Source organism: Faecalicatena contorta, from assembly GCF_001404335.1.
Taxonomy (GTDB): domain Bacteria; phylum Bacillota; class Clostridia; order Lachnospirales; family Lachnospiraceae; genus Faecalicatena; species Faecalicatena contortus_B.
The window spans coordinates 4,125-49,405 of the sequence record NZ_CYZU01000040.1; the positions used below are offsets into that span (position 1 = coordinate 4,125).

General features: G+C 46.6%; 24 protein-coding genes and 2 riboswitches. Of the genes, 18 read left to right on the forward strand and 6 right to left on the reverse strand.

The window, feature by feature from the left end:
• The first annotated feature begins 569 nt into the window (after nt 1–569).
• Nucleotides 570–4,112: a pyruvate:ferredoxin (flavodoxin) oxidoreductase gene (gene nifJ / locus ARB69_RS17660; RefSeq protein ID WP_025655100.1), complete on the forward strand. Its 3,543-nt coding sequence runs from the start codon at nt 570–572 to the stop codon at nt 4,110–4,112.
• A 141-nt stretch (nt 4,113–4,253) separates the two neighbouring features.
• Nucleotides 4,254–5,927, forward strand: coding sequence for a MutS-related protein (locus ARB69_RS17665; RefSeq protein ID WP_055154540.1), 1,674 nt, complete (start codon nt 4,254–4,256; stop codon nt 5,925–5,927).
• Here the strand turns inward: ARB69_RS17665 and ARB69_RS17670 are convergent.
• Nucleotides 5,924–6,847 carry a CorA family divalent cation transporter gene (locus ARB69_RS17670; protein WP_055154541.1) on the reverse strand — a complete coding sequence of 308 codons (924 nt, stop codon included), beginning with the start codon at nt 6,845–6,847 and terminating at the stop codon, nt 5,924–5,926. The genes ARB69_RS17665 and ARB69_RS17670 overlap by 4 nt on opposite strands.
• A gap of 192 nt (nt 6,848–7,039) precedes the next feature.
• Entirely contained in the window at nt 7,040–7,270 is a 231-nt protein-coding gene (locus ARB69_RS28325) for a helix-turn-helix domain-containing protein (protein ID WP_154253336.1), read from the reverse strand.
• 215 nt (nt 7,271–7,485) lie between these two features.
• Nucleotides 7,486–7,687: riboswitch (cobalamin riboswitch) on the forward strand.
• A gap of 222 nt (nt 7,688–7,909) precedes the next feature.
• On the opposite strand from ARB69_RS28325, the gene ARB69_RS17680 reads away from it, so the two are divergent.
• The 15 genes from ARB69_RS17680 (at nt 7,910) to ARB69_RS17750 (ending at nt 37,333) form a co-directional block, all read left to right on the forward strand.
• The gene (locus tag ARB69_RS17680) at nt 7,910–8,746 is read left to right on the forward strand and encodes a leucine-rich repeat domain-containing protein (protein ID WP_055154543.1); all 837 of its coding nucleotides are present in this window, start codon (nt 7,910–7,912) and stop codon (nt 8,744–8,746) included.
• 47 nt (nt 8,747–8,793) lie between these two features.
• Nucleotides 8,794–9,573, forward strand: coding sequence for a sugar phosphate isomerase/epimerase family protein (locus ARB69_RS17685; protein WP_055154544.1), 780 nt, complete (start codon nt 8,794–8,796; stop codon nt 9,571–9,573).
• A gap of 223 nt (nt 9,574–9,796) precedes the next feature.
• Nucleotides 9,797–9,990: riboswitch (cobalamin riboswitch) on the forward strand.
• 269 nt (nt 9,991–10,259) lie between these two features.
• Nucleotides 10,260–14,471: a cadherin-like beta sandwich domain-containing protein gene (locus ARB69_RS17690; RefSeq protein WP_055154546.1), complete on the forward strand. Its 4,212-nt coding sequence runs from the start codon at nt 10,260–10,262 to the stop codon at nt 14,469–14,471.
• 22 nt (nt 14,472–14,493) lie between these two features.
• A complete protein-coding gene (locus ARB69_RS17695; RefSeq protein WP_055154548.1) occupies nt 14,494–18,225 on the forward strand; it encodes a cadherin-like beta sandwich domain-containing protein in 3,732 nt (1,243 codons plus the stop codon).
• 96 nt (nt 18,226–18,321) lie between these two features.
• Nucleotides 18,322–19,704, forward strand: a complete 1,383-nt coding sequence (locus ARB69_RS17700; protein ID WP_025655109.1) for a cohesin domain-containing protein — start codon at nt 18,322–18,324, stop codon at nt 19,702–19,704.
• A 213-nt stretch (nt 19,705–19,917) separates the two neighbouring features.
• Nucleotides 19,918–22,167, forward strand: coding sequence for a hypothetical protein (locus ARB69_RS17705; RefSeq protein WP_055154550.1), 2,250 nt, complete (start codon nt 19,918–19,920; stop codon nt 22,165–22,167).
• A 35-nt stretch (nt 22,168–22,202) separates the two neighbouring features.
• Nucleotides 22,203–23,138 (forward strand): AAA family ATPase, encoded by a 936-nt coding sequence (locus ARB69_RS17710; RefSeq protein ID WP_025655112.1) that lies wholly within the window; start codon nt 22,203–22,205, stop codon nt 23,136–23,138.
• Between the two features lie 10 nt (nt 23,139–23,148).
• Nucleotides 23,149–24,324 (forward strand): DUF58 domain-containing protein, encoded by a 1,176-nt coding sequence (locus tag ARB69_RS17715; protein WP_025655113.1) that lies wholly within the window; start codon nt 23,149–23,151, stop codon nt 24,322–24,324.
• Between the two features lie 67 nt (nt 24,325–24,391).
• Nucleotides 24,392–26,806 carry a transglutaminase-like domain-containing protein gene (locus ARB69_RS17720; RefSeq protein ID WP_055154551.1) on the forward strand — a complete coding sequence of 805 codons (2,415 nt, stop codon included), beginning with the start codon at nt 24,392–24,394 and terminating at the stop codon, nt 26,804–26,806.
• A gap of 52 nt (nt 26,807–26,858) precedes the next feature.
• Nucleotides 26,859–31,799: a hypothetical protein gene (locus ARB69_RS17725; protein ID WP_055154553.1), complete on the forward strand. Its 4,941-nt coding sequence runs from the start codon at nt 26,859–26,861 to the stop codon at nt 31,797–31,799.
• A gap of 32 nt (nt 31,800–31,831) precedes the next feature.
• A complete protein-coding gene (locus tag ARB69_RS17730; protein WP_129879220.1) occupies nt 31,832–33,226 on the forward strand; it encodes a hypothetical protein in 1,395 nt (464 codons plus the stop codon).
• A gap of 27 nt (nt 33,227–33,253) precedes the next feature.
• Nucleotides 33,254–33,826, forward strand: a complete 573-nt coding sequence (locus ARB69_RS17735; RefSeq protein ID WP_025655118.1) for a DUF4430 domain-containing protein — start codon at nt 33,254–33,256, stop codon at nt 33,824–33,826.
• Entirely contained in the window at nt 33,823–34,704 is an 882-nt protein-coding gene (locus ARB69_RS17740; RefSeq protein ID WP_025655119.1) for an energy-coupling factor transporter transmembrane component T, read from the forward strand. The genes ARB69_RS17735 and ARB69_RS17740 overlap by 4 nt, the downstream gene beginning before the upstream one ends.
• Nucleotides 34,705–34,853: 149 nt before the next feature.
• Complete coding sequence (locus ARB69_RS17745; RefSeq protein ID WP_055154555.1) at nt 34,854–36,590, forward strand: ABC transporter ATP-binding protein; 1,737 nt, start codon at nt 34,854–34,856, stop codon at nt 36,588–36,590.
• Nucleotides 36,569–37,333 (forward strand): ECF transporter S component, encoded by a 765-nt coding sequence (locus tag ARB69_RS17750; RefSeq protein ID WP_025655121.1) that lies wholly within the window; start codon nt 36,569–36,571, stop codon nt 37,331–37,333. Before ARB69_RS17745 ends, ARB69_RS17750 begins: the two co-directional genes overlap by 22 nt.
• A 263-nt stretch (nt 37,334–37,596) precedes the next feature.
• On the opposite strand, the gene ARB69_RS17760 is transcribed toward ARB69_RS17750, so the two are convergent.
• Entirely contained in the window at nt 37,597–38,256 is a 660-nt protein-coding gene (locus tag ARB69_RS17760; protein WP_025655122.1) for an ATP-binding protein, read from the reverse strand.
• Between the two features lie 313 nt (nt 38,257–38,569).
• Here ARB69_RS17760 and ARB69_RS17765 point away from each other — a divergent pair, with 313 nt between their 5' ends.
• Entirely contained in the window at nt 38,570–39,028 is a 459-nt protein-coding gene (locus ARB69_RS17765) for a DIP1984 family protein (RefSeq protein ID WP_025655123.1), read from the forward strand.
• 539 nt (nt 39,029–39,567) lie between these two features.
• On the opposite strand, the gene ARB69_RS17770 is transcribed toward ARB69_RS17765, so the two are convergent.
• From ARB69_RS17770 to ARB69_RS17780, 3 genes are all read right to left on the reverse strand, one after another.
• Nucleotides 39,568–41,133 (reverse strand): hypothetical protein, encoded by a 1,566-nt coding sequence (locus ARB69_RS17770; RefSeq protein WP_055154559.1) that lies wholly within the window; start codon nt 41,131–41,133, stop codon nt 39,568–39,570.
• Nucleotides 41,134–41,150: 17 nt separating this feature from the next.
• On the reverse strand, nt 41,151–42,884 hold the full coding sequence (gene ade, locus ARB69_RS17775; protein WP_025655125.1) for an adenine deaminase: 1,734 nt from the start codon (nt 42,882–42,884) through the stop codon (nt 41,151–41,153).
• 92 nt (nt 42,885–42,976) lie between these two features.
• The gene (locus ARB69_RS17780) at nt 42,977–44,758 is read right to left on the reverse strand and encodes an adenine deaminase (RefSeq protein ID WP_055154561.1); all 1,782 of its coding nucleotides are present in this window, start codon (nt 44,756–44,758) and stop codon (nt 42,977–42,979) included.
• Nucleotides 44,759–45,281: the final 523 nt, after the last annotated feature.

The following is a 45,281-nucleotide window of genomic DNA, read 5'->3' on the forward strand; positions in this document are numbered from 1 at the left end:
AGCGAAAGATAAGAAAAAACGTATCAATAGTTAATTCATAACGCAAAATGCCAGCACAAATCCGCAGCTCCCGTACAAGTCCCCTAGGATTTGCTCTTAACTGCCGATTGGATGCAACAGCGAATGACAAGGCGGGGACGGTGCGCGGCGGGGGGATGTCTGCTGGTGAAAAGTCCATAAAGCAAGCGTTAGAAGCTGTTGAAGAAAGCGGAAGTAAAATGGAGGGCAAAATTTGCCTCACCAGGCAAATTTTGATGCCGCCTGCGGCGCGAATGCATCGGCATTCGGGCCAAATGCGGCATGTACCTCCATTTTACTTCCGCTTTCTTCAACAGCTTCTTCGCGAAGTGTCAGGACATTTCACCAGCAGACATCCCCCCGCCGCGCACCGTCCCCGCCTTGTCATTCGCGTCCCCCATTCGAATTCAAGAAAAACTCCCACCCCGTTGTACGCAAAAATAAACAAAAAATGGGGTACCCTGACTAGACTTTTGCCGATTTAGGCGATATAATGGAAGCACATGTGAAAAAATAAACTTTTACAATGTAATTTTAAGGAGGAACAAGAAATGGCAAGAAAAATGAAGACCATGGATGGTAACCAGGCAGCAGCTCACGTGTCATATGCATATACGGAAGTTGCAGCAATATACCCAATCACACCATCATCTGTTATGCCAGAACATATCGATGAATGGGCTACCGAGGGCAGAGAGAACATTTTTGGACAAACTGTTCAGGTAACAGAGATGCAGTCTGAAGCGGGTGCGGCCGGAGCTGTACATGGATCATTAGCAGCGGGAGCTTTGACAACCACATTTACAGCATCTCAGGGATTGCTTTTGATGATCCCTAACTTATATAAAGTAGCCGGAGAACAATTACCAGGAGTATTCAACGTATCAGCACGTGCAATTGCAAGCCATGCACTGTCCATTTTCGGTGACCACTCTGACGTTTATGCCTGTCGCCAGACAGGAGCAGCTATGCTCTGTGAAGGCAGTGTACAGGAGGTAATGGACCTGACAGCAGTTGCACACTGTGCAGCACTTGAAGGAAAGATTCCATTTATCAATTTCTTTGACGGATTCAGAACATCCCACGAGATCCAGAAGATCGAAGCATGGGATTATGAAGACTTGAAAGATATGGTAAACATGGACGCCATCGACGCATTCCGTGCACACGCACTGAATCCGAACCACCCATGCCATAGAGGTTCCGCTCAGAATCCTGATATCTTCTTCCAGGCAAGAGAAGCATGCAATCCTTATTATGATGCTCTTCCGGGAATCGTTCAGAATTACATGGACAAGGTGAATGCCAAGATTGGTACAGATTATAAATTGTTTAACTACTATGGAGCAGAAGACGCAGAGCGCGTGATCGTAGCGATGGGTTCTGCATGTGACACAATCGAGGAGACGATTGATTACCTGCTTGCTGCAGGCGAGAAAGTCGGCGTTGTCAAAGTACGCCTTTACAGACCATTCTGCGCAGAGGCTCTGATCAATGCGATTCCTGAGACTGTTAAGACAATTTCTGTACTTGACAGAACAAAAGAGCCGGGAGCGCTTGGTGAGCCATTATACCTGGACGTTGTAGCTGCACTCAAAGGCTCCAAGTTTGATGCAGTTCCGGTATTCTCAGGACGTTACGGCTTAGGATCCAAAGACACAACACCAGCTCAGATCGTAGCTGTATTTAATAACACAGAGAAACAGAAATTCACAATCGGTATCGAAGATGATGTGACAAATCTGTCTCTGGATGCAGGCGCTCCGCTTGTAACGACTCCGGAAGGAACAATCAACTGTAAGTTCTGGGGACTTGGAGCAGACGGTACTGTCGGCGCTAACAAGAACTCCATCAAGATCATTGGTGACAACACAGACATGTACGCACAGGCTTACTTTGACTATGACTCTAAGAAGTCCGGCGGCGTTACGATGTCCCACTTACGTTTTGGTAAGAAACCGATCAAGTCAACATACCTGATCAGACAGGCTAACTTTGTAGCATGCCACAACCCATCTTATATTGACAAATATAACATGGTTCAGGAGCTGGTTGACGGAGGAACATTCCTTCTGAACTGCCCGTGGGATGCCGAAGGACTTGACAAACACTTACCGGGACAGGTAAAAGCGTTTATCGCAAACCACGGCATCAAGTTCTACACAATCGATGGTATCAAGATTGGTAAGGAGATCGGACTTGGCGGACGTATCAATACAGTTCTTCAGTCAGCATTCTTCAAACTCGCAGCGATCATTCCGGAAGAGGAAGCAATTGACCTGATGAAGAAAGCAGCTAAGGCTACTTACGGAAGAAAAGGTGACAAGATCGTACAGATGAACTACGATGCAATCGATGCAGGCGCTAAGCAGGTTGTAGAAGTTACAGTTCCGGAGAGCTGGAAAGATGCAGCTGACGAAGGCCTGACAACTCCGCATGTAAATGAAAAAGGCAAGAGAGAAATCGTTGATTTCGTTAAGAATATCCAGGCAAAAGTAAATGCACAGGAAGGAAATTCACTACCGGTATCCGCATTTAAGGATTATGTAGATGGTTCTACACCGTCAGGTACTTCCGCATACGAGAAACGCGGTATCGCAGTAGATATTCCGATGTGGAAACCAGAGAACTGTATCCAGTGTAACCGCTGTGCATATGTCTGCCCGCACGCAGTTATCCGTCCGGTTGCCCTGACAGAAGAAGAGGCAGCGAAAGTTCCGGAAGGATTCCAGACAATCGATATGGTTGGTATGCCAAACATGAAGTTTGCTATCACAGTATCTGCATATGACTGTACAGGATGTGGATCATGTGCGAATGTCTGCCCGGGCAAGAAGGGTGAAAAAGCTCTTGTTATGGAGAACATGGAAGCAAATGCAGGTGTACAGGAATACTTCGACTTTGGCAGAGAGATCCCCGTAAAACCGGAAGTTGTAACTAAGTTCAAAGAGACAACCGTTAAGGGAAGCCAGTTCAAACAGCCTCTGCTCGAATTCTCTGGAGCATGTGCAGGATGTGGTGAGACACCTTACGCGAAATTAATCACACAGTTATTCGGTGAGAGAATGTACATTGCAAATGCAACAGGATGTTCCTCTATCTGGGGCAACTCTTCACCGTCCACACCATACACAGTAACACCAGAGGGCAAAGGACCGGCATGGTGCAACTCTCTGTTCGAAGATAACGCAGAGTTTGGATATGGTATGCTGCTCGCTCAGAATACAATCAGAGAGAGAATGAAAGGCCACGTTGAGAAACTTGCTGAGAATGCAGGAAACGAAGACGTTAAGGCTGCAGCTCAGGATTACCTGGATACATTTGCAAGCGGCGCTACAAACGGAACAGCTACAGACAAGCTGGTTGCAGCTCTGGAAGCATGTGGCTGTGATTCCGAAGATAAGGCAGAACTGCTGAAGCACAAGGATTTCCTTGCTAAGAAATCCCAGTGGATCTTTGGTGGTGACGGATGGGCTTATGATATTGGATTCGGCGGCGTTGACCATGTACTGGCAAGTGGACAGGACATCAACATCATGGTATTTGATACAGAAGTTTACTCCAACACTGGCGGACAGTCATCCAAGGCTACCAAGACAGGTGCAACTGCACAGTTTGCAGCAGGCGGAAAAGAAACAAAGAAAAAAGACCTTGCCGGAATCGCTATGAGCTATGGTTATGTATATGTAGCGCAGATCGCTATGGGTGCAGATTACAACCAGACAGTAAAAGCAATTGCAGAGGCAGAGGCATATCCGGGACCATCACTCATCATCGCTTACGCTCCATGTATCAACCATGGTATTAAGAAAGGTATGAGCAAAGCTCAGACCGAGGAGCAACTGGCAGTAGAATGCGGTTACTGGAACAACTTCAGATTCAATCCGGCAGCTGAGGGTGCGAAGTTCACACTGGACAGCAAAGAGCCAAAACAGGATGAATACCAGGCATTCCTTGACGGAGAAGTTCGTTACAATGCCCTGAAGAGAGCAAATCCGGAAAAAGCTGAAAAACTCTTTGCAAAGAATGAGAAAGAAGCTATGGAAAGATATGCTTACCTGAAGAAACTGGTTACTCTTTACGGAGAGGAATAAAAAGGCCGGTCTTCCCGCGGGAAGCGGCAGGTAATAAAAGGGGCGGTACACTTATTACAGTGTACCGCCTTTTAGATATAGCCGGCTATATGCATGGCCGGATAATGTCCTACGAGACGAGCTTGATTGTGAGGAGTCTGTATGAACGAAAATATATTTGTGGCACTGCTGATCGTCGGTATTCTTGTTATATTCTTCCTGATCTCTTTCTTTGACCAGAAAAGAAGGCTGCGGAAAATGAAACGGAGAATGCTTTACTATTACGGACGAGACAGAGAAATTGAATATTCGGACGAAATTCTTTCTGTGATCGGAGCCTATACTGAGGCAAAAGATACCATGGTGGACGACATCACATGGAATGACCTGGATTTGGATTCCGTATTTTTGAAGATGAACCATACATGGTCTTTTGCAGGGGAGGACTACCTGTATTATCTGATGCATATCCCGGCTGAGGGGCCGGTAACCTGCGGGGAACAGGAGGAAATGATCAGTTACTATCAAACCCATGAAAAAGAGCGTCTGCAGATGCAGATGGAATTTGCAGCAATCGGTAAGAATCATTCGTCTTCCGCCTACCATTATATTATGAACAGCATCCATCTAAGTAAAAATGTTCCGATCCAGCACTATGGTGCGCTGCTGCTTCTGATCGTGTCAGTTATATGTGTAATCGCTGCCCCAGCTACGGGAATTGGACTTTTGATTCTCTGTATGGGCGTGAATATCGCGTTGTATATGTCTCAGAGGAGAAAACTGGAGGCATCCATACAGGCGCTTCACCTCTTTTTGAAGCTGGAGGGAAGTGCGGGGAGAATACTGAAAAGAAAGCTTGTCTGCAGTGAGGAATACCGGAAGCGGCTGGAACAGGATTATAAAAAGCTGAAAAAACAGATTGGCAATGTATCATTTATTAAATCGGGAAACGCAGACAGCCAGTCATTGACGGAAATCGTGTTGGATTATATCCGGATGATTTCCCATGTAGACTGTATTCAGTTCTACAAGTGTATGAAAAGGCTGGAAAAATCTATAGATGTGGTGGAAGATATCATCAGTACTATGGGCTTTCTGGAGAGTCTCATATCCATAGGTTCTCTGCGGGAGTCGCTGCCGTATTACTGTATTCCTGAATTTACGGAAGAACCTGTGCTTGAAATTGTGGATGCCTATCATCCGGAATTATCCGAACCGGTGTCGAACTCCGTGAAAGCAGAGCGCGGAATACTGATTACCGGATCCAATGCCTCGGGAAAGTCCACATTTCTGAAAACGATTGCCTTAAATGTTATACTAGCGCAGTCCATCCATACCTGTTCCGCCAGACAATATAAGGGTGCATGGTTCCGTGTATTTTCCTCCATGGCCCTGCGGGACAATCTGTATAATGGTGAGAGTTATTATATAGCAGAGATCCGTGCATTGAAAAGGATCTTTGACTGGGAGGGAAATGAGACAGTTCTCTGTTTTGTAGATGAAGTACTCAGGGGAACCAATACAGTGGAAAGAATTGCGGCTTCCACACAGGTACTGAAGAAGTTCAGCGAGCGGGGAATTCTCTGTTTTGCCGCAACTCATGACATTGAGCTGACTTACCTGCTGGAAGAACGGTACGGGAATTATCATTTCCAGGAACAGATTCTTGAGGAGGAGGTAGTCTTTGACTATCTGCTCTATGAAGGAAGGTCCAATTCCAGAAATGCAATCCGGCTGCTGGAAATTCTCGGATATGATCCGGACATCACAGCCGGTGCAGAAAAGATGGTGGAAGGATTCCTGGCGACAGGAAAATGGACGCCGGCAGCCGGTTAATCAAACCAGTTTTTGATCTTAAACAGCCAGATCTCGACTAGTACAATCAGAAGACTGATGACACAGACCAGAATATAGCCATAAGGAGAATCCAGCTCCGGCATATTGACAAAATTCATACCGTACCATCCCGCAATCAGAGTCAGCGGCATGAATATAGTTGTGACAATCGTGAGGAACTTCATAATCTGGTTCTGGTGCATATCCACCTGAGTCTGATGCATCTCCCTCAGCTGCATGGAATACTCCTTGAGCATCTGGACATTGGAATACAGCCGCCCTGCCCGGTCAGCAAAAAGACCGAACAGGAGGCTGTTTTTTTCGTCCTCGGCACAGAAACCATCCGATGCGAAAGCCTCTCCCATATCCTGGAGCTGTTCATAGTAACTCCCTAAGACTGCAAGTTTTCTGCGCATTTGAAAGATCTGACGGTTAAAAGAGGCATCATTTTTATCCAGTAGCTGTTCCTCAAGCGATGTCAGAATTTCCTCAAAATGCTGGAGGAAGAAGACATCGTCCTTAATCAGATATTCCAAAAAAGCTGCAAAAAAGCGAAGAACAGAGGTGGGATGAGATAAAGGGATTTCCTTCATCTGTTCCAAAACAGAGGTGGAGAATCCCTGGTCATCAATAAAGACCAACTCTGTTCTTTCTATAAAAAAGGCAAAAGCGGACCGTTCTCCTGTCAGGGCTTCTCTGGACGGACATGAAAAGGAGCCGGATATGAAATCCCCCATCATATCGGCCTTACAGTACTGGATATTGGCAATCCCCTGCTTCATCATTCTGTAATGACCAGTTTCATGAAAAAGTTCTTCATATTCACTTGAGGTAAGAACAGTAACCAAGCCGGCCCCTTCCGGCAGGGTATCTCCCTCCTGGACCGAAGTTAATTTGTTGTATAAAATATATCTTACCATAGCTGGAATCTTCCTTTCTATACAGAGTGCGGATTCTCTTGCATAAAAACAAAGACATCCGAGTGGGTGAACAGTTACTGCGGAATCTATTTGGGCGTATACAGCAACGTTGAATAACCCCATCGAAAAGTCTGTTTTGGCCTGCTCGACATGTTTATCTAATTCTGATAGAATGAAAAAGGTAAACAGTAATTAGTTTTCCTCTTCCCTATCTGTGAATTCAACAACGTCGCAGATATCACAATTCAATATTTTACAGATATCCTGCAGCGTGTTCAAAGTGATGCTCTTATTTTTTCTGAGGGAGTCCAGTGTCCCGTTTGAAAAATGATATTCATTAATTAGTTTATATTGTGTGAGTCCCTTCTTTTTCAAGGTATCCCACAATGGAGCGTAACTTATGATAATTCTCACTCCCTTCATTCCGTTAAACTAATTATAGGAAAGATCGTAAAATTTCACATTGCCGGTAATCCGGCTATACTAAACGGTTCAGAGGGTAAGTGTTTATTAAATTGGTGTTATATGGGCGAGCCTGTAACAAACTGCGGAATAATGTATTTCTAAAAAAAACACATAAAGACCTGAAAAAATTTCCAACCTTTTAATAGTATATATGATAAACTAATAAAAAATAAAAACAATTACCGGCTTTAAGTTCCTGGCGCTATGTACAAGAGGGTGCAGGTGTCAGGCCAAGAGGGAACAAGGTGAGAATCCTTGACAGTCGTGCTACTGTATGCGTGTAGGTTTTTCAGAACCATTGTACACTGGGTGTATGAGAAGGGAAAAGCCGCGATTGCGTAAGTCAGGATACCTGCTTAGAGCTGCTGCCAGTTATTACACGCAATGATAAATGGAGTGGGAAATTGTCTTAGTTATGGTACAGTTTTTGCTGTAAGGGCAATTTTCTATTTGCATGTAATCAAACTGCGGCGGTGTAGGTAATCTGTTAATAGCAATCCATTTCGTATTGGATAAAGACAGAGGACGCAGCAAAAAACTGCGTCCCTTTATATTCAAATGGTTCAGTTTTTAAGTTTAGGAAAAGGGGAGAAACGTATGGCAGGGGTGGTATCTCTCTGGAAAGCATATGAGAAAGATACTCTGGATAAGGTGCAGGGGAAAAACAATGGAAACATAAAAGAATTGGTGGCAGACAGCCACTATAGAAAGATCGGCGAAAGGGCATTTAAAAACAATACAAAGCTCCGCCGTGTTATTCTGCCTGAAAATGTTGTGGAAATAGGGGCACAGAGTTTTTACAATACGATGCTGCGGGAAGTTGAGCTGAAAGGTACAATCTTAATCCGTAAGGAAGCATTTTATAACTGTACAAAGCTGAAGCAGGTAAAGCTTCCTAAAACTACTAACTTTATTGGAAACAGAGCGTTTGCGCAGTGCAAAAGTCTGGAGAGGATGGAGATTGATGTAGGCAGCATATGCAGAGAAGTGAAGGCGGAGGCTTTTTCCGGGTGTGTTAATCTAAAACACATTGCCCTTCCGGCAACGCTCGAAAAGATAGAGCGGCGGGCATTTTATAAATGTACGGCCCTGGAGCAGATTGTTTTGCCGGATAGATTAAGGGAGATCGGCGCAGAGGCTTTTTATCAGAACGCATTGACATCCTTGGAACTGCCGGAGGGACTAATAAAAATTGGGGACAGTGCATTTTTAAAATGCAACAGCCTGCAATATACAAAGATTCCCTCAACTGTAAAAGTAATCGAAAAGTGGGCGTTTCATGGCTGCAACAGGCTGAAAGTGCTTGAGATTGGTCATGATCCCGAAGAGATCGGGCCATGGGTCATCAACCGCAGTGCAAAGATACGATGTAAAAAGGGCGGGGCAGTGGAAAAGTACTGCCGTGATTCAGGGTTTGAAACAGAATATATCTAGGTAAAAAAAGAATTCAGGGGAACAGTCTGAATCGGGAGTGGAATATTATGGTATATGCAAGTCATCTTCTTAAGGATGAAGAGATGAGACAGGTAGTAGAAGCGACTGATGTTGGGATCGAGAGTATTGAGTTCTCCATTTCTGAAAATCTGGACTGCCTGAATGAAAAGATCGTTGAATACATAGAACGGTTAGAATACATAGGTACCAGGAACCTGACACTGCATGGGCCATTTCTGGATTTGAATCCAATGGCATATGACTCCATGGTAAGGGCAGTGACAAAAGCCCGTTTTACGCAGACATATGAGGCTGCGAAGAGACTGGGGGCCAAAAAGATAATTTTCCATACGGGCTTTCTTCCCGGTGTGTATTATCTGACAGACTGGGCAAAACGAATGGCTGAGTTCTGGAATGAATTTATGAAAGGAAAAAGCGGTGTCCAGATTCTTATGGAGAATGTGTATGATAAGGAAATATCGCCGATGATTGAAGTGGAACAGAAGGTTGAATCCCCGGATTTTAAACTGTGCCTGGATATTGGCCATGCACATTGCTATTCGCCCAGATCTTTGAGTGACTGGATTCAGACGTTTGGAGAGCACGCGGGACATGTCCATATCCACGATAACTGTGGGGACAGGGATTCGCACCTGGGGCTGGGACGCGGGAATATACCGATAGACGAGACATTGGAAATGCTTATGGCGTACATGCCGGATGCAGACTATACGATTGAGTGCAGCATAATGGAAGATGTGCTGATGTCCGGCAGGGCAGTGAGCAGCTGCAGGGAGAAAATGCAGTCAGCAATGAAGACCGGGTGATAAATATCGAATATTTTTGCATATCTATCTAGAAAAATTACCAAAGTTATATCTGGAAAATGGTAGTCTGATACAGTCTGTTAATGCTCTGTGAAATTGTGAAAAGTTGCGGAATTTTTTGTGAAAAATGTGAGAAAACCGTGTGAAAAAACAGTGGACTTTTACTAGTTGATACTATATAATGAACTACATAGATTAAATAGATTATTGTTGTTAGTAAGTAATTAAATATATATATTGCGGTGCATTTCCCGGATAATCGGGAAATGATAATAGGGAAACCGGTGCAAAACCGGTACAGTCACCTCTACTGTAACGTGGACGAAGAAACGATATACCATTGGCATTTATATGCTGAGAAGGTGTTTCGGAGGATGAAGCGAAGTCAGAAAACCTGCCGTGATGATTGTTACGATGTATTTCTGGGATGAAGAAATAGTCCGTTTTGTATACTTAAAATATAATATTATAAAAAAGATGAGCTCTTCTATCGGAATGATGGAAGAGCTTTTATTTTTTAGTTATAGGGTATTGGTTTGAAATAAATAGTATAGATACGGAAAAGAACAGAAGAATGCATTACTAAAAGATAGCTAACAGTCAATGCATGAAACGGGATGCTGGCTGTTTCTATAGTACATTTCAAGCCTATGGCTAAAAAGGAGAAACAGGAGGGATTAAAAAGAATGAAACGAAAGAAAAGAACAAGAAGGGGGTTGTCCTGGCTATTGGCGGTGGCAGTGATGATGACCACTGTATTTGCTGGAGGAATGCCGGTTTTGGCAGAAGGAACTGCAGCGGATACGAATATGTTGTCTGAGATCAGCTTTTCTTCTGATCCAAATGAAGAGGGTGAACCTGTCAAACTAATATCAGAGGTTGACCCTGAAACAAAAGAATGCACAGTAGGTGTTGTTGAAGAGTCGGGGACATTGGGCATATGTGCAGTTTTGAAGGAAGAAGCTGCAGGAGCTACAATTGAGGCTAAGTACCAGAATATTTATAACGATAGCGTGACAACAGCAATGACCAGTGGTGAAGAACTGCTGTTAGACAACTTGGTCGAGTATGGCGGGATCAAAGGTGGAGAGGTTCATATCACTGTCACATTAGACGACAAGATAGAAGAATATACAGTACACGTGGTTCGATTAACGCCTCTTATGGAAATTTTGGTAAAAGATGGAGATAATTCATATTTGACCGGCTTTGATGGAAGCAAAACAGAGTACGAGATTACAGTTCCGGGTGGGACAGAATCAGTTGAAGTCAGCCTGGTGGCCATGGTGTGGGGAGATATTGATAATAATGTATACACTGTCAATGGTGAGCCTGCTGTATTAGAAGACGGTGCTTTCTACGCAACACGCCAGGTTCCATTAACGGAAGAAAAAACTACAATTGTCGCCAAAGCAGAAAAGGAAGGGACTGTCGGGAAAGAATATACTCTTAATATCATCAAAGATATTAAAAAAGTCGACCTGACCGTTACAACGAACCCCGCAGATGCCACTGTAACCATTACAGACGATGCCGGAGCGGCAGTCCAGGGAACAGATGGAGTTTACAGTCTGGAGGCCGGAAAAGATTACAACTATACGATCGAAAGAGAAGGATTTGTAACTCAGACAGGGACGGTTAATCTGACTGACTCAGAGACCAAAAACTTCACACTGGAGTCCGCGGAAGCACCGCTTCTCCTGAAAGGTATTGAAGGATATCAGGCTCAAAATGTTGTATTTGACGTACTTACAAAAGAGGCAACGCTGGTATGCGACACATCCACAAACGTTCAATTAAGAGTCAAGCTGCATCAAGGCACGACAGATAAAGACATGAAGGTCGTTTATACTTATACGGATAGCGCAGGCAAGGATGTAAATGTTGAATCTACGGCAAAGAATCAGTATGAGTCTATGGCAGGTGCTATAAAAGATGATGGCACTCCTAATGATATCACCATTACTGCTACAAAAGGCGGGGTAACAGAAGTTTATACCGTGCATATAAAACAGCTCACGATTCTGACAGGCCTGCAGTTGAATTATGAAAATGGAGATACACTGAAATTTGATCCTGCATTTAAAAAAACAACCACAGAGTATAGGGCGAAAGTTCTGAGTGATGTGAATGCGGTTAACATTACAGTTAAGAATCCGGCTGCTGGTAATTCAAAGGTAATGGTTAACGGAACAGAAGTGACCGGCTCAACCTATAAAATGGATTTGGTTAATGGTGAGAATAAGGCTGTTATTAAAGTGGAAAAAGGGGCAGCAGAGCAAACTTCCTATACCGTCATTATCGATAGAGTACAGAAAGTTGAATTATCCGTGCAGGTGAACCCCAAAGATGCATTGTTTACGATCTATGATGAGGAGAATGAGCGTATATGGCCGGAGAATGGCAAGTATAATCTTTTCCCAGGTGACGATTACAGCTATGCAGTAACAAAACTCGGATATGTAGGCCAGTCAGGTATTCTGAATATCAGCCAGTCCGAGACAAAAGAATTTGAACTGAAGAAGGCGGCAGAAATCACGCTTCCTGAACTTGATGCGGATTATCCGGGCTTCCGTTCCGGCCGCGACAATATGTCAGTTGTGGATGCAAAGACTCCCATTACTCCTGATTCCATTGAAGTAAAGTGGGAACGCCAGACGGGGGAATATGTTAAGCCGACTAGCGGAACAACACCGATCATCGTTGACAACAAAGTCTACACACTTTCAGGGAATAAACTTTATGTTCTGGATAAGGAAACAGGAGAGATCCTGAAGACAAGCGAGACAGTAACACCAACCACATTTGGTTTGATGCCTCCTACATACGCTGAGGGAATGCTCTTTGTACCGCTGGGGAATGGTACAATTCAGTGCTTTAATGCAGAAACACTGGAATCCCTTTGGGTTTATGAGGATCCGGCAGGCGGACGGAGCGAGAGTGCAATTCGTTATGATGATGGATATATCTATGTTGGATTCTTTACCACTAAAAAATCAGGTTTCGTTTGTATTTCCGTAACTGATGAAGATCCATCTCAGCAAACGGAAAGAAAGGCAGCAACCTGGAGAGATGACACTCTTGGCAGCTTTTATTGGGATGGCTGCTGGACCAATGAAAATTATGTAATCTTGTGTACCAATAATGGAGTATTAAACTGTATTGATAAGATGACCGGTGAGATTAAGCAGCAGGTAGATTTAGGAGAACAGGTTCGCTGCGATGTTTCCTATTATAATGGAAGAATTTATGTTGCCAGCCAAAAGGGCAAAGTCCATTCTTATAATTTGAAAGAGGACGGAACACTGGATACAGAGAATCTGATTAATCCGCTGCCTATAGGCGTGCAGAGTACGAGTACACCGGCCATATACAATAACCGACTTTATGTAGGTATTAACGGCGGTGAAATGTTCGGCGTAGAAGGCAATGCGATCCTGGTGGCAGATATCGATCCGAAGACAGGGGCAATGACACCGGCATATGCAGTACCGACAGATGGTTACTGCCAGACTTCCGGTTTGATTATTACCGGTTATGAAAAAGAAGACGGATATGTGTATGTATACTTCCTGGCTAATTCAGCACACGGACAGTTATACATGATTAAGGACAAAGCTGGCCTGAAAGAGGCTGATCCGGCATCCGGTTTATTCTATACACCGACTCATGAGCAGTATTGCATCGCAAGTGCGGTTGCAGACAGCGATGGCAATCTGTACTTAAAGAATGACTCCGCATGGCAGTTCGTATTAAAGCGTTCAGACGTATATCTGAAAGAGGTAAATATAGACGGCGGAAACGGAATTATAGACGGTGGAAAACCATTTGACGGAAGTATCAATTCCCACACGATTCAAGTGGATCCGGGAACAGAAAGCTTCAAGCTGGATCTGACTGCAAATGAAGGTACAGAGGTTATGATTAATGGAGTACCTGGTTCAATGCAGGATATCAAACTTGTTGACGGAAGAGCTGAGATTGAAGTACAGCTTAAGAAGGGCGGTACAGTCAGAACATTTACTTTCCATGTTGTAACAGGACCGGTAGTAAAAGAAATCAGGATTGATAATTCTCCGAATGAAGGAATGGCAAGTGCAGCGTATTCGTTAGATCCTGCATTTGATCCGATGACTACCGAATATACGGCAGGTGTTGACAAGGTTATGAGTGATGCGTATATCTGGCCGACGCTTATGAGTTCAAAAGATAAGATGACAATGACCGTTATCAGTGGAGTTTATAATAAGAACGAAGGCGATGAGATTAAGGGCAGCATGAATTACAAAGGTAACACATATTTTAATGTTTCCTTTGCTGACAGAGAAAATCCAACAATTGCAAAGGTGAAGCTGACTGTAGCTTCAGAGGATGGAACACAATCTAAAGATTATACATTTACCCTGTTTACGCAGAATGCGCTTCCGATTATTACAACTGATGATGGCGCTGTCTCAGAACGTACAGATAACAGTGCAAAGATTAATATGACATCGAATAAGGCGGCAGAGCTGTATTATCTGGTTCAGGCAGCGGATGCAGCAGCGCCGGACAGCGCTAAGATTATAGCAGAAGGAACAAAGGCAGATGTTGTGGAAGGCAAGAATACGATTGAAGTAACGGGCCTGCAAAGAAATGCACAGAAGCTCTATATGGTTCTGAAAGACGCATCAGGCGCCGAATCTGCAGTACGTATTCTGGATATCGCATCTGTGATTATATCCGGTGACATGAATGGCGATGGGAAATTAACCAACCTGGATGTATCCATGCTGTTGAACAAGGTAACAGCAAACGAAGATGTTGATCTGGAAACAGGAGACATCAATGGAGATGGAAAGATAAGCAATTTAGACGTATCTATGCTGTTGAATAAGGTAACAGCAGGCAATAATTAAAATAATTTAGAAGGATGATAAGATGAAGGCTGGAATAGCAGAACACAGAAAACAGAAAAAAAGATGGATGGCGGGAATATTGGCTATGCTGACTGCTTTTTCAGCCATTATCTGGCAGCCGTTAGTCACGAAGGCGGAGGAGACCATTCCTGTGGAGGAATTTGTTCCTGCGGAAGAATCCGTTCCTGTGGAAGAACCTGGTGAAACGGTTCCTCTCGAAGGAATTAAACTTAATAAAACCGGCCTGGTGATGAAGTCGGGAGACCAGAGAAGCCTGACAGCACAACTGCTTCCGGAAGATACAACTGAGCAGCCGGAAATCATATGGAATTCGGATGATACGGAAGTTGCAGTAGTGGAAGGAAACGGAAATGAGGCAATTATAACTGCAGCAGAAGGTGGCGGAGGCACGGCTGTCATAACAGCATCGGCAGGAGATTTTTCTGCTGAATGTCTCGTTCTGGTAACCGTGCGGGAGCCGTTACTGGAGAGTATCATCTTTATGCAGAATAGTTCTGGCAGCAATCGGTATGAACTCACAGAAGGAGTACCGGGCAGCAATGAGTATACGCTCAGAATTTCGGAGAACACCAATGTGCTGTATGCCAGGCCCCAGCTCAGAGATGATGTGATGGGAACGATTACAGCCAGGTTCATGGATTTGAATACTGGTCAGGAAACTGCGGTTGAGATGCCGGTAGACGAATCCACATCTCTGACCAATAATACTACCGGGCGGATTATCAATGCCTATGATACAGAACCAAAAGAGCTGGTACTGGAAGTGACGGCGGATGATTGGACGGAAATTTATCAGGTTCATATCGTAAGGGGAACCTATCTGGGTGATTTTAGTCTTACGGATGACAAGGGGGAAGAGATTCCCTATACCCCTGATTTTAAAAAGACCGTTTATGAGTATGCCGTGCATGTGCCCTCGACTGCCGAGCAGATCAGGATTAACCTGTCACCGGCGGAAGAGACCAGTACAAGTCTGATGGTGAATGGAGAACCGGCAGAAAACGGCAGTTACATTTTGCCGCTGCAGGGTCAGGATACAACGGCAGTTTTGAGTGCCGGTGATGGATACCAGTCATCGCCTTATGAATACCAGCTTTCTGTGTATGTGGATCCGGTCTGCCGCTTGGATGTAAAGGTAGAACCGGAGGATGCGGTGTTTGCCATTTATGATGCCGGACATGTGAAGCTGACCCCAAAAGACGGAAGCTATGAACTGGTCAGTGGGGACGAATATACATATACTGTTTCCGCAGAGGGATATCAGACGCAGAATGGAGCAATCAGACTAATACAAGATGAAGAGAGGACTTTTACCCTGCATAAATCTTCCGGCAGCGGGCTTGAAGAACTGGATGCGCAGTGGGGCGGATACTGGAAAAATGAAAGCAATCAGAACATAGTAGATGCCATGGCGCCGGCTGCCCGATTGGAGGCGGAGGTTTCATGGCAAAAGCAGTATGGTGAGAATGCTGATTATGGTAAGAGTGTCAGTGACGGAATTCTTGTGGAGAATTATATCTGCTGCTTCAACGGCAATATACTCATGTATTTGGATAAGGATACTGGTGAGATTGTAAAAAGCGTAAAGATGGCAGCATGGGGGAACAGCTCTTTTACGAAGCCGTTATATGCAGCCGGGATGATCTTTGTTCCGCTCAGCGATGGAAAACTGCAGGCGTTTAATGCAAGAACGCTGGAGTCTATGTGGATCTATAAAGATAATGTGGGCGGAAATGCAGCATCGGCGCTTCGATACGATTCCGGATATATATATGCCGCATTTGCGAATGGCAATCTGGTGTGTATCTCTATAAATGACGAGAAACCGAACAGCACAAACGAAGAAAAACTCGCAGTGTGGAAACAGTATGACAGTAAGGGATATTATAGAACCGGTGTTTATACCAGTGAAAAATATCTGTTTGGCTGCAGTCATTCCACAACGTTGTACTGTCTGGATAAAAAAACAGGAGAGATCGTGCAGAAGACTTCTCTGCCCTTAGAGGCCGGGGCGGCTTCGACAGCGGTCAGTTACGAAAACGGGCGAATATATTTTGCCACAGAAAATGGATATTTATACAGTTATACATTGGCCGAAGATGGAAAGCTAGATACAGAAAGCAGCACATCCCTGAAGCTGGGAGGCGCAGTCTTTGGAACGCCCCTTGTCTACAATAACCGGATCTACGTAGGCAGTGCATCCAAAGATAAGTATGGTGTTGTCCAGGGGCCGTATTACCTGAATGTTGTACAGATAGATGAAACGGCCGGAAGTTTGACACTGGCGTATCAGATGGAGACTGAATATGGAGCAAAAGGGCCGGGTACTCTGACAACAGCTTATGAACAGCAGGATGGATATGTATATGTATATTTCACTACTGACAGTCCAAACGGAATGCTGTACCTCTTAAAGGACAAGGCAGGCGCAGATGCGCCGGGAGAGGGAAGCGGTTTATTCTATCAGCAGAGAGAGGTCTCGGGGGCTGGAAGCGGAAGTGTATTGATTGATCAGAATGGACACATGTATATTCGTTATGAATCCGCATGGCTGTATGCCCTGCGTCCAACAGGGGTATATCTGGAGGGCGTAGAGCTGGCCGGAGGCAACCCGGTGCTGGATGGTGGCCGGGAGTTTGACGGACAGGCGGTAAAGCACAGTATTCTGCTGGATAGTGGTGAAGATAAGGTCACTCTTACCCTGAAGGCCAATGAGGGAACGACGGTCTCTGTGGACGGCAAGGAGGGGAATGTACAGGAGATAACATTGACAGACGGCCGGGCGGAGGTGACCGTGATTCTGACAAATGGGCAGGAGACCCGCAGTTATCAATTCTCTATCCAGCAGAGAAGCAGCGATATATTATTGGAAAATCTGCAGGTGAGTTTTTCACCCATGGTAACTGTTATGGAGATGGAAATGGAACCGGCTTTCGAGCCGGAGCGTACAGATTATAAAGCCTCGATTTATGGTGAAAGCAGCCAGGCAGCTTATTATATCTGGCCAAGGCTGCCGGAGGGTTCTTCATCTACAATAAAAGTTACGGTCGAAAGCGGATCAAGTGCGGGGACAGAACTGAAGCCTGTGCCGATTTATCTTGGCAAGGAAGTGTTGCAGCGATATACATTACTTACATCGGGACTGATACCGACTGAGGTTGCGGTTACCGTAACGGCTGAGGACGGAAACACCCAAAAAGTGTATAGAATTACCTTATTTCAGAACAACGAGCAGCCCAAGATAACAGCCGGTTCAAACGCGCTGATTACCCGCGCGGAGAAAAGTGTGACGGTTCGTGTGAACGCGAGTATGGACGGATACTTATACTATCTGTCCGAGCCAAAGTCAGCGGTCACAAAAATGCCTACGGCAGCCGAGATACGAAAGAATGGGAAAAGGATGGCAGTGAAGGCCGGGGAAAATACCGTGACCATTGATGGGTTCGACCGGGAAGCCGCTGTTCTCTATCTCTATGAGATGAGTTATGCACAACGCTGGAGCAGCGGCGTGCAGATTGATATACCGGCTTACACATTTGTGCCGGTCGATCCCTCAGGAAAAGGCGACCTGAATGGGGACGGTAAGATAACCAATTTAGATGTGAGTATTCTGCTGGATGCAGTCACGGCGGGGCGACCGTTGTCACCGGATATAGCAGATATGAATAATGACGGAAAAGTAACCAATGTAGATGTAAGTGCGCTGCTGGATCTGGTAACGAAGGGCAGCTAAAACGCTTAGGGTGCCAGAAAAAGAGTGGACAACATGGTTTTTGAACCATGATAATCCTATATAAACAATATAATTACAAAGCAAAGGAGAATTATTATGAAAGTAAAAAGAAAGTGGGCGGCATTGTTAGGTGCAGTAGTTATGGCAGCATCCTGTGCCATGCTGTCTGATGGAAATGTCGTTAAGGCGGCCAGTAAACCTGTGGTTTCATCAAGTGCGGCAAATGCAACCGGAAATATTGGAGATACGATTGTAGTACCTGTCTCATTTTCAAGTGAGAGTGAAGATCTGGTTGCTATCCATGGGGAACCTTCTTTTGATACGTCAGTTCTGAAATTTGCAGGCGTTGATTATGTAGGGATTCCAGCAGGAATGCCCTCTGTGGCAGGTGGGAATTTTGGATTTGTAACAACAGAAAACTTCAGTAGCGGTACAATTAATGTGAAGTTTGAAGTTTTAAAATGTACTACTGATCCGATTACTGTAACAATTAATAATTTATACTACACCAGCAGTGAGGCAGACGGCGACCCAACAGTTGTTTCAGCAAATGTTACAGTGAACCATCCTGCTGACCAGAATCAGGTAGAAGAGACGAAAGCAACTTGTGTAGATCCGGGCCACAAGAAAGTGACTTGCGGTGTTTGCGGCAAAGTGCTTTCCGACGAAGATACTCCGGTTCTCGGACATGACGATGGAAAATGGAAAGTGGTAAAAGAAGCAACCTGTAAAGAAAAAGGTACAAAAGAATTACGCTGTACAAGAGATAATGCACTTCTGAAAACAGAAGATATACCGCTTCTTGACCATTCCTGGGATAAAGGAAAAGTAACAAAAGAAGCAACCTGCAAGGAAAAAGGCGAGAAAACTTATACATGTAAAGTTTGCGGAGATACAAAAACAGAAGCGATTGCACTGAAAGAACACTCTTGGGACAAGGGAAAAGTGACGAAGGAAGCAACCTGCAAAGAAAAAGGCGAGAAAACTTACACCTGCAGTATTTGCGGAGATACAAAAAAAGAAGCAATTGCAGTGAAAGAACACTCCTGGGATAAGGGGAAAGTAACAAAAGAAGCAACATGCAAAGAAAAAGGTGAGAAAGTTTACACCTGTAAAGTTTGCGGAGATACAAAAAAAGAAGCAATTGCAGCGAAAGAACATGAATGGGTTGTCAGTGATGATACCGATAAAGACGGATGGAAGGTAGTAACCAAGGCGACAACTACGAAAGAAGGAAGCAAAGAAAGAGTTTGCTCCATATGTGGTGAAAAAGAGACCGCTGTGATCGCTAAGCTTTCAGCAGATCCTGCAAAACCAGGAAACACCGATAATAAGAACAATACTGACAATAAAAAGAATACAAAGTCATCTACTGTAAAGACTGGAGATACCATGAACATTGCGTATCTGGTAGTGCTTCTTGCAGCAGCAGGCGGTGCAGCTGTTATTGCAGCAGGACGTCGTAAAAAAAATAAATAGCAATTAAAAAACAGTTTCTGCCCCAGGGTATCAGGTCATGCATACCTTTGGGCGGAACTGCGGCTTAACTGCAGAATAAGGCGTTCCCAAGGGCATTCCGTAATACATGCCCTGCGGGGATAAAGTGTTAGAGAATGATTCAGCCTTAAGCCTTCTGATCAGGGTTTTGAGGCTGGGTCATATTTTGAGTAAATTGGGAGTGGAGTTTAAAGTATGAAGCGACATAAGATGATAGAAACATTAAAAAAAATAGGTGCAGCATCCGCAGCAGTGTGTCTCGCAGCACTGTTTTTTATCATGCTGGCGGTTTCTGGCCATACAGCTCCGGAGAATCCCATGGAAGACAAAGATGCGGATGCATCCCGTATGTATTTGACATCGTCCACACTTGCTATGGATGAGACGCAGCTGGCAGATGTGGAGAATGCCAACATCAATACCGGAGAAGAAGGGCATAAAGAGGCCCAGGAGGAAAAAGAAAAGGAACAGGAAGAAGATCAGGCAGAGCAGGGGGAGATGCAGCAGGAGGATGATAATGCGCAGGAGAACCAGCGGGAACAGGTAAATGCGAATACCTCAGATCCGTCCTTAAGCACGCCTTCAAGAGACAGCTTGCTTGCCTTGATTGATAAGCATAAGAATAACGATCCATCCAATCCATCTCAAGGAGGAGAAGGACCAGGGGGGGAAGAAGGAGATCATGGCAATCAGGGAGGCGGGGAGCCGGGAGGAAATGGTAGCAAGCCTACGGAGGGCGGCAAGGTCATTACCTTGAATCCGGAGGAATCCAGTAATTTATTTGAGACCAATCTCAAGAATGGAAGGGTAGATGAACCAAAGTATGACTTAAAGATTACACTTACAGAGAAAGGGAAAAAATTAAAGTTACTCAGCCGAAAAGTAACTCGGAATGGTTCCTCATTCCTGTATCCGAAGGATAAGGGGATTTCACTCGAACAAGGGCACAATAAAGTTTCAGTGACGCTATGTTTCCGGGATCCAAAGACGAATGATCAGATTTATGCATCTACGGAGGTATATAATATTATCTACACACCGAAAGATCACTTTTTACTTACAGTACAGGTCTTAGGCACTAACGACATAGTATATCTAAAAAATGGAGACGATTATACCGTTTATAATAAAAACATCAGCCTGAGAGTTACTGTATCGAAGGGGACTAAGCAGTATAAAGAATATTTAAGGAAGATTCCCTCAGACGGGGACGATCTAACCCCCAGCGATTCTTCCGGCAGATATGATTTAAAGTTGAATGTGGGTCCTAATAAATATCGTGCACGTGGAGGAGATGGGCAAAACCAAGAAGTGTGTGAATTTACAATCACCTATAAAACAGAGATAGATACACTGCAGTTAATAAGCAGAGATAAGAAAATTGACGAAAAGGCTGAAAGTACCAGCTTTGGGGGTCGCAAGGAGCTAGACTATAAATCAAAGTCAGACGAACTTGAGTTTCTTGTTACTCTCTCAAACGGTAATGACCAGATAACAAGAGTCGATGTGGAGAATCGGTTAGGGTCTACCGCTCTGCATGAGCAGATATCTCCAGGTGAGTATATGTCTTATAAATTAGATGCCGCCGGGCCGACAAGTATAAAAGTGACATTTAAAGACTCCCAGGGGATGGAACAGTTTTATATTTGGGATATCAAATATGAACCAGACAGAAGTGAAAGCGAAAACAATGACAAGGCGCCGTTTATTAAAACTAATCTTGGATCAGAAAAAGTAGACCGCAGCCCGTGGCAATTTGAGGCTGCATTTTATGCACATGACGGGCGTAAACTTTCAGCAAGATACGCTCAGGTATATTTGAATGGAGAAGAATTGATATTTTCCGGTATAGCCGGTGAATTTTTTGTATATGATCTATACCTGACAGAAGGACCCAATTATCTCAGTGTTACAGTAACGGATGACGAACAGTATACAATCACGGAACAGTATACGGTGACATTTAGTCCGGATAAAGAAAGCGTTCAGGTGCGTTTGATTCTTTCGGCTAATGTAATAGGGCTGGGAACCAAGATAGATGAGTATGTGACTGTCCCTGGCGGACAGACCATTGCCCAGATTGTGAATGACCGGCTGGAGGCTTATGGATATACACCAATATATGAGGGCACTCCAACAGACGCTGCATATTTCCTGAATTATATCGATAAACCCGGGATTCTCGATGGATGGTCAATATCCGATGAACAGCGGGAAATGTATGAGTTGCAGGGAATTACTATTGAAGAGCCAGCCAGCAATGACAGTCTGGGAAAAGATGTATTCGCAAGCGGCAGCGCAGGGTGGATGGTTACACAGAATAATGGTTTTATCGGAAAGAGCATGGGCGTATATGGAGTTAGGGACGGTGATGTCATACAGGTAATGTTTACGATTAATAATGGGGAAGATATTAACGTGGATCCCAACAGCGGAGCCTACTAACAGCTAATAAGACGATGTACGAGGAGGAAGAAGAAATGAATAGTCAGACAGATTCGGTCATACAGGAGATTGAAAAGGTAATCATCGGCAAGCGGGAGGTGGTAGAGAGGGTGCTCATGGCGATCCTTTCAGAGGGGCACATCCTGCTGGACGATGTACCTGGTGTGGGAAAGACAACGCTTGCAGTTGCCTGCTCCAGAGTCATGGGGATGGATTATAACCGAATCCAGTTTACTCCGGATGTAGTGCCTTCCGATATTGTCGGATTCTCTATCTATAATAAAGAATATGGAAGCTTTGATTATAAGCCCGGCGTGGTGATGACAAATCTCCTGCTGGCAGATGAGATTAACCGAACTTCCAGCAAGACTCAGTCTGCTCTTCTGGAGGTTATGGAAGAGGGACAGGTGACGGTAGACGGCACAACCCATCTGCTTCCACGGCCATTTGTGGTGATCGCCACACAGAACCCCGTGGGGTCAGCAGGTACCCAGCTCCTGCCTCAGGCGCAGCTGGACCGTTTTATGATTAAACTGGAGATGGGGTACCCGGACTTTGAAAGCCAGGTGAATATCCTGCGGGACCGCCAGACGGCAAACCCCATTGACGAAACGGATGAAATTATCCACAGAGACACAATCCTTTCAATGCAGGAGGAAGTCCGTGGAATTCATGTCAAAGATTCCATTCTGGAATATGTAACGGCATTGGCTATGGAAACCCGGAAGGATGAGATGATCCGTCTGGGAGTCAGTCCCCGAGGCGCACTGGCGGTAGTAAGGATGGCAAAAGCCCACGCCTATCTGGACGGCAGAGATTTTGTGATGCCGGAAGATGTACAGCAGGTCTTTGTGGATGTCTGTGCACACCGTCTTATTATGAACCCGAAAGCAAGGGTCTCAGAGCTTTCGGCGGCGGATGTCCTGAAACAGGTTATGAATAGAACAAAATCTCCGGACAGCGGACGTTGAGGAGGCAGAAATGGTAAAATCCAGAGTTCTGTGGGCTATATGGCTGTTATTTACGGTATGCTTTTGTATAATGGCAGGCGGCACGGCCGGATATCTGCTGATTGCTGTTTCCGTGGTGCTGCCGCTTCTGGCAGGTTTGCTGACCAGGCTGGCAGCGTCCGGGCTGAAGGCAGAGCTTACAGCAGAGTCCTACAGTGAAAAAGGAGCCGCGGCATCCGGCCAGGTGATTGTTACGAATACCAGCTTTCTTCCGGCCGACCGCCTGCTGTGCAGGGTCAGCTGCGAGAATCTGCTGACCGGAGAAGTTGAGAATACAACGCTGCGGATGGCGGCACCAGGAAAGATGCGTGCGGCAACGGAAATAGAGATAAAAAGCCGGCATTCCGGCCGGGTGAGATTGACGCTGCGGCAGCTTACACTTTTTGATCCCTTCGGCCTGTTCCGGTTCCGCATCCGATTAGGCCGTGAGATTTCGGCGCTGACGATGTTTGCCCCGCGTACATTTTCTGTGGAAACGCAGATTGCCTATGGGGAAAATGCAAATCTGGACAGTGATGAATACTCCATGAAAAAGGCGGGATATGATCCGTCAGAGACATTTGCGGTTCGTGAGTATCAGCCGGGTGACCGGATCCGGCAGATCCACTGGAAGCTGACGGAGAAGTTCGATAGTCTTATGGTACGAGATTATGGCCTGCCGATTCAGAACACGATACTGCTGCTGCTTGAAACCGGAAGAATAAAAGGGACAGAGAAGACAGATCCGTCCTGTCTGGACGCATTGGCGGAGGCAATTCTCTCGGTATCCCAGGAATTGATCAGCCAGCAGATTGTACATACGATAGGCTGGCAGAATCATGAGGAGAATACGTTTTCCAGTATGGAAATTGAAACAGATGAGGATCTGAATATTGTGCTTCCGGGGCTTCTTGGAGCAGTTCCGGGAGAAGATGAGATGTCTGCTGCGGAACATTACCTGAAGACCCGTGAACAGCTGGAGTTTGCCCATGTGGTTCTGTTTACCCCGCAGCACCGTTCGGCATTAAGCTTTCTGGCAGACCAGTGTCTGCTGACGGAAGTTCTGTGTGAAGAAGGCGGGGCAGGTTATGACCGGCAGGATGGGATATCCATGATTGGAACCGGACCTGAGACAATGATGGAATATCTTTCTTATATAGAAATATAGAATCAACTGCAGTTGTAAATGAAAGCATATTAAGAATATATCAAGAGAAGTGGCGGAAGATAAGCAAATGGTAGAGAAAACAACGAAAAAAGCGAAGGCTGCTGAACAGAAAGCATTTCATCTGTACAGCGTTGAAAAACAGGGAAATAAGAAAAACAGAGCAGCGGCTTATCTTGTGGACTGGATTTTTTTGTGGCTGTATCTGGCCGGAAGCACAGGATGGCTGGTATCGGCGTTTCAGATTCCGGTCAGTCCGGGATTGTTCGCAGGTATGCAGGGAGTCATTGCCCTGCTGATGCTCCTGGCCGGAGCGGGCAGGGGAAAAGCCTGTTTTTTAAAGATCGCGGCATGGTGTGGCCTGTTGGCGGTTACGGTCCTGATGTTTAGGGATATCTGGAACGACGGCATACATATTTTATATAATCATGCGGTAGACGTACTGGGAAAGCAGTATCCCTATCTTTTGCCGGCTTATTATGTGGCGGCAGAGGGAACAATGGAGACGGCCTGCATGTATGCTGCACTGGCCTGGATGTCCGGAATGCTTGCAGTGTTAGGGCAATATCTGGTCCGGACCGGAAACAGACTTCTTCTGGGTATACAGATTGTGTTTATTCTGCTGGTGCAGATGGTTGTCGGGATCGCTCCGGAACTGTTATGGAATATAGGTTCTTTCTTATGCCTGCTTGCCGTGTGGATACGGGGGCATGGGGAGATGGTTCCGGCAGGGAAACAGCGTCTGGCTTCTCTCCAGGTATTCGCCCTCGTGGCAGCGGGAAGTGCTCTCCTGCTTTTGGGGGGCAGCATTGTACTTGGGAAGACCACTGTTACGGAGGATGATTTATTTGCAGGATGGAAAGAAACCTGGAAGTCTATGATGGAAGAGTCACGCTACAGCGGGGACGCAGAGGTTCTTCCGGAGGGCCGGTTTAAAGGGCTTGGATCTTTTGAAACCGAAAATAAGCCGGTACTGGAAGTGACCATGACAACACCGGAGTCCTATTACCTGAGAGGGTATACCGGCAGTCAGTATACGGGTACCGGATGGACAGATATTCCGTCGGAAAAGCTCTGGGAGGGAAGAAATTTGTTTTATTGGCTCCACCAGGGGGGATTCTACGGACAAGAATGTCTGGGAGATGCGGCAGTGGCGCTGGATGAAGAGGCGGCTGCGGAAGAAAAGAATACAGTCGCGGTCAGGAACCTGGCGGGCAGTTCCAAGTACTGTTATGTGCCATATGAATTACAGTCGGTGAAAGAAGCGGATCTGCAGACCAGGATGGATGCCCAGAAAATAGGAGATGCCGGACTGATTGCCGGAGGCTGGAATGGAGAACGAGAATATGTATTTCAGGCGCTTTCTAACCAGGTGACCAAATACCCGGCCTACGATGCCAGGCTGCTGGATGAGAAGAATCTTACGGAAGCGGGGAAAGCATACAAGCGAAACGAAGAATTCTACAATGAATTTGTTTATGCTACCTATCTGGATATCCCATTTGAACTTACGTCTGTCTTGCATGATCTTATCGATACGGGAGAGACAGAACAGGGTGAAAAGCATGTGGACTATGCAGAGGCGAAACAAAATATACTGTACGTGCTGACGGCAGATTATACGGATACGAAGAAGCTGGAGGGAAGCTGGAACGGGTCGGATTTCATACAGGAATTTCTGAATTATTCTAAAAAGGGATATTCTGTACATTTTGCAAGTGCAGCGGCTATGATGTTCCGTTACTATGGGATCCCGTCCCGTTATGTGGAAGGATATCTGATTACGCCGGAGGATGTCAAAGCAATGACGGCAGGAGAACCGTATATTCTGGATGATACTCATGCCCATGCCTGGGTGGAATACTATCAGGACGGTGTTGGCTGGCTGCCCTTTGAGGTTACCCCATCGTACATAGGTACTATGGATAAAGCGGAGGATTTCCAGGATATTTCCGGGCTTTCAGGCCAGGGATCGGAGAACCAGCCCGATGAGCCGGAGGAAGAAAAGGAAGAGCAGAAGAAAGAAGAGGAAGACGAGATTGACTGGCTTCTGATTCTGGAGATTGTTTTAATAGCAGGAATCTGTCTCATGCTCTTGGTTATGCTTGTATTTCTAATCTGGATCCTGCTGCAGAGACACAAAAGCAGGAAGACGAAAAAGCTGTTTGGCTCTGCGGACAGAAGGCTGGCGATCAGGGCGCTCTTTGAGTACAGTATGAATATTCTGTCCGTGGCCGGACTGGATATAAGGAACACGTCCCTTTACGATTACAGAGAACCGGTGGGGGATATGTTTGACGAAGAAACAGCGGCACAATATGAGGAGATCGTGAGAATCCGTCAGGAGGCGGTCTACAGTGACCATGAGATTACAGAGGAACAGCGGGAAATGCAGGATGCATTTAAAAATAAGATCTGGAATCGGATCTATAAGAATGGAAGCATCATACAGAAGTTCCGTCTGAAATATATCTATTTCCTGTAATAGAACAAATATGCCGGGGTTATGAATAAAAGGAAGCTGCAAGGAGGAAGAAATGAGGGAAAAAAACAAAAAATCACAAAAAAGGGTTCTGGCACGGATACTGGCATTGATCCTGATATTTACGATGTCTGTCACGCCGATTTCCCCGTTTCTTTCGGAGGTTCAGGCCGCATCCGTTGAGAATCCATGGGACGGGAAAACGATGACGGTTCCGGATCTGGATGAATACGGAACGTATCTGATCCGCACGGGGGCGGAGCTGGCCTGGTTTGCAGCAGAAGTAAACCGCGGGAATGGCGAGATAAACGGAAGACTGGAAAACTATATTTACTTGAACAACTATAATACGAACCATAATTGGACGATGATTGGAGATACAGAAGAGAATCCCTACAAGGGAAACTTTGACGGAAATGGTCAGAAAGTCGTCTATATGCGGGCCGAAATCACCCAAAAGGATCCCGAACACCGTTATGCGGGGCTTTTTGGAGTTATTGACGGAGGAAATGTCAAAAATGTGACAGTTCTGGGAAAAGTACTGCAGAATTATGGGAATTACGGACTGATAGGGGGAAGCGATGAGCTATATGTCGGCAGCGGCGGTATCGCAGGATATCTGAAGAGCGGGCAGATTACGAATTGTACAAATTATGCGCGGACAACGATGGACGGAGAAGCTATGTACCGGAATTCAGGCGGTATTGTTGGAATCTGTAAAGGGATAGTGATGCGCTGTACCAATGAAGGAAAGCTGTCTACAATCATTGCTTTTGCCCAGAATCATGTGGGCGGAATTGCCGGTCTGGTTTACGGAGCAAATGCCCAGGTGACGAATTGTATGAATAGTGCTACTGTACAGGGATACATTTGCGTCGGGGGTATTGCCGGAGCAGTTAAAGGCGGTTCAGAGATCAATGCAAGCTGTAACTACGGGACAATAAAAGCCAATTCGACTGCCGGCGGAATTGCCGGACGTGTATCCACGACAGGTCTGTACACAGATGGAACGGAAAAAGAATGTGCCGTACGTAATGTTTACAGCTTGGGCGATATGGCTACATACGGAACCGGAACAGGTGCTCAGATGGGCGGTATTGTAGGAGAAGCGGGCTATGACAACTGGACACAGGAGAAACTTCCGCCGAGGCCTGTAATTGAAAACGCCTACTCCACTGTGCAATTTAGTAATAACATGAATAGCAGGCGGGGGGGGATTATCGGCTATCTGATCAGCGGTGCTTATGGCACCGTTTATGGACTTGCTACTCCGGATAAAGGTCTGAATCCGGTTGGGGCAACAAGTGACAGGGGCATTCAGATTCTGGGTGAGGCGCTTATGTTAACGGAAGCAGAATTGAAGAGCGCGGGAATGATTGAAAAACTAGGCAATGGCTTCACTATGGCCGATACCTATGATATCCAGAACAATGGTTATCCGAAGTTGGTATGGCAGGGTCTTCCGTCTGCGCTGCTGTCTGCAATCGATGATTCCCTGATGGAGCTGAATGGCTGGCTGACAGCGGCAAACCGGAAAAAATATGGAAAAAATTATCCTCGGATTGAAAAATTAGTCAAAGATTATAAGGACAAATTGGGAGCAGTTATAAACCAGGAAGAGTTGGATACGGTCATGGAGGAGGCACGCGGAAAGCTGAAAGAAGTGAAACCGGGAATCGATGCGGATAATGAATTAATGGAAGCGATTGATAACAGCATAATAGCGCTGGAGAATTATCGGAGCAGGCTCATTGATAAGCATCCTGATCTGACAGAAGGGCAGAAGCAGAATCTGGATTCTGTAGTGAGCGATTACCGTAAAAAAATGAATGCGGCTGAGACACCAGAGGAGGTGCGCCTGCTGCTCAGGGACGGACGAGATACGCTGGATGCAAGAATTGCAGGTTTTGAGGCAGATAAGAGGCTGGAAGAATTACGGGCAGATGCTATCCAGCAAATGACGGATTACCGTGCAGATGAAAGTTACGACAGTCTCTGGATGTTTAAGATTCGTTTAGCACGTGAGAAAGCCTTGGAAGTGATTACACAGGCGAAAACGGCTGCGGAAGTTACAAGCGGCCTGGCAGAAGGGCAAAATAGTATTGATGCGGTGATCGACCAGATTCCTGAGGCAGGTGCATGGGATGGTAAGACCCTGACTGAGCCGGCAGTGAGTGAACGGGGGATTTATCAGATTACGAGTGGAAGTGAGCTGGCTTGGTTTGCAAATCAGGTAAACACCGTGCAAGATGCAGAGGGGATCAGCGGCGAACTGTGTAATGACATCAGTCTCGGTTTTAAAAACTGGAAACCGATTGGCAATACAAAAGCATATACAGGAAGCTTTGACGGTAAGGGATACCAGATCAGGGGGCTTTTTATTGAACGGGCAGATATTTATTCGGGACTGTTCGGTCAGCTGCGCGGCAAAAACCAGGTGATTCAGAACCTTTCGGTTTCGGGTACAATTCAGGCAGATGGCAAAGTGGATTATGCAGGAGGGGTTGCAGCCTATGTGTATGGAGCCGATTCAGCTAACCAGAGCCAGATGATAAACTGCCATAGCAGCGTCAGCATCAGACAGGATCAGATAAAGGCCTTAGGAGGCGGATCCGGTGGTATTGTAGGTTATGCGGCCAATGTGGCTGTATCAAACTGTTCAAACACCGGATCTGTGGTCATAGGTCCTGCGGGAAAAGGCGGGATCAGCTATGCGGCAGGCGGCCTGATTGGACAAATTGGACCTTCTGTCAGATTACAGACCAGTTATAATGCAGGAACTGTACAGTCAAGCCATACAGCAGGCGGTTTGGCGGGGGCAGTCGGCGGTAGAGGATCCGAAATCTATTCAAGTTATAATTGCGGAGAAATTTCTGCTAAGTATAATTCAGGCGGCCTGGTTGGCGGTGCTTTTACAGGATCCAGTATCAAATGGTGCTACACTTCCGGTTCTGTTAATCTGAATGAATCGGGCTTAAAAGCAGGGGCAATATTTGGAGATTTCAATCCGGGTGATTATGAGGTGTTATATGCACTGAAACGTAGTGACTCTCAGAAGATTGACCTGGTTGGCGGGTCAGAAGATTTCTCAGCGTCAGGAAGATTTCTGGAGTCGGACGCGTTGCACAGTGACGATGCGCTAAATGCCCTGAACGGGGGCGGCAGCTGCTTTATCCGGGATTACCTGGAATATCAGAACGGCTATCCGATCCTGAGCTGGCAGATAACGGTGGATGATTTTAGGACAGGAGCGGTTTCAGCACTTCAGAACTATAAAAAAGCAGAAGATTACAGTGGGGAAAACTGGAGTATTATTCAGCAGCTGATTGAGGAAGGAACGGCACAGATTCAGGAAGCAGAGGATATTGAGACAATTAACGCGGCATTAACCCAGGCAAGGAATATGATTGACGAGGTTGAAACAAAGGCCGAGTCCAATGATCGGGAGCTGCAGGCAGCTAAAGATAATGCCATCTATGAAATTGAACACTACGTAGATCTCAGTGAGTACCGTGATGAGGAAAAAACAAAGATTCTGAAGTATATTGAAGAAGCGAGAAAGTATATTTTAATGTCGCTTGACCTGGAAGAGGTCACCCGTCATTTGAATGAAGCGAAGGCAAATATCGACTATGAAGAAACAGCGTGGGAGCATGAGTATAATGAGAATCGGAAAGCCGCAGAGGAGGTTGAGACTTATATCGGAGAGATTGGTGAGGTAATATATATACCTTATGTGAAAACGTCAATTCAGACTGCAAGAAGTGCTTACGACAAGTTAACAGACAGGCAGAAAGAACTGGTAACAAACGTCCAGGTACTGCTGGATGCGGAAGCTGAATGGGAAAAGCTGGAAGAAGAGTATGAGGCCACAGAAATGGATAAGGAGATGGCTGCTATAGTTGACGAACTTATTGAAGCAATTGGTGAAGTAACCGCGGACAGCAAAGAGGCCATTGATGCGGCCCGAAATGCATTCGATGCACTAACAGAAAACCAGAAAGTACTTGTCAGCTATCCTGGAAAACTGACCGAGGCAGAAGCGGCATACAATAAGCTGTGTGCATCTGTTGTTGCGGGGATGATCGCGGCAATCGGGGACATTACCATGGACAAATGGGATGTGATAGCAGAGGCTCAGAGGGCATATGACGAATTGACAGATGACCAGAAGGCCCTTGTGAATGATTATCCGGTTCTTCAAAATGCAATAGCAACCTACCAGAACCTTACAGTGGCACAGAATGTAATTGAAATGATAGAAGCAATAGGAGATGTGACACTGGAAAGCCGTAATGTTATTATGGCTGCAATCAGCGCCTATAATGGGCTGTCCGGGGCTCAGCAGGAGCTTGTACACAATTACGACATGCTGGAAGCAGCGACAATTCTCTACGAATCGCTGTCAGCTATCCAGCAGGTAATAAAAATGATCGACCAGATCGGAACGGTAAGCCAGACAAGCGGTCCCCAATTGGAGGCTGCACGCAGTGCCTACAATAACCTGACACCGGATGAGCAGAGAAGAATCACCAACCTGTCTGTACTGGAGAATGCCGAGGCAGCATTTGCAGCATTGGAAACTCCTGAGGTAGATAATAATGACACACCGGAGGAAATTCCAACGAATGACAAAACGCTGCAAGAGGCCAATAAGAACAACGGGGATGGCGGCTCAGGGACGGAGAACGGAGAAACATCCGGCGGGGAAGAAGATAAAGAGAACAAAGAAGAGACAGCAGAGGCCGGTGTGGGAGTAGATGATAACGATGACCAGGATGGAGGGCTTCCCTCCTGGCTGGAGGATGAACTGGACGGAACAAATACAGAAGAGACAGCGAATCTTGCAGCAGAACAAAAAAAGACAGCGGCACGGAAGCGTTTCCTGCTGGTTCTTGGAATCATCCTGGCTGTATGTATGGTAACGACAGGAACGTTTGCTGTTGCTCTTCGCAAGTCAGCACACAAGCGAAAGGAAAAGAGAGTTCATTTTTAATGGCTTTTGAAAAAAGAGGGAGTGTTCTAAAGATGAATAGAATGTATAGAAATATAGAAAAAAGGGTGCTGCATAAAGTACTGGCGGTATTTTTGCTCCTGGCAGCAGCGGTTACCGCCGCCTATCCGAGGACAGTAACCGCTTACGCGGCTGAGAACTCAGTGGCAGAATTGCGTGGGATGCAGGATATGATTTTAAACTGGAAATATGCGAATGGCGGTGAAAATCAGATTTTAGCCGGAGATCTGCTGGATGGTGCAGGAGAGGGCGGCAGTGACTGGATTGCCTTTAATATCAGCAGAATGGGTGTAGAAGATAACCAGGCTGCATATTTGAGCAGGCTGCAGGACGTGGTGGAAAAATTATATCAGGATACGGAAGGCAATGGAAAAAAGTATCGTTTGTCAGATATATACCGGATGATTATTACTATTAAAGCGTGCGGCGGAAATCCCGAAGCATTCGGTAAAGATCCGGAGGGGAATTCCATTAATCTGTTAGATGACGGCATCTGGAACAGTATATGGGGAGACCCGGGAAAGCAGGGAATCAACGGTTACATCTGGGCGCTGATGGCTGTTGACAGCAAAGCATGGGAAGAGCCCCAGGATGCAGAATGGACAAGAGAGAAGCTTGTAACCTCCATTTTATCCAGACAGCTGGAAGACGGAGGATTCGGTTTGATTAAGACAGATGCATCGGATGTGGATCTGACTTCCATGGCATTGACCGCACTGGCGCCTTATGCAGGTTCAGAAGTACAGTATACATTTACAAGTGAAACAACCGGCCAGACAGTCACAGAAACCGTGGATAAAGCGGCAGAAGCAGCATTTACCTGTATTTCCGGTATGCAGCATGAAGACGGCAGTATGGTCACTTATGAGCAGCGGACATCTGAAAGCACCAGCTGGGCTTTGATGGCCCTGGCTTCATGGGGGCGTGATCCTGATACTGACGAACAGTTTATAAAGAATGGCAATACTTTGCTGGACGGATTGAGACAATTCCAGTTGGAAGACGGCAGTATCGTTCACAGTTTGGATGCAGAGAAAGAGGAAACCGAAGGAAATAATATGGCCGGCTATCAGGCCATGTACGGTCTGGAAGCTGTCTGCCGCCTGAAGGAAGGAAAATGTAACACCTTCGATCTGTCGGATGCCCCGACGGTTTCTGCAGAGGAGATAGAGAAAGCAGGCAACTCTCTGCCTGAGCTGAAAGCAGACCAGGAAAAAAGCGGCGAAGAGGCGCTGGAAGATACGAAAAACCGTACAGCTCTTATCACTGCAGGTATCGCTGCAGTGATTGTGCTGATCGTAATGATTTTTATAATTATGATGCTCAATAACCGCAAAAAGAAAAAAATGTTATCTGATCCTGATTCTGACAACAGTATAAGTACAGATGACGACGATGATGACTGGTAGAAACGGCGGGAGAAATGAGGGAAAGATTTGAAAAAGAATATTATAATGATTGGTGTTGTGATACTGCTGGTGGCAATTCTGGCTTCCGGCACGAAAATCCAGTCTGTTGACGAGTATTATCTGACCCATATGGAGGACATCAAAAAGGACTCGGAAACGGTGACCATCAGTATCCGCTGTGACACGGTCCTGGATAACTGGGACAAGCTGGACCCACAGCTGCGTGATGAGAAGTATGTGCCTTCTGACGGTGTCATCCTGCCGGAAACTACTTATGTCCTCCGGCCGGGGGACACGGCATTTGATATTCTGAACCGGGTCTGCCGTTACAACAAGATTCAGATGGAGTATCAGGGGATTGAGAACAATGCATACGGCAGCGCGTATATTAAGGGGATCAATTATCTCTACGAGTTTTCCTGCGGAAAGTTGTCCGGATGGATGTTCAGGGTAAACGGAGATTATCCGGGAAAAGGATGCAGTACCTACGAGATGAAAAATCATGATAAAATCGAGTGGATCTATACCTGTGACCTGGGCAGAGATGTAGGGAACGAATACAATGGTGCAGATATGCAGAAAGAGAAGGATAAGTCATGAATGGATTTGAAAGCTTTCATCCGGCAGTGCTGTTTATATATTATATTCTGGTAGTTTGTTTTTCTATGGTAAGCAGGCATCCGGTGGTCATTTTTGCGTCACTGGCCGGCGGATTCCTGTTCTTCGGGGCCTTAAACGGCCTTCGGAAAACGCTTAAGGAACTGTTATTTTCGCTCTGCCTGTTTGTGCCAATGGCAGTGACCAATCCAATATTTGTCCATAATGGAGAGACAATTTTATTTTTCATGAATGATAATCCAGTGACGCTGGAGGCTTTTATCTATGGAGGAGCGGCATCGCTGATGATTGTAAGCGTCCTGCTGTGGTGCAGGTGCTACAGTGCCGTTCTGACCACGGATAAATTCCTTTATCTGTTTGGAAAGGTGATTCCTAAGCTGGGGCTGATTCTTTCTATGGCGTTTCGTTTTATTCCCCTGTTTAAATATCAGATCCGAAAGATCAACCAGTCCCAGAAGACGATGGGGCTTTATGCTACGGACAGTGTACCTGACAGGATAAAAGGCGGGATACGCGTGTTTGACAGTCTAGTGTCCTGGTCCATGGAGAACTCTATTGACACGGCAGATGCGATGAAAGCCAGGGGCTACGGTCTTCATGGGCGGACAAATTTTTCTTTGTTCCGTTTTAAAAGGAGAGACGGAATTCTTCTTGGAAGTATAGGCTGCTTCACGGTTTTAATCCTGGCCAGCTTTGCGGCGGGGGGCTTTGCTTTCTATTATTATCCCTATGTGGCGCAGCTGCAGCGGGGGCCGCTGGATATCGTAAGGTATCTGATTATTTTTGCTTTTTATCTTATACCGGGCATCATAGAGGCCAGAGGGAAACTGACCGGAAAATATCTGAGGTCGAAAATCTGATTTTTCAGGGTGCAAAGACGGCCTTATGAAAAAAGATTGAAAACACTTTTTATAATTAGTAAAAGTAATAGGTTTTTAAAATTTTAAAGAGTGCACAAACGGCCCTGCTTTGTATGTCAGGGATAATGAAACTAAAGGAGAATCGTAACATGGAATTACTGAAAGTAGAGAATCTAACCTTTACCTATCCAAAGCAGGCAAAGGACACCAGCAGGATGGCTCCGGCGCTGGAAGATGTCTCATTCGAGATACAGGAAGGGGAATTTATAGTTGTCTGCGGGGAGTCGGGATGCGGGAAGACGACTCTGCTTCGGCTCTTGAAGAGGGAACTGGCCCCTGCAGGGGATATTACAGGAAAGATCTGGTTCTGCGGTGTAGAGCAGAAGCAGCTCTCTGAGCGGGAGGCCGCTTGTGATATCGGATATGTTCTCCAGAATCCGGAGAACCAGACTGTCACAGATAAGGTGTGGCATGAGCTGGCCTTTGGCCTGGAGAATATGGGTGTGCCGACGCCCGTGATCCGCAGGAGGGTGGCTGAGATGGCCTGCTTTTTTGGGATTGATGACTGGTACCGGAAGAAGACGACGGAACTGTCCGGCGGGCAGAAGCAGCTGCTGAACCTGGCTTCGATTATGGCGATGCAGCCTAAGCTTCTGATACTGGATGAGCCTACCAGCCAGCTGGATCCGATTGCGGCTTCAGACTTCATCAATACACTGGTGAAGATCAATAAAGATCTGGGCCTGACGATTTTGCTGACGGAGCACCGCCTTGAGGAGGTTTTCCCTGTGGCAGACAGGGCTTTTATTATGGACAAAGGGAAAATGCTTCTGATGGAATCCCCAAGGGAAGCAGGGAGAGACTTGAAATGCCTGAACGCAGACCACAAAATGCTTCTGGGACTGCCCAGTGCCCTTCGGATATATCACGGGCTGGATGCACGGGATGCCGAATGTCCTCTGACCGTACGGGATGGCAGAAGCTTTCTGGAAGAATATTATGATAATGAAATAAAAAGGCTGCACCGGGAAACGGACAGTACCCATGGAAAACAGATTACCATGCGTATGAAGGATGTGTGCTTCCGATATGAGAAAGATCTGCCTGATGTGCTGGAAGGCGTAGAGCTGACAGTTTACGAAGGGGAGATAGTCAGTATTCTGGGCGGCAACGGGTCCGGTAAGACGACTCTGTTAAGCGTAATTTCAGGAACCTATAAGCCATACAGGGGAAAGCTTGAAGTATTTGGAAAAAGAATACATAAGTATAGCGGTAAGGAATTATATGTGAAGAATCTGGCCTCTCTTCCACAGAATCCGCAGACCGTTTTTATTAAGATGACTGTCCGGGAGGATTATGATGAAATCCGTCATGTAATGGGATACAGCGAGGCCGAGATGAAGGAAAAGATTGAAGAAACAGCAGAGCTCATGGGAATCAGTCATCTGCTGGACCGGCATCCTTATGACTTAAGCGGCGGTGAGCAGCAGAAGGCCGCGATCGGCAAAGTGCTTCTCCTTCAGCCACGGTTCCTGCTTCTGGATGAGCCGACAAAAGGGATTGATGCATGGTCAAAAATGCAGTTGCAGAAGCTTTTAAAGGGATTAAAGCAGAGGGGAATTTCCATTTTAATGGTCACGCATGATGTAGAATTTGCGGCAGGAGTATCAGATCGGTGCGGACTGTTTTTCGACCATGAGATTACATCTGTGGACACTCCGGAAGAGTTTTTCTGCAATAATAATTATTATACCACGGCGGCAAACCGGATCTCCAGACAGAGATACGAGAACGCAGTGACCTGTGAGGATGTCATTGAGCTGTGCAGACAGAACGGACGGATACAGAAGGAGGGGAAACGCATATGCGGGAAAGTGACGGCATAAAAAATGAAAACACGATCGTGCACGCAGACGAGAATCTGCTGGAAAATACCCTCCCTTACACAAAAAAAAGAGTGGCAGTCTGGATTTGCCTGACGGCAGGGGTTATCCTTTTGATTGTTTTGGGGATCCGGCTGATGGCAGACCGGAAATACAATCTGGTATCCGCCATGATTGTACTGATCGCATGCGGTGCCTTTTATCTCGCATATGAGAAGCGGGAAGGGAGCATCCGGCGGATGGTGCTGCTGGCAGTGATGACGGCAATTTCTGTGGTGGGACGATTTATTTTTGGACCGATCCCTTTTTTCAAACCCGTGACGGCTATCGTGGTATTGACAGGAATCTATATGGGGCCTGAATCCGGATTTCTGGTAGGTTCGCTATCGGCAGTTGTTTCCAATATCTTTTTCGGGCAGGGGCCGTGGACACCTTTCCAAATGTTTTCCTGGGGAATCATCGGAATGATCGCAGGATTCCCAGGGCTGCGGGCACTTCTTCGTCACCGTATGCCGCTGATTTTTTACGGGATATTCTCAGGTATCGCTTATTCAGGGCTTATGGATATCTGGACAGTGTTCAGCCTTGAGGGAGGCTGGAATTGGTACAGGTATCTGGGGGCGCTTGCAACTGCGGTGCCGGTCACGATTACGTACTGTGTATCTAATGTAGTATTCCTGATGCTGACTATCAAACCGATTGGGGAAAAGATGAACCGGATTCAGATAAAACATGGGATTTTTTAAACGTATATATTTTCATGGGAGGGCATTGGGAAAGGGGCCGCCTGCTGAAAGTCTGCCGGGGAAGGTACGGCGGGACACATACGGGCATTTTGGCTGCGGGCCATTTGCTAACGCCCTCTAATATCAAAATCGGACTCTTATATGGAACCACCGACATTCACCGTGGAATTCTGATGAATTCCACGGTGAATGTCGGCTTGATGGGGCTGGCTTGCCGGGAGATATAGCCTGCTTTTAGTGTATATTATGGAATGAGGGATGTTTTATTCGACTTCGAGGGTCAGGTATCTGCCGCGGGGGATAGGGGCGGAGAATTTAATGTCCAGGGGCGTCTTGAAGAGGGGACCTCCTGTTACGAAGGTGTGGTATTCTCCGTTTTCCCCGCAGACGTCGATGTTATCTTTTTCCATAGCGGCTATGAGGTCAGTGGTCAGGGGCAGGCCCAGGTAGTCAGGGGACATTCGTTCGGTGTCTACTACGGTGATGTGGGGGGTGAAGCCTGCCTCAAGGAATTCCAGGACGGCCTGCCTGCGGCTTTTCTGCCAGAGCGGAAAGCATGGCTGGAGGCCGGTGTTCTGGCAGCGCGCGCTGCACCAGGCCAGATGTTCTTCCAGGTCGATGTCACCGAAGACACAGACCTCGGCTCCTGCTGATTTCTGAGTCAGGAGTTCTTTTTCGAAATTTTTTTCGTAATCCTCCCCGCTTGTTTTGATCAGGTTGATAGGAAGGCTCATGGATGTCTCAAGTTTATGGATGACTTGGGGGCTGATTCCGTGGAACCAGCTGCGTTCACGGTCTGTGTTGTAGGTCATGATCAGACCCATGGGAATCATGCCGGACTGTATTGCTTTGTAGATGGACAGGGTGCTGTCTTTTCCGCTGCTGTAGGATGCAACGAATTTTTTACCTTTTAGCTCATTCATTTGTTTTCCTCCGGATAATAGTGAAAGGAAACAGCCTGCGGCTCGATTAAGCCGGTGTATTTCCTATATGAATAGCCGTCTATGGGACAGCCTGTAAACGGTAGATATGATTTAGTATAACATAAAAGAGACAGTCAGGCACTCGTGATACCGGCAAGAAAATATAATTTTAATGAATTAAGCAATTGCAGAAAAGGAGATGCAATTCCTCTCTTTATTAAAAGCAAAGTTTCCATGTTCCTGGAATCGTGTTATGATGGAAGAAACAAAACGGAATATCAAAATAAATTATACAGACTAGGAGGAATATGCTATGAAACTTGCAGAGGCATTACAAGAGAGAGCCGATATAAACCGGAATATCGAACAATTAAAAAAACGTCTAAATAATAATGTATTAGTACAAGAGGGAGAACAAACAGCAGAAGACCCGGAAAAACTAAAGCAGGAATTAGATAATTCACTTGAGCGTCTGACATATTTAATCGCCCATATCAATCAGACAAATTGTGAAACTAAAATTGATGGCGAAACACTAACAGAACTTATAGCAAAAAAAGATACGCTTTTGCTGAAACTTAGTGTATATAAAGATATTGTTTATTCTGGAAGCCAGACATCATATCGGGCAAGAAACACGGAAATCAAGATAAAATCTGCTATTTCTGTGAGTGGCTGGCAGACAGAAATCGACAGGCTGTCTAAAGAATTACGGCTATTGGATAATAAATTACAGGAAACCAACTGGAACACGGATTTGATAGGGGAATGATTGTTTGGTAGCAGAAGCAGAGTGAATGTCACGCGGCGACAGCGCAAGTCGTATCTGGCGAACATTGAAGAGCAGATGTGAGGTTCGATTCCTCAAGAATTGTTAAGCTCCGACCGCGCACAAATGTATCGTGATCAATAATTGTTATTACCAGACATTGGCTGCATCTGTGAGGGTGGGAACGGGGAATTTATACAATCATTATGTAAGATGGACGTAGACGAGTTAGAAAGATGCAAAGATTGCGCGAAAATACAAGACAATCCATTCAATAAAAAAGCCGGCCGAGCCGGTTAACGATTCCATCCAAATAAAAAAGTCATGGCACCTAACTTTTCCACAAAACGACTCAATTCGCCACCCCCGCCCAAGATCCCCCGTGCAGAAGGAGGTGTCTCCCGTCATGATGCGACCAGCTGTGGGGAATTGGAATATGCCGGCTCCGATTTTGATTAGCGGCACTTATGCCCTGATTCCGCATCCAGGAGAGGCATATTCCAATTCCGCACAGCGGCCCCCATACCAGCCCCCCGCCCCCGCTACACATAATCGAAATCATCGGGCCCCTTAAACCAGCTGCTCCGTCCCAGATGCAGTATGAAGCACAGTACCGCCATGGAAAGATACCCAATCATAAAAGGTGATTTCGGATAGAACCCCAGAGCCGCGCTGTGTATAAAGCCAAAGAAGGAGAGCGCTGCCCCTGCGAGCGCTGTTACCGCCGCCAGATTTAATTTTTTATCTATAATAAATGCGGTCATGGTTCCCAGCAGGATTCCGATAATGATGGCTCCGGGTTTGACCGCCGGGACACCGTTCCACATAACGCCTGCATCAAGCAGGGACTGGGTGACGTCCGGTGTGTATCCGGAGTATCCTGACGGAAGTGTTTCCGTCCAGACATTGGCAAGGCCTGCGGCTCCCGTGATCTGCGTGAACAGGTAGTCTGCAACCGGCGGGATCATGGCGATTCCGACTGCAGCATAGTGTTTTTTGCTGCAGTCCTTGAAGGCCTGGCACACCATAACGATGGCGCACCATAGATAAGTGACGGCACAGACGGCCGGCGGTACCAGGCTGCTCAGGAAGGTGAAGAGCCCTAGCAGTCCGGCAAGGCCCAGCACCAGACCGGAGATGAAGGAATAGCCGATGCCGGCCTTTGCTTTTTTCAGTCCGGCATGTCCAAGCCACACGGTATTCGGTACGACGCCTCCAAATATGGCAGAGATCATGGTGCAGACACCGTCTGCAAACTGCGCTTCCCGTACATGATAGTTGTCCCCGGCGGCGTTTGCAGCCTCTACATTGTCCATTGTCTCGATAAAGTTATAGATCTCAATCGGGATGATAATCGTGAGATAAGGAGCGACTATGGCAAAGCCGCTTAACAGATGCTGGATGCTGTTTACCGGGTTCGGAAAATAAAAGCCGATCCCGCTGAAATCAAGGCTGGTCCGCCCCAGACAGAAGGCATAGACGATGCCGCCCACGATTGCGACCACAAGCGGAGGAATCTTCCCGGGAAACAGGTAACCGCCGAATACGCCGATCAGGGCAAGAATCAGGATCGGCATGCCGATGACCGGATCGCTGAATACGTCAAATACTCCCTGTGTCGCCATCCAGATGAATCCGATACCGGCGACGGTTCCGAGCAGTGCAGCCCTCGGGATTTTTCTCTTCATCCAGGGGCCGATGAAACCGCCGAAGAATTCGACCGCACCTCCCAGAAAGCAGGCTGCAATGGCTGCGGACCATGCCAGTTCCGGATCCTCCAGAGCGTAGTGAAGCGGCATGATTACACCGTAGAGAATTACAAACATGGCAGGGGTGGAGACTCCGGAAGGCAGCGCGGTCACATCCGAACGCATTTCCCTTTTAGACAGCCTGTATGCCATAAAGGCGTAGTAAAAGCCACTGAGCATCAGGCCGATTGACATTCCGGGGATGACTCTTCCGTATACAATCTCGTCCGGCCAGCCCAGGACACCGGATAAAGTAGCGATTACGATCAGATAGTTTACAATATTATTGGTGATGGAATAAGCCATTCCCCCAATATCTCCTCTTTGGAATAAAGGAACAATCGCCTTCTTCTCTCTCAATACCCCGCCACCTCCATCTATTCTGCTTCCACAGGAATAAAGTCAAACTTTGTTACGTCGAATAAGCCCATATCGGTCAGCTTTATTTCCGGGATGACTGCCAGTGACATGAAGCACAATGTCATAACAGGTTCTACATCTCTGCTGATTCCCAGCTCTTCATGGGCGGCCTGGTGAATGCGTGTCAATTTATCATCTACCCACTCCCCGCTCTGGTCGCTCATCAGGCCGCCGATGGGCATGGGCATAGATTCCGTGACATGCCCGTCTTTTACAAGAACGATTCCGCCGTTTTGGCGGATTAACTCCTGTACGGCAAATTCCATATCCTCGTCGGTTACGCCTACGGTAATGATATTATGTGAATCATGGGCTACAGATAAAGCGGCTGCGCCTTCCCTGATTCCGTAGCCCCGCAGAAATGCGGCGGCAACATTTCCGGTCTCCTGGTGGCGCTCAATCACGGCTATTTTCACAAGATCCACATCGGGGTCTCTGACAAAGTCACCGGTCTCATCCAGTTCGACGTTGGCAGTGCCTTTTCCGGTTACTACGCCGCCTGGTAGAATGTCTATTACGTTAACATGTCTCGATTTCAGATGCATTTTCAGTTTGTTTTTTGAAAAATCTTTCACATGAAAGCTTCCTTTAACCGATGAGATATCCCGCTTTTCAACCGGAAGCAGATAGTTTCCTTCCGCAGCGGCAAGGGTTCCCCCAATCCAGACTTTGGAGACGGAGAAGTCTCTCAGATTATCGAGCAGTACGATGTCCGCGCGTAGGCCCGGTGCGATGGCTCCGCGGTCGTAAAGACGGAAACATTCCGCTGCATTCAGGCTTGCCATTCGGATCGCGGTAATTGCATCGATCCCCTCCTCCACGCAGATGGATAGATGATTGTCCAGATGCCCCTGTTCCAGAATCGTTTTGGGCTGGAGGTCGTCGGAGCAGAGCAGACAGCGCCGGTTGTTCATAGGGGTCAGACCCTTAAGCAGAGTCCTCAGGTTGTGGCATGCGGAACCCTGCCTCAGGAGTACATACATTCCCCGGGAAATGCGGTCCAGCATCTCCTCCACAGTGGAACATTCGTGGTCTGTGTGGATCAGAGCGGCGGCATAGGCATTCAGATCCCGGCCCGAGACTCCGGGGCTGTGGCCGTCTATCAGTTTTCCAATTTCTTTTGCGGTCATAATTTTATCGAGATCGCTTTCACACCCATGAATCAGACCGGGGAAGTTCATGTACTCCCCGAGGCCCAGGATTCTTTCGTCCTGAATCGGGCCTTTCATAGCCTCTGCATCTATATTGGCGCCTGCATGTTCAAAGGGAGTGGCCGGGACGCAGGAGGGAAGCATATATTTGATATCCAGGGCAGTGCCTTTGGCGGCCTGCAGCATGTAATCCAGGCCTCGGATTCCGCATACATTTACGATTTCGTGTGGGTCGGCGATTATGGTAGTGGCACCGTGGGGAACCAGAAGGCGTCCAATCTCTTCCGGGCTTACATAGGCGGATTCGATGTGAATATGGCTGTCGATGAAGCCGGGGACTGCATATTTTCCTTTTGCGTCTATTTCTTCCCGTCCCTCATAGTTTCCGATTCCGGCAATCAATCCCCGGATCACTGCAATATCGCCCTCAATGATACTGCCGTTTAAGACGTCAACAATCCGGCAGTTCTTGATGACGATATCCGCGGTGTTTCTGCCGGCCGCTGTGTCGATCAGTTCCTTCAGAGCCTCTTTGCTCATTTCATTCATGCATATTCCTCCTTGCTGGAAATCATTATGGACAATTGTTCTATTGTAACCGTTTAGGCAAGCCTGAACTGTTACATTCTGTTCTATTGTTCTCTCAGATTTAAAATCGGATCAAAAATAGTCAGATTTGTATAATCAACAGGCCCCACATCAGTGATTGCGTAATCCGGAATCGCGGTGATCGGGAGGAAGAACATATACATCAGTGGTTCGGACAGCGTAGAGCCGAGCTCCTGCGCCGCCTTGTTCAGACGCTTTTCCTGTGCTGCGATGGTTTCCGGTTCTTCATCGCTTGCAATACCGCCTACCGGCAGCGGCAGGAATTCCAGAATCTTGCCGTCCGCGGCAACGACCTGTCCGCCGCCCTGCTCGATCAGATAGTTCACGGCGAGCGACATGTCCTCTGCACTGACTCCCATCACGATCAGGTTATTGTCATCCGGTGCGGCGGAGGAAGCCATGGCTCCCTTTTTCAGGTTCCAGCCGGAACAAAAAGCGAGGGAACGGTTGCCGTTTCGTCCAAACCTTTCCAGGACGGAGACGAGAGCCACATCCTGTTCGGGATCGGGAAGCACAATCCCGTTCTCTACCTTTAAGACAACGTCTCTTCTCTTGCGTACAAATGGCCCCTGGACATCCATTGCCAGTACGTCGGCTGTACCATTTTGGATGGAGGTTTTGTATGAAAAGTCTGCTTTTGTTGTTTTCTTACATTTCAAGACACTTTTGAGGACAGAACTTCTTTCCGGCGCTTTCAGTTCAAAGGCAAGCCTGCCGTCTCTCGCGGCGGGGCGGCCGTTGGCAATGACTGCCTCCACATGGAATTCCTCCGGCGAATCTACGAGCAGAATATCCGCAATTCTTCCGGGAGAGATGGAGCCGACCAGATGATCGATGCGGTAAGCTTCCGCGCTGTTTATGGTACCCATCTGAATTGCCGTCATAGGATCCACGCCTGCGGCTATTGCCAGCCGGACAACATGGTCCAGGTGTCCCTTCTCCAGCACATCCGTAGCGGTTACGTCGTCCGTACAGAAGCTGACACGGCGAGCCATCAGAGGGTTGACTTCCGTGACCGCGCGGATATTTTCCGCCAGAAAATGTGTAACAGAGGATTCACGGATCAGCATATGCATACCTTTCCGAATCTTCTCCACAACTTCTTCGTGGTCATAGCTTTCATGGTCCAGACGGACGCCGCCGCAGAGATAACCGTTTAAGTCCTTCCCCCTGGCCATCGGCGCGCATCCGAAAACAGGGAGGCGGTTTTTAAATGCCTGTTCAATTGCGCCCAGCGTATCCTCGTCTTCTTCCTGAAGAAATTCCCTCACGGTTTCCCATACCCCGAAGCATTCCGGCCACTGCTGCACTTGTGCATGAACTTCCTTTTTAATGTTGAAGGCTACCGTAGATTCCGGAATTGTATATGGGGTTTTGAACGGTGCACCCCAGAATACTTTGAGCGGACTTTTCTTTACTTCCGCCAGCACTTCCTTCAGTCCGTCCAGCCCGGATACGGAAATGTACTCGTCCAGTCCGGATATGATGCTAGTTGTGCCGCAGGGGACCACGGCTTTTGCAAAGCTGGTGATGCTGAGTTTGCTGCATTCGCTGTGGATATGTCCGTCAATCAGCCCGGGAACCAGGTACTTTCCGGTCGCATCAATGACTTTTGTCTCAGATCCCATATAGTGTTCAATATTCCCGACGGCCGTAATCATATCCTTGTAAATAGCAACATCTGCAGGATAGATTTCGCTTGTCATGACGTTAACCAGGAGGCCTCCTCTAATGGCAATATCTGCAGGAATAATTCCTCTACCTGCACGAATCATTTCTTTTAAATTTTCGATGGTTCTTTCCATATATAATCCTCCCGTTTATGGATACTTTTAAATGGGTGAGTAAAGCGTACACTCATGTATGTTAGAAGAAGCAGGATATAAAAAATAAAAAAAGCAGATAGATGTAAATATGATAGCCTGGCTTCAGCGTGCTGCTTCTGGCGGTTTTGTCTATCCCACATATCCTGTAACCGATAGGAAGTAGTTTTGCCGACGGTGTTAATATTTATTCAGGAGCGGGGCGCAAAAAAATGCTTGCCAAACTATTTTTTTGAATGGATTACCAAGGAACGGACAGTAGTTGAAACTGAGCACGCCCGTAGGATATGAACAGGAACACCTTTCTTTCGTAACAATTCATACCCCAGCCAACATCTAAATCGGGAGTTAGTGACGCGCTTTAGTCGCGGCACGGATGGGGACGCTCCATAAAGGGATAGCCGAAAGCTTCCCGGTGAACATCCATGTCCTTTCAAAAACGCGGCCGCGGACCTAAGAAATTCTAGGCGGGAAACAGCCCTGAAAATGGAGCACCACTGACACA

What these genes read in the sequence shown, in the direction of transcription:
- nifJ (WP_025655100.1), top strand. Translation starts at nt 570, where the DNA reads ATGGCAAGAAAAATGAAGACCATGGATGGTAACCAGGCAGCAGCTCAC.
- ARB69_RS17665 (WP_055154540.1), top strand. Translation starts at nt 4,254, where the DNA reads ATGAACGAAAATATATTTGTGGCACTGCTGATCGTCGGTATTCTTGTT.
- ARB69_RS17670 (WP_055154541.1), bottom strand. Translation starts at nt 6,847, where the DNA reads ATGGTAAGATATATTTTATACAACAAATTAACTTCGGTCCAGGAGGGA.
- ARB69_RS28325 (WP_154253336.1), bottom strand. Translation starts at nt 7,270, where the DNA reads ATGAAGGGAGTGAGAATTATCATAAGTTACGCTCCATTGTGGGATACC.
- ARB69_RS17680 (WP_055154543.1), top strand. Translation starts at nt 7,910, where the DNA reads ATGGCAGGGGTGGTATCTCTCTGGAAAGCATATGAGAAAGATACTCTG.
- ARB69_RS17685 (WP_055154544.1), top strand. Translation starts at nt 8,794, where the DNA reads ATGGTATATGCAAGTCATCTTCTTAAGGATGAAGAGATGAGACAGGTA.
- ARB69_RS17690 (WP_055154546.1), top strand. Translation starts at nt 10,260, where the DNA reads ATGAAACGAAAGAAAAGAACAAGAAGGGGGTTGTCCTGGCTATTGGCG.
- ARB69_RS17695 (WP_055154548.1), top strand. Translation starts at nt 14,494, where the DNA reads ATGAAGGCTGGAATAGCAGAACACAGAAAACAGAAAAAAAGATGGATG.
- ARB69_RS17700 (WP_025655109.1), top strand. Translation starts at nt 18,322, where the DNA reads ATGAAAGTAAAAAGAAAGTGGGCGGCATTGTTAGGTGCAGTAGTTATG.
- ARB69_RS17705 (WP_055154550.1), top strand. Translation starts at nt 19,918, where the DNA reads ATGAAGCGACATAAGATGATAGAAACATTAAAAAAAATAGGTGCAGCA.
- ARB69_RS17710 (WP_025655112.1), top strand. Translation starts at nt 22,203, where the DNA reads ATGAATAGTCAGACAGATTCGGTCATACAGGAGATTGAAAAGGTAATC.
- ARB69_RS17715 (WP_025655113.1), top strand. Translation starts at nt 23,149, where the DNA reads ATGGTAAAATCCAGAGTTCTGTGGGCTATATGGCTGTTATTTACGGTA.
- ARB69_RS17720 (WP_055154551.1), top strand. Translation starts at nt 24,392, where the DNA reads ATGGTAGAGAAAACAACGAAAAAAGCGAAGGCTGCTGAACAGAAAGCA.
- ARB69_RS17725 (WP_055154553.1), top strand. Translation starts at nt 26,859, where the DNA reads ATGAGGGAAAAAAACAAAAAATCACAAAAAAGGGTTCTGGCACGGATA.
- ARB69_RS17730 (WP_129879220.1), top strand. Translation starts at nt 31,832, where the DNA reads ATGAATAGAATGTATAGAAATATAGAAAAAAGGGTGCTGCATAAAGTA.
- ARB69_RS17740 (WP_025655119.1), top strand. Translation starts at nt 33,823, where the DNA reads ATGAATGGATTTGAAAGCTTTCATCCGGCAGTGCTGTTTATATATTAT.
- ARB69_RS17745 (WP_055154555.1), top strand. Translation starts at nt 34,854, where the DNA reads ATGGAATTACTGAAAGTAGAGAATCTAACCTTTACCTATCCAAAGCAG.
- ARB69_RS17750 (WP_025655121.1), top strand. Translation starts at nt 36,569, where the DNA reads ATGCGGGAAAGTGACGGCATAAAAAATGAAAACACGATCGTGCACGCA.
- ARB69_RS17760 (WP_025655122.1), bottom strand. Translation starts at nt 38,256, where the DNA reads ATGAATGAGCTAAAAGGTAAAAAATTCGTTGCATCCTACAGCAGCGGA.
- ARB69_RS17765 (WP_025655123.1), top strand. Translation starts at nt 38,570, where the DNA reads ATGAAACTTGCAGAGGCATTACAAGAGAGAGCCGATATAAACCGGAAT.
- ade (WP_025655125.1), bottom strand. Translation starts at nt 42,884, where the DNA reads ATGAGCAAAGAGGCTCTGAAGGAACTGATCGACACAGCGGCCGGCAGA.
- ARB69_RS17780 (WP_055154561.1), bottom strand. Translation starts at nt 44,758, where the DNA reads ATGGAAAGAACCATCGAAAATTTAAAAGAAATGATTCGTGCAGGTAGA.